The sequence below is a fragment of the Brevundimonas sp. LM2 genome, from assembly GCF_002002865.1.
Classification (GTDB): Bacteria; Pseudomonadota; Alphaproteobacteria; order Caulobacterales; family Caulobacteraceae; genus Brevundimonas.
Genome location: NZ_CP019508.1, coordinates 940,482 through 994,763, shown reverse-complemented (window position 1 = coordinate 994,763; position 54,282 = coordinate 940,482). Strand labels below are relative to the sequence as shown.

General features: G+C 69.3%; 62 protein-coding genes (2 of these 62 running past the window's edge). 32 read left to right on the top strand and 30 right to left on the bottom strand.

Annotated elements, in window-relative coordinates:
- The 3 genes in view from BZG35_RS05000 to BZG35_RS04990 are tightly spaced (each overlapping or abutting the next) and all read right to left on the bottom strand, a layout consistent with a single transcriptional unit that may run on beyond the window.
- On the bottom strand, positions 1 to 303 hold the beginning of the coding sequence (locus tag BZG35_RS05000; RefSeq protein ID WP_077354656.1) for a molybdopterin-binding protein. 456 nt of this gene lie to the left of the window's left edge; 303 of the gene's 759 nt are visible here — the first part of the coding sequence; its start codon is at positions 301 to 303; its stop codon lies off the left edge, out of view.
- Entirely contained in the window at positions 300 to 701 is a 402-nt protein-coding gene (locus BZG35_RS04995; RefSeq protein ID WP_077354655.1) for a type II toxin-antitoxin system VapC family toxin, read from the bottom strand. Before BZG35_RS04995 ends, BZG35_RS05000 begins: the two co-directional genes overlap by 4 nt.
- The gene (locus BZG35_RS04990; protein ID WP_253189270.1) at positions 702 to 950 is read right to left on the bottom strand and encodes an antitoxin; all 249 of its coding nucleotides are present in this window, start codon (positions 948 to 950) and stop codon (positions 702 to 704) included.
- Positions 951 to 1,064: 114 nt separating this feature from the next.
- Between BZG35_RS04990 and map the strand changes: the two genes are divergently transcribed.
- The 7 genes from map to BZG35_RS04955 all read left to right on the top strand — a co-directional run bounded on the left by map (position 1,065) and on the right by BZG35_RS04955 (position 5,505).
- Entirely contained in the window at positions 1,065 to 1,895 is an 831-nt protein-coding gene (gene map, locus BZG35_RS04985; protein WP_077354654.1) for a type I methionyl aminopeptidase, read from the top strand.
- Between the two features lie 49 nt (positions 1,896 to 1,944).
- Positions 1,945 to 2,688 (top strand): DNA repair protein RadC, encoded by a 744-nt coding sequence (radC, locus tag BZG35_RS04980; RefSeq protein WP_077354653.1) that lies wholly within the window; start codon positions 1,945 to 1,947, stop codon positions 2,686 to 2,688.
- Positions 2,689 to 2,826: 138 nt separating this feature from the next.
- Positions 2,827 to 3,393, top strand: coding sequence for a GNAT family N-acetyltransferase (locus BZG35_RS04975; RefSeq protein WP_077354652.1), 567 nt, complete (start codon positions 2,827 to 2,829; stop codon positions 3,391 to 3,393).
- 57 nt (positions 3,394 to 3,450) lie between these two features.
- Positions 3,451 to 3,693 (top strand): BolA family protein, encoded by a 243-nt coding sequence (locus tag BZG35_RS04970; protein WP_150125935.1) that lies wholly within the window; start codon positions 3,451 to 3,453, stop codon positions 3,691 to 3,693.
- Positions 3,694 to 3,696: 3 nt separating this feature from the next.
- A complete protein-coding gene (locus tag BZG35_RS04965) occupies positions 3,697 to 4,605 on the top strand; it encodes an aldo/keto reductase (RefSeq protein WP_077354651.1) in 909 nt (302 codons plus the stop codon).
- 105 nt (positions 4,606 to 4,710) lie between these two features.
- On the top strand, positions 4,711 to 5,076 hold the full coding sequence (gene grxD, locus BZG35_RS04960; protein ID WP_077354650.1) for a Grx4 family monothiol glutaredoxin: 366 nt from the start codon (positions 4,711 to 4,713) through the stop codon (positions 5,074 to 5,076).
- Positions 5,077 to 5,079: 3 nt separating this feature from the next.
- Positions 5,080 to 5,505, top strand: a complete 426-nt coding sequence (locus BZG35_RS04955) for a thioesterase family protein (protein WP_077354649.1) — start codon at positions 5,080 to 5,082, stop codon at positions 5,503 to 5,505.
- A 6-nt stretch (positions 5,506 to 5,511) separates the two neighbouring features.
- On the opposite strand, the gene BZG35_RS04950 is transcribed toward BZG35_RS04955, so the two are convergent.
- The 5 genes from BZG35_RS04950 to BZG35_RS04930 form a co-directional block, all read right to left on the bottom strand.
- A complete protein-coding gene (locus BZG35_RS04950; RefSeq protein ID WP_077357830.1) occupies positions 5,512 to 5,889 on the bottom strand; it encodes a hypothetical protein in 378 nt (125 codons plus the stop codon).
- A 163-nt stretch (positions 5,890 to 6,052) separates the two neighbouring features.
- Positions 6,053 to 6,670, bottom strand: coding sequence for a 30S ribosomal protein S4 (gene rpsD, locus BZG35_RS04945; RefSeq protein ID WP_077354648.1), 618 nt, complete (start codon positions 6,668 to 6,670; stop codon positions 6,053 to 6,055).
- 157 nt (positions 6,671 to 6,827) lie between these two features.
- On the bottom strand, positions 6,828 to 9,152 hold the full coding sequence (locus BZG35_RS04940) for a bifunctional diguanylate cyclase/phosphodiesterase (RefSeq protein WP_077354647.1): 2,325 nt from the start codon (positions 9,150 to 9,152) through the stop codon (positions 6,828 to 6,830).
- 159 nt (positions 9,153 to 9,311) lie between these two features.
- On the bottom strand, positions 9,312 to 10,256 hold the full coding sequence (locus tag BZG35_RS04935) for an MBL fold metallo-hydrolase (protein WP_077357828.1): 945 nt from the start codon (positions 10,254 to 10,256) through the stop codon (positions 9,312 to 9,314).
- Between the two features lie 107 nt (positions 10,257 to 10,363).
- Positions 10,364 to 10,978, bottom strand: a complete 615-nt coding sequence (locus BZG35_RS04930) for a superoxide dismutase (RefSeq protein ID WP_077354646.1) — start codon at positions 10,976 to 10,978, stop codon at positions 10,364 to 10,366.
- A 159-nt stretch (positions 10,979 to 11,137) separates the two neighbouring features.
- Here BZG35_RS04930 and BZG35_RS04925 point away from each other — a divergent pair, with 159 nt between their 5' ends.
- Positions 11,138 to 11,368 (top strand): hypothetical protein, encoded by a 231-nt coding sequence (locus BZG35_RS04925; RefSeq protein ID WP_077354645.1) that lies wholly within the window; start codon positions 11,138 to 11,140, stop codon positions 11,366 to 11,368.
- Here BZG35_RS04925 and BZG35_RS04920 read toward each other — a convergent pair.
- From BZG35_RS04920 to BZG35_RS04895, 6 genes are read right to left on the bottom strand one after another with little or no spacing between them, the layout of a single operon-like run.
- Positions 11,365 to 11,613, bottom strand: a complete 249-nt coding sequence (locus BZG35_RS04920) for a hypothetical protein (RefSeq protein ID WP_077354644.1) — start codon at positions 11,611 to 11,613, stop codon at positions 11,365 to 11,367. The two genes, BZG35_RS04925 and BZG35_RS04920, sit on opposite strands and share 4 nt — an antisense overlap.
- A gap of 4 nt (positions 11,614 to 11,617) precedes the next feature.
- Positions 11,618 to 12,451 carry an S-formylglutathione hydrolase gene (fghA, locus tag BZG35_RS04915; RefSeq protein WP_077354643.1) on the bottom strand — a complete coding sequence of 278 codons (834 nt, stop codon included), beginning with the start codon at positions 12,449 to 12,451 and terminating at the stop codon, positions 11,618 to 11,620.
- Between the two features lie 10 nt (positions 12,452 to 12,461).
- On the bottom strand, positions 12,462 to 12,842 hold the full coding sequence (locus tag BZG35_RS04910) for a VOC family protein (protein ID WP_077354642.1): 381 nt from the start codon (positions 12,840 to 12,842) through the stop codon (positions 12,462 to 12,464).
- Positions 12,843 to 12,901: 59 nt separating this feature from the next.
- Entirely contained in the window at positions 12,902 to 14,008 is a 1,107-nt protein-coding gene (locus BZG35_RS04905; protein ID WP_077354641.1) for an S-(hydroxymethyl)glutathione dehydrogenase/class III alcohol dehydrogenase, read from the bottom strand.
- A 14-nt stretch (positions 14,009 to 14,022) separates the two neighbouring features.
- Complete coding sequence (locus BZG35_RS04900) at positions 14,023 to 14,913, bottom strand: RNA methyltransferase (RefSeq protein WP_253189269.1); 891 nt, start codon at positions 14,911 to 14,913, stop codon at positions 14,023 to 14,025.
- Between the two features lie 6 nt (positions 14,914 to 14,919).
- On the bottom strand, positions 14,920 to 15,951 hold the full coding sequence (locus tag BZG35_RS04895; protein ID WP_077354640.1) for a S1/P1 Nuclease: 1,032 nt from the start codon (positions 15,949 to 15,951) through the stop codon (positions 14,920 to 14,922).
- 138 nt (positions 15,952 to 16,089) lie between these two features.
- Here BZG35_RS04895 and BZG35_RS04890 point away from each other — a divergent pair, with 138 nt between their 5' ends.
- Complete coding sequence (locus tag BZG35_RS04890; protein ID WP_077354639.1) at positions 16,090 to 17,448, top strand: M28 family metallopeptidase; 1,359 nt, start codon at positions 16,090 to 16,092, stop codon at positions 17,446 to 17,448.
- A 35-nt stretch (positions 17,449 to 17,483) separates the two neighbouring features.
- On the opposite strand, the gene BZG35_RS04885 is transcribed toward BZG35_RS04890, so the two are convergent.
- Positions 17,484 to 18,071: a glutathione S-transferase family protein gene (locus tag BZG35_RS04885; RefSeq protein ID WP_077354638.1), complete on the bottom strand. Its 588-nt coding sequence runs from the start codon at positions 18,069 to 18,071 to the stop codon at positions 17,484 to 17,486.
- Between the two features lie 222 nt (positions 18,072 to 18,293).
- Between BZG35_RS04885 and BZG35_RS04880 the strand changes: the two genes are divergently transcribed.
- The 4 genes from BZG35_RS04880 to BZG35_RS04865 are packed head-to-tail and all read left to right on the top strand — an operon-like array spanning position 18,294 to position 22,157.
- Positions 18,294 to 18,848, top strand: coding sequence for a 3D domain-containing protein (locus BZG35_RS04880; protein WP_077354637.1), 555 nt, complete (start codon positions 18,294 to 18,296; stop codon positions 18,846 to 18,848).
- A gap of 49 nt (positions 18,849 to 18,897) precedes the next feature.
- On the top strand, positions 18,898 to 20,061 hold the full coding sequence (locus tag BZG35_RS04875; RefSeq protein WP_077354636.1) for a helix-turn-helix domain-containing protein: 1,164 nt from the start codon (positions 18,898 to 18,900) through the stop codon (positions 20,059 to 20,061).
- A 39-nt stretch (positions 20,062 to 20,100) separates the two neighbouring features.
- Entirely contained in the window at positions 20,101 to 21,567 is a 1,467-nt protein-coding gene (locus BZG35_RS04870; RefSeq protein WP_077354635.1) for a S41 family peptidase, read from the top strand.
- A gap of 14 nt (positions 21,568 to 21,581) precedes the next feature.
- A complete protein-coding gene (locus BZG35_RS04865) occupies positions 21,582 to 22,157 on the top strand; it encodes a hypothetical protein (RefSeq protein WP_150125934.1) in 576 nt (191 codons plus the stop codon).
- Here BZG35_RS04865 and BZG35_RS04860 read toward each other — a convergent pair.
- The 4 genes from BZG35_RS04860 to BZG35_RS04845 form a co-directional block, all read right to left on the bottom strand.
- A complete protein-coding gene (locus tag BZG35_RS04860) occupies positions 22,154 to 22,678 on the bottom strand; it encodes a hypothetical protein (protein WP_077354633.1) in 525 nt (174 codons plus the stop codon). The two genes, BZG35_RS04865 and BZG35_RS04860, sit on opposite strands and share 4 nt — an antisense overlap.
- Before the next feature lie 80 nt (positions 22,679 to 22,758).
- On the bottom strand, positions 22,759 to 23,079 hold the full coding sequence (locus BZG35_RS04855) for an Mpo1-like protein (protein WP_077354632.1): 321 nt from the start codon (positions 23,077 to 23,079) through the stop codon (positions 22,759 to 22,761).
- 37 nt (positions 23,080 to 23,116) lie between these two features.
- Positions 23,117 to 23,923 carry an undecaprenyl-diphosphate phosphatase gene (locus BZG35_RS04850; RefSeq protein WP_077354631.1) on the bottom strand — a complete coding sequence of 269 codons (807 nt, stop codon included), beginning with the start codon at positions 23,921 to 23,923 and terminating at the stop codon, positions 23,117 to 23,119.
- An 11-nt stretch (positions 23,924 to 23,934) separates the two neighbouring features.
- Complete coding sequence (locus BZG35_RS04845) at positions 23,935 to 25,143, bottom strand: citrate/2-methylcitrate synthase (protein WP_077354630.1); 1,209 nt, start codon at positions 25,141 to 25,143, stop codon at positions 23,935 to 23,937.
- Between the two features lie 127 nt (positions 25,144 to 25,270).
- Between BZG35_RS04845 and BZG35_RS04840 the strand changes: the two genes are divergently transcribed.
- From BZG35_RS04840 to BZG35_RS04825, 4 genes are all read left to right on the top strand, one after another.
- Entirely contained in the window at positions 25,271 to 26,197 is a 927-nt protein-coding gene (locus tag BZG35_RS04840; RefSeq protein ID WP_077354629.1) for a cation diffusion facilitator family transporter, read from the top strand.
- Positions 26,198 to 26,233: 36 nt separating this feature from the next.
- Entirely contained in the window at positions 26,234 to 26,914 is a 681-nt protein-coding gene (locus BZG35_RS04835; protein ID WP_077354628.1) for a glutathione S-transferase family protein, read from the top strand.
- Positions 26,915 to 27,073: 159 nt separating this feature from the next.
- Positions 27,074 to 28,207 carry a tRNA epoxyqueuosine(34) reductase QueG gene (gene queG / locus BZG35_RS04830; protein ID WP_077354627.1) on the top strand — a complete coding sequence of 378 codons (1,134 nt, stop codon included), beginning with the start codon at positions 27,074 to 27,076 and terminating at the stop codon, positions 28,205 to 28,207.
- A gap of 57 nt (positions 28,208 to 28,264) precedes the next feature.
- Positions 28,265 to 28,666, top strand: a complete 402-nt coding sequence (locus tag BZG35_RS04825) for a hypothetical protein (RefSeq protein WP_077354626.1) — start codon at positions 28,265 to 28,267, stop codon at positions 28,664 to 28,666.
- A 3-nt stretch (positions 28,667 to 28,669) separates the two neighbouring features.
- On the opposite strand, the gene BZG35_RS04820 is transcribed toward BZG35_RS04825, so the two are convergent.
- The 5 genes from BZG35_RS04820 to BZG35_RS04800 all read right to left on the bottom strand — a co-directional run bounded on the left by BZG35_RS04820 (position 28,670) and on the right by BZG35_RS04800 (position 32,021).
- Complete coding sequence (locus tag BZG35_RS04820; RefSeq protein ID WP_077354625.1) at positions 28,670 to 29,587, bottom strand: hypothetical protein; 918 nt, start codon at positions 29,585 to 29,587, stop codon at positions 28,670 to 28,672.
- A 42-nt stretch (positions 29,588 to 29,629) separates the two neighbouring features.
- A complete protein-coding gene (locus BZG35_RS04815; protein ID WP_077354624.1) occupies positions 29,630 to 29,911 on the bottom strand; it encodes a DUF427 domain-containing protein in 282 nt (93 codons plus the stop codon).
- 12 nt (positions 29,912 to 29,923) lie between these two features.
- Positions 29,924 to 30,691 (bottom strand): ABC transporter permease, encoded by a 768-nt coding sequence (locus BZG35_RS04810; RefSeq protein ID WP_077354623.1) that lies wholly within the window; start codon positions 30,689 to 30,691, stop codon positions 29,924 to 29,926.
- Positions 30,688 to 31,674, bottom strand: a complete 987-nt coding sequence (locus BZG35_RS04805) for an ABC transporter ATP-binding protein (RefSeq protein ID WP_077354622.1) — start codon at positions 31,672 to 31,674, stop codon at positions 30,688 to 30,690. The genes BZG35_RS04810 and BZG35_RS04805 overlap by 4 nt, the downstream gene beginning before the upstream one ends.
- Positions 31,675 to 31,754: 80 nt before the next feature.
- Entirely contained in the window at positions 31,755 to 32,021 is a 267-nt protein-coding gene (locus BZG35_RS04800; RefSeq protein WP_077354621.1) for a UvrB/UvrC motif-containing protein, read from the bottom strand.
- Between the two features lie 73 nt (positions 32,022 to 32,094).
- On the opposite strand from BZG35_RS04800, the gene BZG35_RS04795 reads away from it, so the two are divergent.
- The 9 genes from BZG35_RS04795 (at position 32,095) to BZG35_RS04755 (ending at position 41,241) form a co-directional block, all read left to right on the top strand.
- On the top strand, positions 32,095 to 33,009 hold the full coding sequence (locus tag BZG35_RS04795; protein WP_077354620.1) for a DUF1206 domain-containing protein: 915 nt from the start codon (positions 32,095 to 32,097) through the stop codon (positions 33,007 to 33,009).
- A 78-nt stretch (positions 33,010 to 33,087) separates the two neighbouring features.
- On the top strand, positions 33,088 to 33,648 hold the full coding sequence (locus tag BZG35_RS04790) for a lipocalin family protein (protein WP_077354619.1): 561 nt from the start codon (positions 33,088 to 33,090) through the stop codon (positions 33,646 to 33,648).
- Positions 33,649 to 33,666: 18 nt separating this feature from the next.
- Positions 33,667 to 34,986 (top strand): sorbosone dehydrogenase family protein, encoded by a 1,320-nt coding sequence (locus BZG35_RS04785; RefSeq protein WP_077354618.1) that lies wholly within the window; start codon positions 33,667 to 33,669, stop codon positions 34,984 to 34,986.
- Positions 34,987 to 35,162: 176 nt separating this feature from the next.
- The gene (locus tag BZG35_RS04780) at positions 35,163 to 36,956 is read left to right on the top strand and encodes a long-chain-acyl-CoA synthetase (RefSeq protein WP_077354617.1); all 1,794 of its coding nucleotides are present in this window, start codon (positions 35,163 to 35,165) and stop codon (positions 36,954 to 36,956) included.
- 69 nt (positions 36,957 to 37,025) lie between these two features.
- Entirely contained in the window at positions 37,026 to 37,895 is an 870-nt protein-coding gene (gene motA, locus BZG35_RS04775) for a flagellar motor stator protein MotA (protein WP_077354616.1), read from the top strand.
- A 138-nt stretch (positions 37,896 to 38,033) separates the two neighbouring features.
- Entirely contained in the window at positions 38,034 to 38,402 is a 369-nt protein-coding gene (locus tag BZG35_RS04770; protein ID WP_077354615.1) for a hypothetical protein, read from the top strand.
- Between the two features lie 206 nt (positions 38,403 to 38,608).
- A complete protein-coding gene (locus BZG35_RS04765; RefSeq protein WP_077354614.1) occupies positions 38,609 to 38,902 on the top strand; it encodes a hypothetical protein in 294 nt (97 codons plus the stop codon).
- 123 nt (positions 38,903 to 39,025) lie between these two features.
- Positions 39,026 to 40,795, top strand: coding sequence for a tRNA (5-methylaminomethyl-2-thiouridine)(34)-methyltransferase MnmD (gene mnmD / locus BZG35_RS04760; protein WP_077354613.1), 1,770 nt, complete (start codon positions 39,026 to 39,028; stop codon positions 40,793 to 40,795).
- Between the two features lie 29 nt (positions 40,796 to 40,824).
- A complete protein-coding gene (locus BZG35_RS04755; protein ID WP_077354612.1) occupies positions 40,825 to 41,241 on the top strand; it encodes a hypothetical protein in 417 nt (138 codons plus the stop codon).
- Between the two features lie 3 nt (positions 41,242 to 41,244).
- On the opposite strand, the gene scpA is transcribed toward BZG35_RS04755, so the two are convergent.
- From scpA to BZG35_RS04735, 4 genes are all read right to left on the bottom strand, one after another.
- Positions 41,245 to 43,392 carry a methylmalonyl-CoA mutase gene (gene scpA / locus BZG35_RS04750; RefSeq protein WP_150125933.1) on the bottom strand — a complete coding sequence of 716 codons (2,148 nt, stop codon included), beginning with the start codon at positions 43,390 to 43,392 and terminating at the stop codon, positions 41,245 to 41,247.
- Positions 43,389 to 44,843 (bottom strand): methylmalonyl-CoA mutase family protein, encoded by a 1,455-nt coding sequence (locus tag BZG35_RS04745; protein ID WP_150125932.1) that lies wholly within the window; start codon positions 44,841 to 44,843, stop codon positions 43,389 to 43,391. The genes scpA and BZG35_RS04745 overlap by 4 nt, the downstream gene beginning before the upstream one ends.
- A 67-nt stretch (positions 44,844 to 44,910) precedes the next feature.
- Entirely contained in the window at positions 44,911 to 46,224 is a 1,314-nt protein-coding gene (locus BZG35_RS04740; protein ID WP_077354611.1) for an MFS transporter, read from the bottom strand.
- Positions 46,225 to 46,298: 74 nt separating this feature from the next.
- Positions 46,299 to 47,147 (bottom strand): 2-keto-4-pentenoate hydratase, encoded by an 849-nt coding sequence (locus BZG35_RS04735; protein WP_171981881.1) that lies wholly within the window; start codon positions 47,145 to 47,147, stop codon positions 46,299 to 46,301.
- Between the two features lie 163 nt (positions 47,148 to 47,310).
- Between BZG35_RS04735 and BZG35_RS04730 the strand changes: the two genes are divergently transcribed.
- The 6 genes from BZG35_RS04730 (at position 47,311) to BZG35_RS04705 (ending at position 53,720) form a co-directional block, all read left to right on the top strand.
- Positions 47,311 to 48,378, top strand: coding sequence for a LacI family DNA-binding transcriptional regulator (locus BZG35_RS04730; protein ID WP_077354609.1), 1,068 nt, complete (start codon positions 47,311 to 47,313; stop codon positions 48,376 to 48,378).
- A 185-nt stretch (positions 48,379 to 48,563) separates the two neighbouring features.
- Entirely contained in the window at positions 48,564 to 49,412 is an 849-nt protein-coding gene (gene kduI, locus BZG35_RS04725) for a 5-dehydro-4-deoxy-D-glucuronate isomerase (protein ID WP_077354608.1), read from the top strand.
- A gap of 5 nt (positions 49,413 to 49,417) precedes the next feature.
- The gene (gene kduD / locus BZG35_RS04720) at positions 49,418 to 50,176 is read left to right on the top strand and encodes a 2-dehydro-3-deoxy-D-gluconate 5-dehydrogenase KduD (protein ID WP_077354607.1); all 759 of its coding nucleotides are present in this window, start codon (positions 49,418 to 49,420) and stop codon (positions 50,174 to 50,176) included.
- Between the two features lie 64 nt (positions 50,177 to 50,240).
- On the top strand, positions 50,241 to 51,272 hold the full coding sequence (locus BZG35_RS04715; protein WP_077354606.1) for a sugar kinase: 1,032 nt from the start codon (positions 50,241 to 50,243) through the stop codon (positions 51,270 to 51,272).
- A gap of 88 nt (positions 51,273 to 51,360) precedes the next feature.
- Entirely contained in the window at positions 51,361 to 53,007 is a 1,647-nt protein-coding gene (locus BZG35_RS04710) for a pectate lyase (RefSeq protein WP_077354605.1), read from the top strand.
- Entirely contained in the window at positions 53,007 to 53,720 is a 714-nt protein-coding gene (locus BZG35_RS04705; protein WP_077354604.1) for a LamG domain-containing protein, read from the top strand. Before BZG35_RS04710 ends, BZG35_RS04705 begins: the two co-directional genes overlap by 1 nt.
- 79 nt (positions 53,721 to 53,799) lie before the next feature.
- Here BZG35_RS04705 and rplS read toward each other — a convergent pair whose 3' ends face one another.
- Positions 53,800 to 54,231, bottom strand: a complete 432-nt coding sequence (rplS, locus tag BZG35_RS04700) for a 50S ribosomal protein L19 (protein ID WP_077354603.1) — start codon at positions 54,229 to 54,231, stop codon at positions 53,800 to 53,802.
- Between the two features lie 3 nt (positions 54,232 to 54,234).
- A protein-coding gene (gene trmD / locus BZG35_RS04695) for a tRNA (guanosine(37)-N1)-methyltransferase TrmD (protein ID WP_077354602.1) crosses the window boundary here: on the bottom strand, positions 54,235 to 54,282 show its end. Its footprint extends 702 nt past the window's final position; only the last 48 of its 750 coding nucleotides appear in the window; the start codon falls outside the window, past its right edge — the gene reads right to left on this strand; it ends in the stop codon at positions 54,235 to 54,237.

Below are 54,282 nucleotides of genomic sequence, written 5' to 3'. Positions count from 1 at the left end.
GGCATCCGCCCGTTCCCCGATCGACACGCCGAAGGCCTTGGCCACGCAGTCGGCCGTGATGTCGTCGTGGGTCGGCCCGATCCCGCCGGTAGTGAAGACATAGTCGTGGGCCGTCCGCAGCGCGTTCAGCGCCTCGACGATCTGGCCCGGCCGGTCGCCCACCGTCCGGGCCTCCATCAGGTCGACGCCCAGGGCACCCAGGAACCGCGCGATGGTGTTCAGATTGGTGTCGGCCGTGCGGCCGGACAGGATCTCATCGCCGATGATCAGGACGGCGGCGGTGGGGGATGCGGTGTCGGTCATGCGCGCCAATCTTCTAGAGCCAAGCCCGGCACCCGGGCAAATTCGCGGATGTTGGAGGTGACCAGAGTCAAACCCCGCCGCTTCGCCTGCCCGGCGATCAGGGTGTCGAACGGGCCGATGCCCTGGCCGTTGCGTTCCAGCTCGGCCCGGATCTGACCCGCTGCCCAGGCGTCGGCCGTGTCCAGTTCCAGCACCGTCACCCCGCCGTCGAGAAAGTCGTTCAGCCGGTCCAGATGCGTCGGATGCGCCTTGCGGGCCGCGCCATAGGACAGTTCGAACAGGACCACGGCACAGATGACCAGATCGCCCGCCCGCTGCGCCGCCGCCATCCGCTGCACCAGTTCGGGCGAAGGCCGACGGAGAAAGTCGACCACGGTCGTCGCGTCGAGGCTGAACACCTAGTCGTCCCAGGCGGGGGCCGGGGGCATCGGAGGCTGGTTCCGCCCCTCTTCCATGAAGGGAATGTCCCGATATTGATCCAAGGCGGCCAGCCACTCTTCGGTCGAGGCGAACATCGGCTCCAGCACGATCCGGTTTCCTTCCCGCCGAACCCGGACCCGATCGCCCTCGACGCGGAACGCCTTGGGCAGGCGGACCGCCTGGCTTCGGCCGGTCATGAACACCTTGGCAATGGCGGTTTCGCCCACGACACGCTCCTGATATGCACTTTGAGTATATACCGGATCGTCGCGACGCTCAATTGCATTGAGTTTTGTGCTATCCTCTCCATCTGAAGCGCCCGCCCCTCCCGAGACCGCCCGATGTACGAAACGCCCGATCTGGACACCGAGACCCTGACCCGGACCAGCGCCATCCGGGTTTATCAGCCGGAGGATTTCGAGGGCATGCGCATCGCCGGCCGGCTGGTGGCCGACGCGCTCGACATGATCACCCCCTATGTCGTGCCCGGCGTCACGACCCAGGAGATCGACGACCGCATCCGCCAGTATACCCTGGACCGCGGCGGCCTGCCCGCCTGCCTGGGCTACAAGGGCTATATGAAGACGGTCTGCACCTCGATCAATCACGTGGTCTGTCACGGGATTCCGGGCGACCGGGTGCTGAAGGACGGGGACATCGTCAACATCGACCACACCGTCATCGTCGACGGCTGGCACGGCGATTCCAGCCGCATGTATGCGGTGGGCGCGATCAACGCCCGGGCGCGCAAGCTGATCGACGTCACCTATGAAGGCCTGGCCGTCGGCCTGGACCAGGTCAAGCCCGGCAACACCTTCGGCGACATCGGCTATGCCATCCAGCGCGTGGTCGAGGCCAACCGCATGTCGGTCGTGCGCGACTTCTGCGGCCACGGCATCGGCCGCCTGTTCCACGACAGCCCCAACGTCCTGCACTATGGCCGCAAGGGCGAGGGCGCGGTGCTGAAGCCCGGCATGTTCTTCACCATCGAGCCGATGGTGAACCTGGGCAAGCCGCACGTGAAGGTCCTGTCCGACGGCTGGACCGCTGTGACGCGCGACAAGTCGCTGTCCGCCCAGTGCGAGCACAGCGTCGGCGTCACCGAGGATGGGGTGGAGATCTTCACCGCCAGCCCGCTGGGCCTGTTCAACCCTTCGGCCGCCAAGGCTTGAACGGCGCGATCCAGCCGCTAGCCTGACCTTCGCATTGCGGGGGTGAGGCGTGGCGGATCAGGGAAAAGAGGTCGCGTCGCAGGGTCCCAGGGCCCTGCCCCACCATGCCGGCCACCGCGAGCGCCTGCGCCACCGCGCCCGCATGGCCGGCCTGCACCACCTGCCCGACTATGAGCTGCTGGAGCTGTTCCTGTTCCGCAGCCAGCCCCAGGGCGACGTCAAGCCGATCGCCAAGGCGCTGCTGACCCGGTTCGGATCCCTGGCTGCCGTCCTGGCCGCCAGCGTCGAGGACCTGGTCACCGTGCGGACCGAGGACACGCGGGGCCGGACCAAGGCGGTGGGGGCGGAGACGGCCCTGGACCTGGTTGCCCTGCACGAGGTGGCCCAGCGTGTGGCCAAGGAGCCCGCCGCCAGGCGCCCCGTCATCTCCTCCTGGACCGCCCTGCTGGCCTATGTCCGGGTCGCGCTGCAGCACGAGCCGCGCGAACAGTTCCGTGTGCTTTATCTGGACAACCGGAACCAGCTGATCCTGGACGAGGTCCAGAACCGGGGCACGGTCGATCATGCCCCGGTCTATCCGCGGGAGGTCGTGCGTCGGGGCCTGGAGGTGAGCGCCAAGGCCATGATCCTGGTCCACAACCACCCCTCCGGCGACCCGACGCCCAGCCGCGCCGACATCGAGATGACCAAACAGATCGTCCAGGCGGCCCAGGCGCTCGGGGTCGAGGTTCACGACCATCTGATCGTCGGCCGCGAGGGGGTCAGCAGCCTGAAGCAGCTAGGCTTGATGTAGGCTCAGGCGGGCAGTTCGACCTTCAGCGGAGCGGTCTCGATCTCGCGCACGAAGGCCCCCGTCAGATTGCCCGACGCCTTCTCGCGCCGCCATAATGGCAAGGCTTGGCGTGGTCACGGGCTGACCTATGGTGGTGCGATGACCGTCTTGACCACGCCCCGCCTGACCCTGACGCCGGTGTCTCTGTCCGACTTCGACGACATCGCGGCCCTCTGGCAAGACGAGGCCTTCACCCGCCACATCACGGGTCGGGCCCTGCCGGAGGAAGACGTCTGGTCCCGCCTGCTGCGCGACCTGGGTCACTGGTCGGCGCTCGGGCGCGGCAACTGGTCGATGCGGACGCGTGACGACGGCCGATATGTCGGCTCGGTCGGTGTCCTCGACTATCGCCGAGCGGTGATGCCGGCGCTTGACGCGCCCGAGCTCGGCTGGGGCATCGGCGGGGCGTTTCAGGGGCAGGGCCTGGCCCGGGAGGGGGTCGAGGCGGCCCTCGCCTGGGCGGATGCTGCGCTACAGGCCCCCCGCACCGTCTGCATGATCGCCCCGGGCAACCTGCCCTCGATCCGCCTGGCCGGACGGGTGGGGTTCGTGACCTATGCGGAGGGGACGTATCACGGCGAACCGACCCTGTTGCTGGAGCGGGTGCGATTTCGCGAACCACACCTCCCTCCCCTCCGGGGGAAGGGAGACATCACCCCCCCGTAGCGACCCATTAACCCTTACGGCTCATTCTCCCTGCCGAAGTCGGAGCCCCCACCCTCCATGCCCATGCCCGTCGAGACCCTGCACGCCTATCTGGTTCAGGCCTTCCCTGACGCCGAGATCGCCATCGACGATCTGGCGGGCGACGGCGACCACTATCGCGCGCGCATCGTGTCAGCGGCCTTCGCCGGCCTGTCCCGGGTGAAACAGCATCAGCTCGTCTATGCGGCCTTGCAGGGACACATGGGCGGCGCGCTGCACGCCCTGGCGCTCGAAACCTCCGCCCCGCCCACCACAGGCTGATCCATGCGCTATCGCCCGTTCGGCGCGTCCGGCGCCGCCATCTCGACCCTGACGCTCAGTCTCGGCATCGACAGCCTGACGCGGGGCGTCCATGCGGCGAACGCCCTGATCTATACGGCGCTGGAATCGGGCATCAACGCCTACAGGCTGGAGACCGCCGACCCGGTGCTGGCCGAGGTCGTCGGCCAGGCCCTGGCCAATGTCGATCGCAAGCTGCTGAACGTCAGCCTGCAACTGGGCACCGGCGACGGCCGCCGCGGGTCGTCGAGAGACTTTTCGGCTGAAGGCATGACCGGGTGCATCGATCGGGCCCTGAACGTGTCCGGCCTGGCCTGGATCGACGTCGCCCTGCTGGAGGAACCGGGCGAGAATGAGTTGTCGCAATCCTCTCTGGCCGCTCTGAAGGCCCTGCGCACCGCCGGTCGGATCCGCGCCCTGGGGGTCTCGGGCGAGACCGAAGTCATGGACGCCTATGTCTCGACGGGAGCCTTCGACGTTCTGGCCACCCCGTTCCACGTCAACGCCGACTGGCGGATCCGGTCGCGAATCCGCGAAGCGCGCGAGCGCGACATGGCCATCCTGGCCTACGACTACTTTCCCGCCGTCCTCGACGCCGGGAAGACGTCCGCCACGCTCCGTCCGCCCAAGAAGGGTCTGTTCGGATTCGGATCCGGGGGGCGTTCGAAAGACGAGCCCCTGGCCGCGCCCGACACCTTCGCCTTCCTGCACCGGACGCCACGCTGGACGGCCGAGGCCATCTGCCTGGCCCACGCCATGAGCGACCCGTCCATCTGCAGCGTCATCGTCCGGGCGACGGACGCCGCGCGTCTGGACGTGCTGGCCGCCGTGCCCGAGAGGGACATGCCGCCCGGTCTGTCCGCTCAGATCGAAATGGCCCGGGTCGCGGCCTGAATCACGGGCTAACTTGTCGCCGGATCGCGCGCAGGTGATGGGCCCCGCCCTTGACCGGTCGGGTCGCCATCCCTAGCTGACGGCTGCAACGAAAGGCGTTCCCCTGTGTCCGACCAAGCTCTCGATACCGCGACCCCCGCCGATCCGATCCACGCCTTCATCGCCCAGACCGTGGCCGAGCATCCGGTGGTGCTCTTCATGAAGGGCACGCCCGACGCGCCGCGCTGCGGCTTCTCGGCCCATGCGGTGCAGATCCTGGATCACATCGGGGCCTCGTTCGTCGGCGTCGACGTGCTGCAGGACGACGGCCTGCGCGACGGCATCAAGACCTTCACCGACTGGCCCACCATCCCCCAGCTGTACGTGAAGGGCGAGTTCGTCGGCGGCTCCGACATCGTCAAGGAAATGTTCGCGGCCGGGGAGCTCAGCGCCCTGATGGTCGAAAAAGGCGTCCCGCTCGGCGAGGCCTGAGCCTTGGCCCGGCCGTCGCTGGAGCCGCGGCCCGACCGCGAGGTCTTCACCCTGCCGCTCCAGATCCGGCCCGAGCACATCGACGACAATGGCCACGTCAACAACGTCGTCTATGTCGGCTGGCTGCAGGACGCCGGCACGGCCCACTGGAACGCCCGCTTCGACGCCGAGACCCGCGCCCGCTGGTCCTGGGTCGCGCTGAGGCACGAGATCGACTATCTGCGCGCGCTTCAGCCGGACGCCACCGCCGTCGCCCGGACCTGGGTCGGCGACCCGCGTGGTCCCCGGTTCGACCGCTTTGTCCGCATCGAGGACGGCGAGGGCCGCCTGTGCGCCCAGGGCGTCTCCGAATGGTGCCTGGTCGAGGCTTCGACCCTGCGCCCCACGCGCATCCCGGCCGACATGCTGCCGGCCTTCGCCCGGCGCTGAGCGGGCTCAGCTCGTCGGCGGCAGCTGATAGGGGTTGTTGACCGAGACCCGCGATCCGGGCGTCAGGCCCAGTTCCTCGAACGACCACTGCAGCTCGACCCCGTCGGCCATGGGCCGATCGCAGCGGTCCTCGTCGATCCGCCGCAGGGTGATGGTCGAGTTCCGGCCCGCATGATCCACCACCGGCCGCAGGTCGTCCTTGTCGGTACAGCCGTTGGAGCTGACCCAGAACACCGCGAGATCGTTGGTGATGGACGCCGCATGGATAGGCTCCAGTTGACCGGGCATGGCGGCTCGCTCGGGCGACCGGCCCGGGAACATCGCGCAGGCCGAGGTCGCCGCGGCGAGCAGGGAGACGGCGACGATCGTTCGGAAGGGAGCCATGGCCGGCATCCTGTTCAGTCCTGAGGAGTCATGATCGCCCAATTCGGGCGGTTCTGCATTCGATTTTCGCGCGCGCGCACCGGAATGGAAAAGGCCCCGGATTGCTCCGGGGCCTTTCCAGACTGTAGCTGCCGCCGTCGCTGACGCGCGACGGGTCGAACCTTTACGAGGAGTAGTATTCCACGACCAGGTTCGGCTCCATCTTCACCGCGAACGGCACGTCGGCCAGTTCAGGGAAGCGGACGAAGCGCACCGAGAAGCCGCGGTCGCCCAGTTCCAGATAGTCGGGGATGTCGCGCTCGCCCGACTGCTGGGCTTCGAGCACCAGGGCCATCGCGCGGGACTTTTCCTTGACCTCGACGACATCGCCCGGCTTCAGGCTGTAGGAGGCGATGTTGACCTTCTTGCCGTTGACGGTGACGTGGCCGTGGTTGACGAACTGGCGCGCGGCCCAGGGGGTCGGCACGAATTTGGCGCGGTAGACGGTGGCGTCCAGACGGGCTTCTAGCAGACCGATCAGGGTCTCGGAGGTGTTCCCCTTCCGGCGGGCGGCTTCGTCATAGGTCTTGCGGAACTGCTTTTCCGTCAGGTTGGCGTAGTAGCCCTTGAGCTTCTGCTTGGCCTTCAGTTGCAGGCCGAAGTCGGAGACCTTGGACTTGCGGCGCTGACCGTGCTGGCCGGGGCCGTAGGACCGCTTGTTGACCGGGCTCTTGGCCCGGCCCCACAGGTTCTCACCCATGGCCCGATCGATTTTATACTTGGCGCTGTGGCGCTTGGACATTCGGTTCTCTTCTCTGTGATGCGGCCCGGCCCCTCCCCGAATGGAAGGGCGATCTCAACGGCGGTCCACGCATCGTCCGTAGTGGTTTTCGCGCATCCGACCGGGGTCGGGCGCGGGAAAGCGGGGCTTATCGACTCCGGGCCCGCCGGAGTCAACCTCAGGCCGCCGCGCTCGTCGTCGTCCCGGCCCCGATCAGGCGCGCAGGACGACCCAGCAGATAGCCCTGGACCTCGTCGCAGCCCTGCTCGCGCAGAAAGGCCAGCTGCTCCTGCGTCTCGACTCCCTCGGCCAGGATCGGAATGGCCAGGCTCTCGCCCAGAGCCAGCACGGCCCGGATGATGGCCTTGGACTGGGGTTCGCCGTCCAGCTCGGACATGAAGCTGCGGTCCAGCTTGATCTTGTCGAACGGGAAGGCCCGCAGCGTGGACAGCGACGAATAGCCTGTGCCGAAATCGTCCATGGCCACCGACACGCCCAGCAGCTTCAGCTGCCGCAGGATGTGGGTCGTGCGCTCCATATCCGAGATCATCGCCGTCTCGGTGATTTCCAGCTCCAGACGGTAGGGCGAAAGGCCTGTCTCGAGCAGGATCTGATGAACCAGGCGCGGCAGGTCGATGTGCGACAGCTGGACCGGCGACAGGTTCACCGCGATGCGATGGGGTTCCGCCCAGGACGCGGCCTCGGCGCAGGCCTGACGCAGCACCCATTCACCGATCGGGAGGATCATGCCGGTCTCTTCGGCGATCGGAATGAAGTCCGAGGGCGGGATGAACGACCCATCGGCCTGGCGCCAGCGCAACAGCGCCTCGTAACCCGTGATCAGCCCGGTCTCGACCGAGGCCTGAAGCTGGTAATGCAGTTCGAAGCGGTTCTTCTCCAGGGCCTCGCGCAGGCCCAGGGTCACGCGGCGACGCTGCCGGACCGCCTCGTCCATCGCCTCTTCGTAGAAGCACACGTCCGTCGCGAGCGACGCCTTGGCCCGGTACATGGCCAGGTCGGCATTGTTGATCAGCACGGAGGTCTCGGACGCATCGTCCGGCCACAGGGCGATACCGATGGCCGCCCCGCACTGAAGCTCGGCATGCTCGGCCATGAGCGGCTGCACCATGGCGGTCCGCAGGCGCTCCGCGGCGGTGTGCGCGGCCTCGCGATCGGCGATCGGAACGATGGCCACGAACTCGTCACCACCCAGACGCGCCACGAACTCGCCGTCCAGCGTCGCCTGCTTCAGATTGCCGGCGATATGGGTCAGAAGCTGGTCGCCGACGGCGTGCCCATAGAGGTCATTGACCTCCTTGAACCGGTTCAGATCGATGGCGAGCAGCGCGAACTGGCCCTCGCCGAACGTCGCCACCGTCCGATCCAGCTTTTCGAGGAAGGAGGTGCGGTTGGGCAGTCCCGTCAGGCTGTCGTTGCGCGCCAGGTGGGAGATGCGGCGCTCCTGGGCGACGCGAGATCGCAGGTCGCGAACGGCGAGGATGCGGAAGGTCTGGTCCGGCGTCGCCTCGATCCGCACGGCGATCTCGACCGGGATGGAGCCGTCGGCTGTGGTCAGGCGGCTCTGGACCAGAGCGTTGGGCGGCATGGAGTCGAGGTCCTCCACCCAGTCCGCCACGGCCCGTCCGACGAGGGCCTCGTCCGCGAGGCCGCAAAGCTCGGCGAAGGCGCGATTGGCCATGACGACCCGCCCCTCGGCCTCGACCAGCATACCGTCCACGCTGCCCTCGATCAGGCTGCCGAGGCGGTCACGCGACTGGCGTTCGGACTGTTCGTCCAGAGCATAGCTGGCGACGGCGGTGCCCAGGATCAGGAACCCCACGACCGCCACACCCACCGCCAGCAGCGTCTCGGCCTCGGTCAACGTCCAGGCGTCGTCCGAAGGCGCGAACGGCAGGACGGTCAAGGCGCCCATCCCTGTGAAATGCAGGCTGACGATGGTGAGAACCAGCAGCGCCGGGGTCAGAATCCTGCGGTGGCGCAGGGTGGTCTCCGCGCCGACGCTGAACGCCAGAGCCCCGCCCACCGTGGCCGCGATCACGGAGACGGCGACATAGGCCATGTTCCATTGGACGAAGGCCTCGGCCGTGAAGGCGGACATGCCGATGTAATGCATCGCCGTCACGCCCAGGCCGAACGCCGTCCCGCCGAGCGCCGGTGCCCAAGGCTGGCGGATGGACCCCAGGGTCACGGCGACGCCGCATCCGACCATGGCCACGAGCAGGGACACCCCGGTCAGCAGGGGCGCGTAGGCGATCTCGACCCCCGGCTTGTAGGCGAGCATGGCCACGAAATGGGTGCACCAGATCGTCGCCCCGCCGGCGACCGCGCCGAGAAAGACCCACGGCAGGCGGTCCCGGGCGGCACCCCGGCGGATCCGGGTATAAAGGTGGCCCAGGACCACTGATCCCACGACGCAGATCAACGCAGCCAGGCCGACGAGCCACGGATTGTGGTCCTGCGTCAGGCAGTCGAGAACACGCATACGGGCCGCCACTAGGAAAAGACTACAGCCGATCGCGTCTAAGCGTCGGTCGTTAAGCCTCCGGGCAATGAACACGGTTACCGATCCGTCAACGCCTTCCGGAGTCGTCGATCCGTTTAAGGGGCGTAGACCCGCACGACGGAGCCTGGGGCTTCGACGCTAGGGGGCGGGAACGGCCTCCGGCGTCCAGACCAGGGTTCCGTCGTCGCGCCGCGTCACCCGTCCAATGCCGGGATAGGGAAAGTGGACGGCGTACAGACGCAGGTTCTCGTCGGCCGCGCGGCCCAGAAGGGCGATCCGGCTCTGCATCGCCTGGGCATTGCCGTCGAAGCTGTTGGCCCAGTCCGGCTTCTGCACCGAGACGACATGGTGGTGGGCGCTGTCGGCGATATAGAGCAGGCGATCCTCGCCCGAGTGAACCTCGAAGCCGGAGTGGCCGGGCGTATGGCCCTGGATCGGCACGGCCAGGATGGCGGGTGTCACCTGGGCGCCGGGCGCGAAGGTCTCGACCTTGGGCGTGATCGCCGTGACCAGGGCCGCCATCTCGGTATCGGCCTGCAGAGCGGTCCACTCCGGGGCCGACATGCGGATCACGGCGTTGGGATAGATCAGGGCTCCGGACGCATCGACCAGACCGCCGACATGGTCCCCATGGGCGTGGGAGATCAGAATGTCGGTGATGGCGGACGGCTCAATGCCGGCGGAGCCCAGGCTGGCCACCAGCTTGCCGGCCCCCGGCCCCATCGCCCCACCGGCACCGGTGTCGATCAGCACCAGTCGCGACCCGTCGCGAACGAGCAGGGGCTGGACGCTGAGGTCGAAGGTCTCGCCGGCCAGACCGTTGGCGGTCAGGACGGCCGACACCTCGGCCGGGGTGCGGCCGACGCCCAGGATCTTGTTGTCATTGGGCAGGCCCGACAGACCGCCGTCGCGCAGGGCGATGGTCTCGATCGTGCCGACCTTGAAGCGGTAGACATCGGCGCTGGCGGCGGGCGCGACGGTCGTGGCGGACCCGGTCGACTGAACCGGCTGGCTGCAAGCGGCCGTGGCGATGAAGCCGGACAGCAGCAGGCTCGCAGCGGCGATCTTGAAATGGGGGATCATGGAAACCTCGGCGCGGGGTTGAACAGCCACGCTCACATAGGAGGTCGTCCCCATTGCGCCAGATGGGCGAACCGTGAAGTTTCCTCGACGGTCCGCCCCATGGCCGATCAGGCGGTCGCGGCCGCGTAGAGTTCGTTGGCCTTATTCCAGTTCACCACGGTCCAGAAGGCCTTCAGATAGTCCGGGCGGCGGTTCTGGTATTTCAGATAGTAGGCGTGTTCCCAGACGTCGGCGCCGAGGACGACCGCGCCCTTCTGTTCGGCCACGTCCATCAGGGGATTGTCCTGGTTCGGGGTCGAGGTGACCTTCAGCTTGCCGTCCTGAACGATCAGCCAGGCCCAGCCCGAGCCGAACTGGCCGGCGCCGGCGGCGTTGAAGTCGGTCTTGAACTGCTCGAGACCGCCCAGGTCGCGGTCGATCGCGGCGGCCAGCTCGGCCGAGGGCTCGCCGCCCTGGCCGACGGGGGCCAGCAGCTCCCAGAACAGGGCGTGGTTCCAGTGGCCGCCACCGTTGTTGCGGACCGCCTTGGGCGCGCTCGAGATGGAAGCGAACAGGTCTTCCAGCGACTGGCCCTGCAGGCCGGCGTCTGCGTCGACGGCCTTGTTCAGGTTGTCGACATAGGCCTGGTGGTGCTTGTCGTGGTGGAAGGTCATCGTCTCGGAGTCGATGGCAGGCTCCAGCGCGTCATAGGCGTAGGGCAGCGGCGGCAGGGTGAAGGCCATGAGAAGACTCCGTTCAGAGGGATTGAGATCCCCCTCAAGATAGGCCTCCCCGGCGTCAGGCCAAGACGCAAAGGCGGATTTCGCGCGGGCCTCGGTTAAGGACGATCGGCCGGAACGATCAGAGGCCAAGCTTCATTGGAACGACAGAGGAGATCAATCATGGGACTGATCCACACTCTCGAAGGCCCGCCCCGCCTGAGCGAACAGGCGCTGGAGGCCCTCTGTCGTCAAATGACGGATGCGGCCGCCGTCATGTCCGACGACCAGATCCTGCGCCTCGCCGATGCGCTTCATGACACCCTGAGAGCCAGACGGGCCCTTCGCCACCGGCTGCATCAGCGCGTCGAACGCCGCCTGGACGACGAACGCGGGACCGCTGCCTCGGCCTAGGCGGAAGCCTGGCGCAGACTGGCCTTCAGACAGTCGCGGACATCGCGCTTGAGACTGCCGGTGGCATTCAGGAAGTCGATGCCCTCGGCGGCGAACACCGCCTTGACTGCCGCGTCCAGCCCCTCGGGCAGGGCACCCACGACCTTGGCCTGCCCCTTGGTGTGAAGACAGATGCCCAGTTCGGTGCACAGGGCCGCGAACATCGGCTCGTGATCCGGGGCGGCGGTTTCGGGGGTCTCGGTCATCGAGTCAGGCTTTCAGTCGCGCGGCGTGGAAGGCGACATGGTCGGCGATGAAACTGGCCATGAAGAAGTAGGAATGGTCATAGCCCGGCTGCATCCGGAGCGTCAGCCTCTGACCCGCCGCATCGGCCGCCGCCTGCAGCCGCTCCGGCTTGAGCTGGTCGACCAGGAAGCCGTCGGCATCGCCCTGATCGATCAGGATGTCGTCGAACCGCCCCCGGGCCGCGCCGGCCTCGATCAGCAAAGCGGCGTCATGCCCGGCCCAGGCGTCCCGGTCGGGGCCCAGATAGGCGGTGAACGCCTTCTCGCCCCAGCCGCAGCGGGTCGGCGAGGCGATGGGGGCGAAGGCCGAGACGGAGCGGAACAGGTCCGGGTGGCGCAGAGCCAGGGTCAGGGCCCCGTGCCCGCCCATCGAATGGCCGCTGAGGCCGCGCATGCCGGTGGTCGGGAACTCCGCGTCGATCAGGGCGATCAACTCCTCGGTGACATAGGTCTCCATGCGGAAATGCGGAGCCCAGGGAGCTTCGGTGGCGTCGACGTAGAAACCCGCCCCCTGGCCCAGATCGTAGGCGTCATCGTCGGCCACGCCCTCACCGCGCGGCGAGGTGTCGGGGGCGACGATGATGACGCCATGCTCGGCGGCGGCGCGATAGGCCCCGGCCTTGGTGGTGAAATTGTCCTCGGTGCAGGTCAGGCCCGACAGCCAGATCAGCACCGGAAACGGCCCCTCCCCCGGCGGCACGAAGACCGACAGCGTCATCGGCGTGCCGGTGGCCGTGCTGTCGTGGCGGAGATAGCGCAGGGTGCCGCCGTGGACGGCGTGGGTCTTCAGGGTTTGCATACGACTCCGCTCATCCCGCCCGATGCATGGCGCAGATCTTGTTGCCCGAGGGGTCGCGCAGATAGGCCAGATTCAGGGTGCCGAACGGACCCTGGCGCGGGCCGGGCGGATCCTCGATGGCGGTGCCGCCGGCCGCGACGCCCGCGTCGTGGAAGGCCTTGACCGCGTCGGCATCCCTGGCCGCGAAACCGATGGTCCCGCCATTGGCATGGCAGGCGTCCTCGCCGTCGAGCGGCCGGGTGATGGCGAAGGCCCCGCGCGGCGTGCGCCACCAGTAGCGGCCCTTGTCGTCGGCCGCGCTCTCCGGGATGCCCAAGGCCCCCAAGGCGGCGTCATAGAATTTCCGCGACGCCTCCAGGTCGTTGGCCCCGACGGTCATATGCGTGAACATGGTCGTTCCTCCCTGTCTGCCCGGACGCTAGCCGGGTCCGTTTCTTATTGCAACGCGGCCTAAAACACCACCACGCTGCGGATGCTCTCGCCCGCGTGCATCAGGTCGAAGGCCTCGTTGATCCGCTCCAGCGGCAGGGTGTGGGTGATCATCGGGTCGATCTCGATCTTGCCGTCCATGTACCAGTCGACGATGCGCGGCGTGTCGGTGCGGCCGCGCGCGCCGCCGAAGGCCGAGCCCTTCCAGACGCGGCCGGTGACCAGCTGGAACGGGCGGGTGGAGATCTCCTTGCCGGCCTCGGCCACGCCGATGACGATGCTCTCGCCCCAGCCGCGGTGGCAGGCCTCCAGCGCCTGGCGCATCACCGTGGTGTTGCCGGTGCAGTCGAAGGTGTAGTCGGCCCCGCCGCCGGTCAGCTCGACCAGATGGGCGACGACGTCGGAGACCTCCTTCGGATTGACGAAATGGGTCATGCCGAAGCGGCGGCCCCACTCCTCTTTCGCGGGGTTCAGGTCGACGCCGACGATCATGTCGGCCCCGACCATCTTCAGCCCCTGGATGACGTTCAGCCCGATGCCGCCCAGGCCGAACACGACGGCATTGGCCCCGGGCTCGACCTTGGCGGTGTTCACGACCGCGCCGACGCCGGTGGTCACGCCGCAGCCGACGTAGCAGGCGCTCTCGAACGGGGCGTCCTTGCGGATCTTGGCGAGGGCGATCTCGGGCAGGACGGTGTAGTTCGAGAAGGTCGAGCAGCCCATGTAGTGGGCGATGGCCTGGCCCTTGTAGCTGAAGCGGCTGGTGCCGTCGGGCATCATCCCCTTGCCCTGGGTGGCGCGGATGGCGGTGCACAGGTTGGTCTTGCGGCTGAGGCAGGATTTACACTGGCGGCATTCGGGCGTGTACAGCGGGATCACGTGATCGCCGACGGCGACGCTGGTCACCCCCGCCCCGATCTCGACCACCACGCCCGCGCCCTCATGGCCCAGGATGGAGGGGAAGATACCCTCCGAGTCCAGCCCGTCCAGCGTATAGGCGTCGGTGTGGCAGATGCCCGTGGCCTTGATCTCGATCAGCACTTCACCAGCGCGCGGGCCATCCAGATCGACCTCGACGATCTCGAGCGGACGTTTGGCCTCGAAGGCAACGGCGGCGCGGGTCTTCATGGGTAGCTTCCTTGTTATTCCTCCCCCATCGGGGGAGGTGGCGCGGCGCCGCTTTGCGCCGTGACGGAGGGGGCCTGACCTGAATGCGGTGTCTGGGGTTGGCCCCCTCCACCGCTCCGCGGTCCCCCTCCCCCTACGGGGGAGGATCGTTCGCGCGCAAGCCTTTCCAGCACCCGCCCCCTGCCCTTCGACAGGGCGTGGATCACGCCGCGAAAGGTCGCGACCTCCTGCTCGGTGAACCGGCTGCGGCCCAGCATGACGCGCAGGTTCTGGCTCATCGATGGGGTCTTTTCCGGCGGATGGAAGAAGCCGGCCGCCTCCAGCTCGCGCTCCAGATGCTCGTACATGCCGACGGCCAGGGCGCCCGAGGCCGGCGGATCGCCCTCGCGGAAGTTCGGCGGCGGGGCGTCCAGAACGAGCGTGCGCCACTCATAGGCGTTGATGGCCACGGCCTGGGCCAGGTTCAGGCTCTGGTGGCGCGGGTCGATGGGGATGGTGACGATGCCCTGGCACAGGGCGATGTCGGTGGTCTCCAGCCCCGCCCGTTCGCTGCCGAACAGCAGGCCGACACCCAGACCGGAGGCGGCGTCGTCATACAGGACGCGGGAGGCCTCGCGCGGGGTGCGGACCGGCTGGCGGGTCTCGCGCGGGCGGGCCGTGGTGGCGAAGACAGTGGTCAGGTCGGCGGTGGCCGAGGCGACGCTGTCGAACACCTGGACCCCGTCCAGCACCCAGTCGGCGCCCGAGGCCAGGGGCCAGGCCCGGTCCTGGGGCCAGCCGTCGCGTGGGCTGACCAAACGCAGGCGATCGAGGCCGAAATTGGCCATCACCCGCGCCACCGCGCCGATGTTCTCGGCCATCTGCGACCGGTCGAGGATGACGACGGGGGGTATCGGGTCAGTCAACCGAAATCAGTCCTCGCCCGCCATGGCCAGCCAGGGATCGGCGCCGCCCGCCTCCACCTCGGCCACCTTGATGACGGGCCAGCCGACCGACTGCGTGCCGGCGTCGCGCCAGGCCAGGATGATCAGGTCGCGCAGCTCGGCCGCCCCGGCCGCCAGGCGCTCGGTGGCGAAAGCGGTGCCGCGCGGATCGCTGTCGGCGAAACCGCCGGCCTTCTCCAGCTCATAGAAGGGGGTGACCGTGGCATGAGTCCTTGTCAGGTAGGCGGCGGTGCGGGCGCGCAGGTCGAACCCGTCCAGCGCCGGCGCGGGCATGGCGGCCTCGACCGCGTCCAGCCGCGTCGACCGGCGCGTGAAGGCCCCCTCGAACATGGCGTGGGTCTGCCGTGAGGTGGTGAAGCCTTTCGGGTTGGGCGTGTTCCGGTCCCAGCCATTGTAGTGGATCGACAGATGGTGGGGCTGGGCCCCGTCGCCGACGAAATGCGACAGATAGCCGATGTCGCGCAGGATCAGGGCCTCGCGCCGCAGCCGGTCCTCGCGGTACCAGGCGCGCTTGCCCGGATCGGCTTCGCTGGCCTCGGCGGCGTTCAGCACGCGCCAGTGGGCGAAGTCGCGGGCCAGCTGCTGATAGCCGTCCATGATGGCATAGGGCAGGTAGCCGGCGTCATCGACCTTGATGCCCGCGGCCAGCAGGGCGGAGTCGTATTCGCTCTTCAGAACCGGCAGCTGATCGAGCGTCGGACCGGCGGCGGCCATCACATGACCGGCGTCGTCCAGATCGACGAAATGGGCGGTGTCGCGCTCGCGGTCATGGGGCTGGCCCGCGCCCCGGCTGCGGTCGGGTTCGCGCGACAGCTCGCCGACCTCGGCGGCCGCCCCCGGCGTGCGCAGGAAGGCGGGCAATTCATCGGACAGGGCGCGGACGGCGGCGACGCCGATCGTGCGGTGACCCGTCGCCCCCCAGGCGTCGACCTGGGTGGCCACGCCCGCGCCGAACGCGAGGACGGCGGCGGCGGAGGCGAGCAGGGCGATGCGCTTCATGGGAGGGCTCTCGGCGACGGGTTGGCTCGCCCTAGATCGGGGCACGGGCGGCGTCCAGACACAAGTTCGTCGCCCCGGCTTGACGGGGCCGAGCGGCGCCTCCTACGCCTGTGCACCGTCCCGCTTCCGGAGCCTGTCATGAAACGCCTCGCCCTCGCCGCCGTCTCCGTGATCGCCCTCCTGGCCGGTCCCGCCCTGGCGCAGCAGACCACCACCATCGAACGCAACGCGGTCGAGGCGCACATGAATTTCCTGGCCGGCGAGGAGCTGCAGGGACGCGGCAGCGCGACCCGCGATGAGGCCGTCGCCGCCGCCTATGTCGCCGCCCAGTTCCGCCTGGCCGGCCTGACCCCCGTGCCCGGCATGGACGGCTATCTGCAGCGCGCGCCCGTGATCAAGACGACGCCGTCAGGCGCGGCGCGGCTCAGCATTGGCGACGCGGGCCTGGTCCAGGGGACGGACTTCGCCGTCCTGACGGGGGGCCTGACCGCCGCCTCCGGCGCGATCACCGTGGCCGAGGATCCCGCCGCCCTGCCCGCCGGCGCCGAGGTGCTGATGATGGCCCCGGCGGAGGGACCCGGCGTTCGCGCCGTGTTCGGCCGGGCCATGGGCAGCGGGGCCAGGCTGATCCTGATGCGCCGCACCGAGGCCCTGGCCCAGGCCACGGCCGACAACGGCGCGCGCGACCCGGTCATCCGTCTCGCCGACGCCCCGGCCCGGGGCGGGCCGGTCGTCCTGGTCCTCGCGCCCGAGATCTATGATCGACTGAAGACGGTCGGCGGCACGGCGACCTATGACCCCGGCACCGCGACGGTCGAGCAGGGCGTGACTACCAACGCCATCGGCTGGCTGGCCGGCACCGAGCCCGACGGTCCCGTGCTGATGGTCTCCGCCCACCTGGACCACATCGGCGTCCGCTCGGACGGGGTGGTCATGTACGGGGCCAACGACGACGCCTCCGGCACCGTGGCGGTGATCGAGCTGGCGCGCGCCCTGGCCGGCACCGGCCCGCACCGGATGAATGTGATGTTCGTGGGTTATGGGGCGGAGGAGGCCGGCCTGCTGGGCTCGCGCTATTTCGTCGACCACCCGCCGGTGCCGCTGGAGCGGATCAAGGCCAATCTCGAGATCGAGATGATCGGCGACCAGGATCCGCAGCTGCCGGCGGGCGTGATGATGATGACCGGGTTCGAACGCTCCACCTTCGGGCCGGAGCTGAAGGCGCGCGGGGCCCTGATCGGTCCCGACCCCTATCCGGAACAGAACTTCTTCCAGCGCTCGGACAACTACGCCCTGGCCCTGCGCGGCGTGGTCGCCCACACCATCTCGGGCTGGGCGACCATCCCGACCTATCACACGCCCGAAGACACGATCGCCAACATCAATTTTGACTTCATGACCGCCGCGATCCAGTCGCTGGTCGCGCCCCTGTCGGCCCTGGCGGAGGGCGACTTCACCCCCGAATGGACCGAGGGCGGGCGGCCGGTGGCGCAGTAGCGTCTGTCTTTCCTTCTCCCGCAAAGCGAGAAGAATCAGGTGATGCCGAACGCGACCTCCACGCGCCCGATCCAATCCCGTATGCTCGGATAGGGGCCGAGGTCGAAGCCGCCTTCGGGGGCGACGCGCGTGTAGGCGACCAGGGCCAGGTCGGCGAGGGTGGCCCCCGCCCCTCCGGCCAGCCAGGCCGAACCCGCCAGGGCCTCTTCCATCCGTCTGAGCGCAGCGTGACCGCGTTCCATCAGGCGCGGCTCGACCTCGGCCGCCGAACGGCCCGCATAGACGCGCTGGAACCGGGCCACGGCGACATAGGGCTCGTGACTGTACTGTTCCCAGAACAGCCATTCGAACATCCGCGCCCGCTCATAGGCGTCCGCCGGAATCCAGGCGCTGCCCTCGGCCAGGTGCAGCAGGATGGCGTTCGACTGGGCCAGGGGGCGGCCGTCCTCCAGGACCAGGGTCGGCACCTGACCGCTTGGATTCAAAAGGAGAAATTCCGGAGTCCGGCTTTCGCCGGCCATGATATCCAGCGCGACCCACTGATAATCACGGCCGAGTGCGTCCAGCATCCACTTGACCTTCAAGCAGTTGCCCGAGCGAATATCTCCATAGGCAGTAAGCATCGGACCCCAGCAAAGGATTTATGATCGCCCAATACTGCTATCGCGCTTCGGGACGTTGCCCAACCCCGGTTCCGCTTATCTCAGGCCAGCAGCGACTGATCCATCCGCGACGGTGGACAACCGGCCGCAGGGAACCACATTGCCACATTTTGAACATGATCCACGGCGACACCCCGTCCTGCCGGTTAGGTCAGAGGGCCGGCGTCACGACGAGTTCGATCTGTGTTCAGCACCCTCGCGGCGTTCGCCATGCTTTGGGCCGCAGCCTTCCCGGCTGCCGATCCGATCACCTATGAAGCGGCTGTCGCCGCCGATCCGGTCGTCGTGGAAAGCCCTGAAAACGCGAACGGTTCCGACGAGGGTTCGGCCGATCTGACCGCCGAGCAGGCCGACCTGATGGCCCGCGATCCCGACTGGAACGCCAAGGCCAGCCTCTATCACGCCGGTGGCGGCGGGGCGACCGGCAACGATTCGCTGGGCTGCCGTCCGGTGGCGATGCGCACCCTGGCCACCGATCCCCGCGTCATTCCTCGCCGCACCCGGGTCTTCATCCGCGAGACGGTGGGCATGCGGATGCCCGACGGCTCGCTGCACGACGGCTACTGGTACGCATCGGACACCGGCGGCGCGATCCGCGGCCAGCGCGTCGACCTGTTCACCGGCAATGGCCGGGGCTCGATGCAGCCCGTGATGCGCTTCAACCAGCAGCGGCTGACCATTTCCAACGCCGGCCGTTTCGACGGCTGCCCGCCCGCCTGGAACACCGCGTCCAACTGACGCCGATCGGCGCTTTGCGAAGCGCCCCCCCGTCGTCCTAGTGTCGCGCATGGATGGCGTGACCCTGTCTTTCGGCTGGCGCGTGGCGATTTTGGGATTCGCCAGCCTGCAGCTTCTGCTGCTCGCCGCAGCCATCGCCCGGCAGGGCCCCAATGCGCTGGCGAACCGCCTGCTGACGGCCGTCCTGGTCGTGCTGGCCGGCGTGGTGACGCCCTACACCATCGGCTTCGCGGGAGCCTATGACGCCTGGCGCTGGCTGACCTTCGCGCCCTTCGCCCTCCCCCTGGCCCTGCCGCCCCTGCTGTTCGCCTATACCCACGCCCTGGTGCGCGGCCGGTTGCCGGACCGGTTCGGCCTGCACCTGGCGCCGCCCGTGATGCAGCTGGGGTATTTCCTGGTGTGTTTCGCCCTGCCGCTCGACGTCAAATGGGACTGGTACACGGGCGGCCATCGCGGTGTCGTCAGCCCGGCGTTCGACCTGGCCCTGCTGGGGTCGCTGGGCCTCTACGCCGCGGCCTCGCTTCGATTGCTCGCCGTCTATCGCCGCGATCTGGTCCAGGCGCGCAGCGACGACGACCGGTTCGCCACCGGCTGGCTGACGCGCGTCATCGTCGCCCTGGTCGCGGTGTTGGCCCTCTATGCCGGCTTCACGCTTTGGGACTGGCTGAGCGGCGGCATCGACTTCTTCCAGGAGACCGGCCTCTACCTGTCGTTGGTCGCCATCGGCCTGTACCTGGGGGTCGAGGGCTGGCGGCACGCGACGCTGCGGTTCCCCGTGCTGGACCGGTCGGCACCCGACCCCGTCCCGGCCGAGCCGACGGTCGCCCCCGACTGGGTCGCCGTCGCGGCCGGTTTCGACGCCCGCCTGCGCGAGGCCGGCTGGGCTCGGGAGCCCGACCTCAGCCTGCCGGTTCTGGCGCGACGGCTGGGCACCAACACCGGGCGGTTGTCGCGGGCGATCAACCTGGGCCTGGGCGTCAACTTCTCGGCCTGGATCAACGGCGTCCGCGCCGAAGCGGTCGCCGCCGCGCTGGAGGCCGGGTCGACCGCCGATTTGCTGGCCCTGGCCTACGACGCCGGCTTCAGTTCCAAGGCCAGTTTCAACCGCGCCTTCCAGGTCCGGTTCGGCCTCGCCCCCTCGCGCTACCGGCGCGGCGTCTCAGATCCTGATTTTTCGCCGCCCTTGCCGGAAATGAGGCGCGTGCCGGGCTGAACCCAGCCAGGCTCCGGACATCGCTCCCCGGAGGTCTCCATGCTGTCCCGCCGTCGCCTGCTGCACCTGTCCGGGGGCCTCGCCCTGGCCACCGCCACCCCGGCCTTCGCCCAAGACGCCGTGACCGAGGACTGGTCCGGCGACGTCGAGATCCTGCGACAGGCCTGGCAGGCGCTGCATTCCGGCCTCTATCGCTACAGCACGCCCGAACAGATGACCGGGCGCCTGGACGGCCTGTCCACCGCATGGAAGGCCCCGGCCGCGTTCCGCGCGCGTTTCCTGGCCCTGACCCGCGTCACCGCCGCGGTCCGCTGCGGCCACACCTATCCCAGCCCCTACAATGGCGAGGCGGCGCTGCGCGATCGGCTGTATCCAGGCCGCGAACTGGTGCCGTTCCGCTACGTCTGGATCGACGGGCGGATGGTGGTGACGCGCGACGACTCCGCCGAAGGACTGTTCCCGCGCGGGACCGCTGTCACGGCCATAAACGGCATCCCGACCCGCGACCTCCTGGCCCGCCTGATCCCTCTGGCGCGCGCCGACGGGCACAACGACGCCAAGCGGATCAGTCTGATGGCGGTGCGCGGCGACGACACCTATGAGACGGCGGACATCCACCTGCCGCTGGTTCTGCCGGGGCTCGTCGACCGGGCCGCCTTCACCCTGGCCGACGGGCGCGTCGTGCGCGGCACCCTTCTGACCCTGGCGGAGCGACAGGCCGGGGCCCCGAGCGCGGTCCAGCCGACCGGCGCGGCCAATCCCTGGACCCTGGCGCGCGGGGCGGACGGCATCGCCCGCCTGACCATGCCCGGCTGGGCCCTGTACAATTCGACCTTCGACTGGGAGACCTGGCTGGGGGGCGTCATGGACGACCTGACCGGCGACGGAGCCAGGGGGCTGATCGTCGACCTGCGCGGCAACGAAGGCGGCGAGGACTGCGGCAACGTCATCCTGACGCGCCTCGTCGCGTCCGACCTGGCCCTGCCCATGAACCGGCGCTTCACCCGCTACCGCCGCGCGCCCGAGGCTCTGTGGCCCTATCTCGACACCTGGGACCGGAGCTTCCTGGATTGGGGCGAGGCGGCCCTCGGCCCGGACGACAGGGGCCTCTACCGCCTGACCCGCTACGACGACGGCGACGCGCCCACCCTCATTCGACCGGCCGGACGGCGCTTCGCCGGGCCGGTCGTGGTGCTGTGCGACGCCAGCAACTCCTCGGCCACCTTCGCCTTCGCCCAGACGGTCAAGGACAGCGGCCTCGCCACCCTGATCGGCACGCCGACGGGCGGCAACCGGCGCGGCATCAACGGCGGAGCCTTCTTCTTCCTGCGGCTGCCCGCGTCGCGCATCGAGGTCGACCTGCCGCTCATCGCCACGATGCCCGACGGGCCGCAGCCCGATGCGGGCATCGTCCCCGACCGGTACGTGCCGACGACCGCCGCCGACATCGTTGCCGGAACCGACCCGCAGATGGCCGCCGCCACCGCCGACATCCTTGCCGCATGATCCGGAGCCCGACCATGATCACCCGCACGATCGCTGCCGCCCCGCTGCTGTTGACCCTGGCCCTGCTCATGCCTGCGCCCGCCGCAGCCGGCCCGCAGGACCGACCCAGCGCCACCGACCTGCGCCTCGGCCTGGTCGGCCAATGGTCCGGGGCCCTGGGCTATCGCGATTACCAGACCGACGCCCTGGTCGAGATCCCGGTGACCACCACCATCACAACGCCCGGCGACGGCGCCACCCTGGTGCGCCAGTCGCTGTTCGACGACGGGCCGTCCAGGCCGGTCTGGATCACCACCGTCAGCCTCGACGACCCCGCCGCCGGCACCTCGACCTCGGCCAGTTTCCGCGCCGGTCGCGCGCCGGAGCTGGACACCGAGGCGGTGCGCGTCGGGAGTGTCACAGACCCCACCCACTGGACCCTGATCTACACGCGGACCGGCGAGGACGACGACGCGCCCGCCGACATCCGCGTCACCGAGACCCGCGACGGCTACACCCTGCTGGAGGTCAAGGCCGTCCGCCCGGTCGGGGCTGATGATGCCGCCTGGCGCTTTCGCAACCAGACCCGGCTGACGCGCACCGGCGACTAGGCGGCGGGGGCGGGCTCGGCTCCAAGGGCGCGGCGCAGCAGGGGCCAGATGTTGGACAGGGCCGAGATGAAACCGACCACCGTGGCGATGCCCTGGAACAGGGCCCAGACGCTGCCGAACACCGCCCCCGACCGCACCCATTCGTCCAGCGGGAACAGCAGCTCGCTGATCCCGATCTGGAACCCGGCATAGATCAGGGAATATTCGATCGACCGGTCGGCGAAGAAGGCGAGGACCACGGCGGCCGCCACGGGGGCCCACAGCAGCGGCAGGCTCAGCACGATCGCCAGGGCCAGGACGATCAGCTTGGTACCGACAGCCTGCCCGGACAGCAGGGTGGCGATCACGCCGATCCCCAGCCCCAGGGCCGTCCCCGCCAGCATCACCGGCAGGACGAGGTCCACCGCGACGATCAGGTCGGCGAAGGCCGTGGCGACCAGGATGGCCAGACCGGCCAGGAGGAACGCCCCGACCCAGAGCGCGCCGTATTGACCCAGCCGGCGTTTGATATGTGCGATCATCTCGAGAATCCCGACGCCCAGCGCGCAGACTGCACCGCCTCGCGTCGGGAGTCGACTGACGGAACGGTGATCGCCCGACGTCAGAAGCGGCGACGGCCGCTGATGGTCTCGAAGAACAGGCGCCAGTCGCCCATCAGGCTCCACAGCGGATACTGGAACGTCGCCGGCCGGTTCTTCTCAAAGAAGAAATGGCCGACCCAGGCGAAACCGTAGCCGATCACCGGCATGGCCATGAACCACCAGGCGCTGACGAACAGGCCCAGGATGGCAGCCGCGATCACCAGTCCCGAGCCGACCACATGGATCCGGCGGCAGGTTTGGTTCGAGTGCTCGTGGATATAGTAGGGATAGAAGGCCTCGAACGAGGCGTAGCGTTGGCCCGGGGCAGGATGGTCGGTCATGACGCAGAGCGTCCTCCGAAATCCGCCCCCTGACAAGTCAGCCGCCGACGCCGGCCCAGAGCAGGGCCAGACCCAGGGTTCCGATCGCGATCCGCCACCAGGCGAAGGGCGCGAATCCGTGCTTGGAAATGAAGTCGAGCAGGAACCGCACCACCACCAGGGCCGTCAGGAAGGCCGTGACGAAGCCGACGACGATCAGGCCGATATCGGTAAAATCGAGGTCGTTGCGGCTCTTGAACAGGTCATAGGCGACCGCCCCGCCCATGGTCGGCAGGGCCAGGAAGAAGGTGAACTCCGCCGCCGACCGCTTGTCGGTGCCCAGCAGCAGACCGCCCGCCACCGTCGCTCCGGATCGCGATACGCCAGGCAGCAGGGCCAGACACTGGAACAGGCCGATCAGGCCGTAGACGCGGAAGGGGTAGGTGTTGACGTCGAGGTATTTCGGGACCCGCTTCATCCGATCCAGCAACAGCAGCAGGACGCCTCCGACGATCAGGGCGATGCAGATGATCACCGGTGTCTCGAAGAAGATCTCCTTGATGATGTCGTACAGAAAGACCCCGGCGAAGGCGGCCGGCAGGAAGGCGATCACCACTCCGATGATGAAATGGCGCGCCTGGGCGTCGTGCGGCCAGCGCGTGGCCAGGGCCCAAAGGCGCTGAAAATAGACGCTGATGATCGCCAGGATGGCCCCCAGCTGGATCACGATCTCGAACGTCTTGCCCTCGCTCTCGAAGCCCATGAAATGGCCGAGCAGCAGCAGGTGGCCGGTGGACGAGACGGGAATGAATTCGGTCAGCCCCTCGACCAGGCCAAGGATGATCGCCGCCAGCCAGTCAGACATGAAAACCCCGATTATGCCCCGGCGTCAGCCCCCTCGCCGCCCGGTCTGGGCCCCACATAGCGCAGTCGGGCGCGAATAGGCGAGCCATCCGTGATCTGATCCAGCGCATGCGCCATCAGACCGGGCAGGCGCCCGATCAGCAACACGTCCAGCGCCCCGTCGCGCGGCAGGTCCAGCCGGCGCGCCAGCACGGCCAGGGCCGCCGCGAACCCGGCCCGGGCCCCGCCGGCGGCCTCCGCCTCGCGCAGAATGGCCAGCAGATCACCGGGTAGTTCGGCCAGGGCCAGCATCGCATCGGCGCGCGGGTCACCATGGCGGAAGCTGTCGCTGCCGAAGCCCGGGATCGCCCCGTCGCTCGTCAGATGCCGCTGCGCCGCCCCGACCGGATCGCGGCGCGCCTCGGCGACATAGGCGGTCGCCGCCTTTAGGTTGCGCGCGACCGGCGAGCTGGACAGGGCGACCAGACCGGCCATGGCGGCACCGGCCGGGGACGCCCCGCCGGAGGCCGCCGCCCGCGTGGCCAGGACGGCCGGATTGAGGTCATGATCCGCCGCCAGCACCAGGGCGCGCCGCAGATGCACGCTGTCGCGCTCCAGCACCTTCCAGCCGCGCGCCAGCCGCTGGTGAAAGAACAGCCTCGGCCCCGGACCGGCGACGGCGTCGATCACCTCGTTCAGCACCGTGGCGGCTTCGCGCCGCAGGGCGTCGGGGTCGCGCCCGGTGGACGGCAGGTCCTCTTCCGCCCGGCGCGACAGGGCGGCGAACAGACGCGCGCGGTGCGAGGCCCCGCCGACGCTGTCGACCCGCACCCCCAACCCGGCGAAGGGGTTGGTGGCCCCGCAGCCCCACAGGAGCCGCGCGGTCTCCTCGACGGTGGCCGTCTGGGCCCATTCCGAGGCGTCGCGCCCGCGATAATAGAGGCGGCCGTCGGCGACGAAACTGACGGAGGACTGCACCACCGCCTCGCCCTTGACCGCCGGTTCGAACGGCAGGACCTGTCCGATCGCTTCGAACCCCGAGATGCCCTTCAGCCGGGCCACGTCGGCGGCGGCATACAGGCTTCGGCGCGGGTCGAGCGGATCCGAACGGGCCGCGATCCGGCCCCGGCTGACATAGGCGTAGAGGGTCTGGGGTTTGACGCCCAGCAGCGACAGGGCGTCTTCGCGCGGGATCCACCGATCCGCCGCCTCGCCTGCCCACTGCCCTACCCCTGGCATCATCGTCTTCCCCCGGCCGATTAACCAAACTGCGCCCTACCATGCGGCGGTTTCGTGACCAGCGCGCTAACACCGGTCTGCGACGACCGCATCCTTGGCAATTGGAGGACGATGGGCGAGAAGGGCGAGGATGACCTCCCCCGTCGCTTCGCCGTCCTTCGCCGTCCTGACCGCGCGTCAGATCACGGGCCTGTCCGTCGGGGTCGCGGTGGTCCTGATCGCGCTCAAGGCCTTTGCCCTGGGCGCCTCCGGCTCGATCTCGATCCTGGCCTCCCTGGCCGACTCCGCCCTGGACCTGATCGCCTCTCTGACCACCTTCTATGCCGTGCGCTGGGCGGCGCGGCCACAGGACGCCAGCCACCGCCACGGCCATGGCAAGGGCGAGGCCATGGCCGCCCTGGTCCAGGCCGGGCTGGTCTTCGCCTCGGCCGCCTTCATCGGCTGGGAAGCCATCCTGCGCATCTTCGACCCCTATCCGGTGTCCGGCGGCGTCTGGGCGGTCGGGGTGGTGCTGATCTCCATGGTCCTCACCGGCGGTCTGGTCTGGCTGCAGACCCGCTCGCTGAAGGCGTCGGGATCCATGGCCGTGTCCGCCGATCGGGCCCACTACGCCGCCGACCTGGCCGCCAGCGTGGTCGTGCTGATCGGCGTCGTCTCGGGGGCCTGGCTGCGCGCGCCGGGCCTGGACGCGGCCGCCGGCCTGGTCGTTGCCGTCTGGCTGTTCTGGGGGGCCTACGGCGTTCTGAAAGCGGCCGGGGATCAGCTGCTGGACCGCGAGGTGCCCGAGGCGGATCGCGTCGCCCTGACCCAGGCCGTCCTGTCCGATCCCCGGGTCGAGGGCGTGCATCAGCTGCGCACGCGGATGTCGGGCAACCGCCTGCTGGCCCAGATGCACATCGACCTGGACCCCACCCTGTCGTTCGAAGCGGCCCACGCCCTGGTGGTGGAAGCCGAGCGGCGCGTGACCGCCGCCTTCCCGGACTCCGAGGTGCTGATCCACGCCGACCCGCGCGGGGTTCGGCCCGCCGTGCCCGTCTCGCCCTGGGCGACACCGTAAACGCGGATTTAACGGGCAATGGCCCATGCACGCCCCATGTCGGCGAACGTCCTGTTCCATTTCCCTTTCGATCCCGGCTCGCGCGCCGCGCGTCTGGCCTTGGGCGAGGCGCGGATCGCCTGGACCGAGGTGCTGGTCCGGCCTTGGGAGGCCGACTGTCCGGTGGGCGACCTGAACCCCTCGGGCATGCCACCCGTGCTGCAGGTCGGCGGCCCCGCGGCCCTGACCCTGTGCGAAGCCCCCGCCATCCTGGGCTGGATCGAGGACGCCCAGAAGGGTCCGCTGCTGATGCCCGCCGACGCCGCCGAGCGCGCCGAGGTGCGCCGCCTGACGGGCTGGTTCGACCGCCGCTTCACCGACGAGGTCAACGCCGTCCTGCTGCACGAGCGGATGGAGAAACCACTGCTGCGTCTAGGCCCGCCCGAGGCGCGCGCGCTGCGCGAGGGCCGCGAGGCGCTGAAACACCATCTGGCCGTGCTGGAAGCTTTGCTGGCTCGCCGCGACTGGCTGGCCGGGCGACGCCTGAGCCAGGCCGACATCGTCGCCGCCGCCCATCTGTCCACCCTCGACTATTTCGGCGAGATCGCCTGGGCGTCCTGGCCGGGGCTGAAGACCTGGTACATGCGCATCAAGTCCCGCCCCTGTTTCCGCCCCCTGCTGGCCGACCGCTTCCAGGGCCTGGCCCCCGCCGGCCACTACGCGGATCTGGATTTCTAGGAGCTCTTCTCCCTCCCCCTCGGGGGAGGGTGGTCGGAGCGAAGCGGAGACCGGGTGGGGACGGCCCGGCGATCCATCGTGCGGCCGTTCCCTGCCGCCCCCACCCGGCGCTGCGCGCCTGCCCTCCCCCGCGGGGGGAGGGAGAGCTATACCCCTCCCATGCCCGTCGATCCCCGCGACAGTCTCCGTGCCCAGGCCGCCGATCTCGGCTTCGCCGTCTGCCGCTTCGCCTCGGCCTCCGAGCCGTGGAGCGCAGGCGAGCGGCTGGCGCATTTCGTCGAGGCGGGGCGGCACGGCGAGATGGGCTGGATGGAGACGACGCTCGAGCGCCGCGCCCACCCCACCGCCATGTGGGCGGAGGCCCGCACCGCCATCGTGCTGGGCATGAACTACGGTCCCGAGACCGACCCCCTGCCCGAGATGGCGGACCGGTCGGCGGGCTATATCTCGGTCTATGCCCGGGGCGACGACTATCACGAGCTGATCAAGGGCCGGCTGAAGACCCTGGCCGGCCAGGTCGCGGCGCGGCTGGGGGCCGAGGTCAAGGTCTTCGTCGACACCGCCCCGCTGATGGAAAAGCCCCTGGCCCAGCGGGCCGGCCTGGGCTGGCAGGGCAAGCACACCAATCTGCTGAGCCGCGAGCACGGCAACTGGCTGTTCCTGGGCGTCATCCTGACCGCGGCGGAGATCGAGCCGGACCCCACCGAGACCGAGCATTGCGGATCCTGTACAGCCTGCCTGACGGCCTGTCCCACCAACGCCTTCCCGGCCCCGTTCCAGCTGGATGCCCGGCGCTGCCTGTCCTACCTGACCATCGAGCACGCCGGGCCCTGGCCGGTGGAGTTCCGTATCGCCACGGGATCGCGCATCTATGGCTGCGACGACTGTCTGGCAGTGTGCCCGTGGAACAAGTTCGCCCAGGCGGCGCGCGAGGTGCGGCTGACGGCCCGAGACGCCTCGGTCAGTCCGCGGCTCGCCGATCTGGCGGCGCTCGACGACGCGGCGTTCCGGGCCCTGTTCTCCAAGAGCCCGATCAAGCGAGTCGGCCGCGACCGGTTCGTGCGCAACGTCCTGTACGCGATCGGCAACAGCGCGGACCCCACCCTGATCGCGGCGGCGCAGCCCCTGACGCGAGACGCCTCGCCGCTGGTGCGGGGCGCGGCGGTCTGGGCCCTGTTCCGGCTGATGGACCCGGAGGCCTTCTGGACCCTGCGGGCGCGGGAGCAGCCCCGGGAGACGGACGCGGCGGTGCGGGCCGATTGGGCCGTCGAGGCGGGCCCGCCGCTCGCCTGACCCGACCGCAAGGGGTCGTTAACCGAACGGGCGCACCTTCCGCTCAGGGAGACCGCGATGTCGAGCATAATGACCGCCAGCTACCGCAACCGCCGGGACCATTTCGAACCCAGCGACAACGACCCCCATGAACAGCGCCGGCTGCGGGGGCATCTGGAACAGATCGACTATACGGCCTTCGTGTCGAACCGCGAGGTCATCCCCCAGGTGCTGGGGCTGGGCACCAACCATACCGAGCCGGCTGCCTTCCAGCGCCTGGCCGTCGCCGCCGCCACCGCCCGGGCCCGCTGGATCGCCGAGGCCCTGAAGCTGACGGACGGCGGCGTCGCGGTCAGCGCCGCGGACGCCCAGCGGCTGACCGGCCTGCGGGTGGCCTTCGAGGAACTGACCGAGGCCTATGAAGGTCTGCGCCGGATGGTCGAGCGCGGCTACCTGCCCTATCGCGCCGCCGAGCGCTGAGTCTCAATCCAGAGGCTGAGGCCGGGTCTGGATCGGCGCATCGGGATCGGTCGCCTGAGCCTCAGCGGCCGTGGGCGGTGGAGCGACGGGGGCCACGGCCAGGGGCGCGGTCTGAATGCGCGGCTCCGTGGGCGTCTCGGCCGGACGCGGTCGCGGTGACGGCGTCGTGGTCGCCGGAGCCCCGCGCGCCGAAGCCGCTGCCGCTGCCGGGGGGGCTGCGCGCGCCGGGATGTCGGGAGTGGGTAAGGGCGGCTCCGGATCGGGCGTCGGCTCGACCTCTTCCACCGCCGCCTCGGTCTCGGGAACGGGAACCGCCTCGAGCGGGACCGGCACGGCCGGTGCGACCGCCGGCGGCCCGCCGGGGGCCGTGATCGCGGCCGGAGCGTCGGCCGCCGGCTTCAGGACCAGCCAGGCCACGCCCGCGATGACGACGAGGGCGATGGCCCCGCCGACCCAGGTTGCAACGGGGATACCGGCCTTCGGGCGCACGGCGCTGGCATAGGACGGAATGACGGGGGCTGCCTCGATCTCGGCGGCGTCGAGCGCTGTCGCGACGACCTCAGCCTGCCGCATCGGAGCCTCGGACGCGGCCGCGGGCGGGGACGTCGGCGAGGCCTCGAACGCCGGCGTGACGACCGGCGTCGCGGGCGCGATCGGCAAGGCATCGCGCGCCGGAGGCGGACTGGCCCGGGGGATCATCGACCCGCTCAGGATCCCGCTGCTGGAGCGGGAGCGCGGGGCGGGAACGGGCGCGGCCGGTGCGGCCGGAGCCATGATAGGCGAGGGCGCACGCGCGGGGGCACGCGGGGTCTGACCCACCTGGAAGACGGTCTGCGGCGGCCGCGACCAGACGATCTGGCCGCGTTTGAAGGGCGTGGGAGCAGCGCCGGCGTCCGGCTTGGGGGAAGGCGTATCGACCATGGCCCGTCTTAGAGGGTCAGGATGTGGCGGCGCAATGACGGCCTAGCGAACCTCGACGCCCTTCCAGAAGGCGATGCGATCCTCGATCTCGGCGGCGGCCGACTTGGGCGTCGGATAGAACCAGGCCGCGTCCCGGTTCTCCTTCCCGTCCACGATCAGCGAGTGATACGACGCCGTGCCCTTCCACGGGCAGACCGAGGTGGTGGCCGAGGGCGCCAGATACTCGGCCTTGACCGAGGCGCGCGGGAAATAGTGGTTGTTCTCCACCACCACCGTGTCGTCCGACTGTGCGATGATCTGGCCGTTCCAGGTCGCTGTGGTCATGGGTCGTCTCCGTCAGGATTTGAGGCGGTAGCCGGTCTTGAACATCCAGAAGACGATGCCGAGACAGACGATCAGGAAGCCGAAGGTGGCGGCAACGCTCCAGACGATGCCGACATCGCCCGAGCCGTAGAAGCTCCAGCGAAACCCACTGATCAGATAGACCACCGGGTTGAACAAGGTGACGGTTCGCCACGCCGGGGGCAGCATGTCGATCGAATAGAAGGAGCCGCCGAGGAAGGTCAGCGGCGTCACCACCAGCATCGGGATCATCTGCAGCTGCTCGAACCCGTTGGCCCAGACGCCGATGATGAAGCCGAACAGGCTGAAGGTGACCGCCGTCAGGATCAGGAAGGTCAGCATCCACACCGGGTGCAGGATCTGCAGCGGCACGAACAGGGCCGCCGTGGCCAGGATGATCAGCCCCAGCACCGCCGACTTCGTCGCCGCCGCCCCGACATAGGCGATGACGATCTCCAGCGAACTGACGGGGGCCGACAGGATCTCGTAGATCGTGCCGGTGAATTTCGGGAAATAGATGCCGAAGGACGCATTGAAGATCGACTGGGTGAACAGGCTCAGCATGATCAGGCCGGGCACGATGAAGGCCCCGTAGGGCACGCCGTCGATCTCGGTCATCTGGCCGCCGATGGCCGAGCCGAAGACGACGAAATAGAGCGCCGTGGTGATCACCGGCGTGACGATCGATTGCCAGACGGTGCGCAGGGCGCGCGCCATCTCGAACTTGTAGATGGCCCAGACGCCGTATCCGTTGAAGGTCATGCGCCCACTCCTTGCACGCTGGCTCCGGTGGCGATGTCCTGAGCCGGTTTGCGATGCACCAGGCTGACGAAGATGTCCTCCAGCGAGCTCTGCCGTGTGTTCAGGTCCTTGAAGGCGATGCCCTGATCCGACAGGGCGCGCAGCAGCGAGGGCACGCCCGTCTTCTCGGCATGGGAGTCGAACTCATAGGCCAGCTCGTTGCCGTCCGCCTTCAGCGTGAGGTCCCATTGGGCGAGCGTGGGCGGTATGGCCGCCAGAGGGTCCTGAAGGTTCAGGGTCAGGGTCTTCTTGCCCAGCTTCTTCATCAGCTCGGCCTTCTCCTCGACCAGGATCAGCTCGCCCTTCAGGATCACCCCGACCCGGTCGGCCATCTCCTCGGCCTCTTCGATATAGTGGGTGGTCAGGATGATGGTGACGCCACCTTCGCGCAGCTCGCGCACCAGGTTCCACATGTCGCGGCGCAGCTCGACGTCCACGCCCGCGGTCGGCTCGTCCAGGAACAGGATGTCGGGCTCGTGGCTCAGCGCCTTGGCGATCATCACCCGGCGCTTCATGCCGCCGGACAGGGTCATGATCTTGTTGTCCTTCTTGTCCCACAGGCTGAGGGCGCGAAGGGTCTTTTCGATGAAGGCGGGATTGGGGGCCCGGCCGAACAGGCCGCGGCTGAAGGTGACGGTGGCCAACACCGTCTCGAAGGCGTCGGTCGTCAGTTCCTGGGGCACCAGGCCGATCTTCATGCGGGCGTTGCGATAGTCGCTCTGGATGTCATGGCCGTCGGCGATGACGGTGCCGGTGGAGGGCGTGACGATCCCGCAGACGATCGAGATCAGCGTCGTCTTGCCGGCCCCGTTGGGCCCCAGCAGGGCAAAGATCTCGCCCTTGCCGATCTGCAGGTCGACGGTCTTCAGCGCCTGGAGACCCGAGGCGTAGGTCTTGGTCAGGCCCCGGATGTCGATGACGGGCTGTGCGGGGGTGGGCGGCATTCGGCGCGTCCTGGAAATCGGCCGAAGCGCCGTGGCCGCAATATGGCCCTGTTCGGCCGTCGCTCAAGGCTTCCCGGCGGTTAAGTTCGCCGGCGACCGCCGCCGCGCTTCACATGGGCGGTGCCCGGGTCGGGCCGGGTGGGCGGCACCCAGCCCTCCGGCGGTCGCCGCCGCGCCTGGTCGGTGCCCAGCCCCATGGCCCCCGGCACGCCGCGATGCAGCCGCGGCGGCGCGTCCGGATTCAGCGCGGCCAGCCGGTCGCGCACTCGGGCGGCCGTCTCGAAATCCTCGCGCTCCAGCGCCTGGACCATCTCGGCCTCCAGCGCGGCGGTCTCGTCCTTGCTCATCCCGCATCAATGCGCCCGCACGGGATCGGTTCGGACGACCTGGCGTTCAACGGCATCGCTTGGCAGGACACCCATGAGCACGCTCCCCGACCTCCGCCTGGACCGGCTTCGCACGCACGCCGGTCGCATCGCGTCGCGCCTGCGGCGGCGAAAGTCCTGGCGCGACCGATTCCCGGCCATCGATCGCGTGATGGAGCAGACGGCGCGGATCGGCTTCGCGGCGAACGGCTTCGTCTATCTGTCGGTCGGGGCGCTGATGCTGGCGGCCGCCATCGGCATGCGCGGCCAGGCGGTGGACCAGGAAGGGGCGCTGTCGGTCCTGGCCAACCAGCCGTTCGGCCGGATCTGGCTGATCATGGTGGGCACCGGCCTGTGGGCCTTCGTCGGCTGGCGGGTGCTGCAGGCCGTGTTCGACGCGGACCGCGAAGGGTCGGATCTGAAAGGCTGGGCCGCGCGACTGGGCCAGGGATTCAGCGGCCTGGCCTATGCCGTCCTGGCGTCGGGCGTGTTCGAACTGCTGGACGAGGTCGATCCGCCCATGGGGGCCGAACAGATGGCCGAGAACCAGGAGAAGGCCGCCATGGTCCTGGGCCTGCCGTTCGGCGGGGCCATCCTGATCGGCGTCGGACTGTGCATCGCCGCCGTCGGCGTGGGCAATATCATCATGGGCGCGACCAACGACTTCGCCGCCACGCTGAAATGCTCGCCGACGGTCTGTCGCCGGGTCCTGCCCCTGGCGCGGGTCGGCTATGCGGCACGGGGCCTGGCCTACCTGCCGTTGGCCCTGTTCGTCGTCCTGGCGGGCTGGCGGGCCCAGGCCTCGCAGGTCGAGACCTTCGGCAGTTCGCTGGACGCGCTGCAGAGCCAGCCGGGCGGCAGCTGGATGCTGGGGGCCACGGGGCTCGGCATGCTCGCCTTCGGGGCCTATGCCTTAGTCGAGGCCCGCTACCGCCGGATCCGCGCGCCGCGCGATCTGAAGCCCGGCTGAAGGCCGTGCGCATTGGCCGCGTCCAGAACGCGACCCCGTGCCGTATCTTGCGCGTCGTGTCCTGAACGGAGTTAGACCATGTCGCGCAGACCCGTGAACCTTGTGCTCGCCTTGGCCCTCGGCGGGGTCGCCGTCGCCGGGCTGGCGGCCTGCGCCACGACCCTGTCCCAACGCCAGATCCGCGCGCCACAGCCCGCGCGGTCCGTCGATGCCGAGCGTCTTTACAATGGCCGCTGGCTGGAGATCGGTCGGCTGCCGATGCGGCTGACCGACGGCTGCGTCGCCGGGGCCTCGACCTATACGCTGCGCTCGCCCACCACCCTGGCGGTGCGCGACACCTGCCAGTCCGGCACCCCGACCGGCAAGGAGAAGGCCATCGGGGCCGACGCCACCATCCTGGACCCGGGCACCAACGCCAAGTTCCGCGCCCGCTATTTCGCCGGCCTGGTGACCTGGGAATACTGGATCCTCGACCACGACGACGACTACACCTGGTTCATCTCGGCCGATCCCAGCTTCGACAAGCTGTGGATCTACACCCGCGCGGTGCCCAGCCCGGCGCAGCTGGCCGAGCTGATCGCGCGGGCCCGGGCCCTCGGGTATGATACGGATCGTCTCGAGTTTCCTGCCACCGCCTGACGCCCAAGGAGATCCCGAATGGTCGTGCGCCTTTCGATCGCCGCCGCCCTGACCGCGGTCGCGGGTGTGTCGGCCTGCGCGGCCCCGCCCCTGCTGCCCCCCGGCGCGACCTTTGGGGCCCAGCCGACGATCGCCGCGCCGCACCGCAACCGGCTGACCCCGACGGTCAACATCGCCCCGGCGGTGGGCTGGCCCGAAGGCCGCATGCCGGTCGCCGCCGAGGGCCTGCGGGTGCAGGCCTTCGCCCGGGACCTGGACCATCCCCGCTGGCTCTATCGCCTGCCGAACGGCGACATCCTGGTGGCCGAGTCCAACGCCCCGCCCAAGCCCGAGGACAAACAAGGCGGCATCCGCGGCTGGATCATGGGGCTGGTCATGAAACGGGCGGGGGCCGGGGTCGAAAGCCCGGACCGGATCACCCTGCTGCGCGACGCCGACGGCGACGGGGTGGCAGAGATGCAGACGCCGTTCCTGACCGGCCTGAGCTCACCGTTCGGCATGGCCCTGGTCGGCGACCGGCTGTTCGTGGCCAATGCCGACGCGGTGGTCGCCTTCCCGTATCAGACGGGCCAGACCCGGATCACCGCCCCGGCGACGACGCTGGCCGCCCTGCCGGCGGGTCGCAACCACCACTGGACCAAGAGCCTGGTCGCCGCGATCGACGGCACGAAACTGTATGTCGGGGTCGGGTCGAACTCGAATATCGGCGAGAACGGGATGGACGAGGAGGTCGGCCGCGCCGCCATCCACGAGATCGACATCGCCACCGGCCGGTCGCGCCTCTACGCCTCGGGCCTGCGCAATCCGGTCGGCATGGCCTGGCAGCCGGACAGCGGCAGGCTGTGGGTGGCGGTCAATGAGCGGGACGAACTGGGCAACGACCTGGTGCCCGACTACATGACATCGGTGACGCCCGGCGGCTTCTACGGCTGGCCCTACAGCTATTACGGCCAGCACGTGGACAGCCGCGTCCAGCCGCAGGACCCGGCCAAGGTCGCCGCGGCTCTCAGCCCGGACTATGCCCTGGGGGCCCATACCGCCTCGCTGGGGCTGACCTTCTACGAAGGCCGTCTGCTGCCCGACCGCTTCCGTCACGGGGCCTTCGTCGGCCAGCACGGGTCGTGGAACCGCGAACCCAAGGCGGGCTACAAGGTCGTCTTCGTGCCCTTCGCGGAGGGCGTCCCCAGCGGTGCGCCGGAGGATGTCTTAACCGGCTTTCTGAACGAGCGGGAAGAGGCCATGGGCCGTCCCGTCGGGGTTCAGAGCGATGCGACCGGGGCCCTTCTGGTCGCCGACGACGTCGGCGACGTCATCTGGCGGGTGTCGCCCAACCGCTGATGGAACCCCCCGGGTCTGCGCTTCGAACGTTCCGTCGCGTCACCCGTGCGTCGGGTGCCACCCCTCCGTCCGAAACGGCAAAGACCGCGGTTACGCATGCGCTGTTCGGTTGACCCGGCCCCGGCCGTTGTTCATCAGGGTGCAAATCAACGCATTCAACGGGAGCGACGCTGAGCATGGGGCTAGCCGCCAATATCCGACGCGACCTGACGTTCGCGGCCGGTCTTCGTCGGTTGCTGCAGCGCATCAAGCCCATCGCGCTCGATAGCGACGTCCTGGTCTGCGACGATTTCGAGGAGGCGGTCGACAAGTTCGGCGACAACGTCGCGCTGGAAGACGAACACCGGACCCTGACGTACCGCGAGCTGGACAGCATGGCCAACCGCTTCGGCCACTGGGCGCGCAGCCGGGGTCTGCGGCGCTCGGACGTGGTCGGTCTGGTGATGAACAACCGGGCCGAATACATCGCGGCCTGGATGGGCTTCTCCAAGGTCGGGGTGGCCACCGCCCTGATCAACACCAACCTGACCGGCCAGGCCCTGGCCCACTGCCTGAACATCGCGGGCGTGTCCCAGGTGGTGGCCGACGAAGAGACCTGGGGGCGCTGCGAAGAGGCCCGGCCCTTCGTCACCCGGACCATGATGCTGTGGGTCCTGGGCCTGAAGGAAGAGGACGAGGTGTCGGAGCGGCGCGGGCTCGACAATGCGGTTCGCAGCGGCTCGTCGGTCCGGCCCCAGAAGGCCGTCCGGGACGGCCTGACCAACCGCGACACCGCCCTGTTCATCTACACCTCGGGCACCACGGGCATGCCCAAGGCCGCGCGCATTCCCCACTCGCGGGCGCGGACCTATATGCGCGCCTTCGCCGGCGCCACGGCCGCGACGCCGCAGGACAAGGTGTTCAACGTCCTGCCCCTGTACCATTCGACCGGGGGTCTGGTCGGCATCGGCCCGGCCCTGCTGAACGGCGGGCGGCTGATCCTGCGGCGCAAGTTCTCGGCCACGAGTTTCTGGCCCGACGTCAACGCCACCGGGGCGACGCTGTTCGTCTATATCGGTGAACTGTGCCGCTATCTGGTCAACTGCCCCCCGCAGGAAGGCGAGCGCGGCCACAGGCTGCGCCTGGCCTTCGGCAACGGGCTGCGGCCGGACGTCTGGACCGATTTCCAGTCGCGGTTCGGCATTCCGAAGATCCTGGAGTTCTACGGCTCGACCGAGGGCAACGTCTCGCTGTTCAATTTCGACGGCAAGGCCGGGGCCATCGGCCGTGTGCCCAAGTTCCTGAAGAAACAGATCAACATCCGGCTGGTCCGCTTCGACATCGACACCGAGGCCCCGGTTCGCCTGCCCAGCGGGCTATGCGCGGAAGCTTCCGTGGGCGAGATCGGCGAGGCGATCGGCGTCATCGGCGACGACATCCGCCACAACTTCTCGGGCTATGCCGACAAGGCCGCCTCCGAGAAGAAGATCCTGACCGACGTGTTCGCGCGCGGCGATCGCTGGTTCCGCACCGGCGACCTGATGCGCCAGGACGCCGAGGGCTATTTCTACTTCATCGACCGGATCGGCGACACCTTCCGCTGGAAGGGCGAGAACGTCTCGACCGCCGAGGTCGAGCAGCGTCTGACCGAGGCCCCGGGGGTTTCCGAGGTGATCGCCTATGGCGTTCCTGTGCCCGGGGCCGAGGGCAAGGCGGGCATGGTCACCCTGATCACCGAGGGCGCGTTCGGGGCCAAGGCGTTCGGGGCCTATGTCGACGAGCAGTTGCCGCCCTATGCGCGGCCGGTGTTCGTGCGCCTGGCCAAGACGCTGGAGACCACGGGCACGTTCAAATACCGCAAGGTCGACCTGGTGGCCGACGGTTTCGACCCGGCGCTGCCTGGCCAGGTCTATGTGCGCGGCAAGTCCGGCTATCAGAAGCTGACGCCGGAAGCCTATGAGGCGATCCAGAACGGCGTTACCCGCCTCTGAGCGCAAGGCGACGTTAAACATTAACCGTCAAGGTCTGCGTCTCTACCCTCGGGGACGTCGGGCCGCTTCATGTTTCAGATCATCGGCATCGTCATGCTGTTCGGCATGGTGTTCGGCAGCTACGCCCTGGCGGGCGGCAAGTTCGAGGTCATCCTGCATGCGGCGCCGCACGAGTTCATGGCCATCGGCGGATCGGCCGTCGCCGCCTTCCTGATCTCCAACAGCGTCGGGGTGGTGAAATCGGCCCTGGGCGGGCTGGGCAAGTCCTTCGCCGGACCGAAATGGAAGAAGCAGGACTACAAGGACCTTCTGTCGCTGCTGTTCCAGCTGACCAAGACGATGAAATCCAAGGGCGTCATCGCCCTGGAAAGCCACATCGAAAAACCCGCCGAGAGCACCATCTTCCAGAAATATCCCAAGGTGCTGAAGGACCATTTCGCCACCGACTTCATCTGCGACACCCTGCGGATGATGACGATGAACCTGGAGGATCCTCACCAGATCGAGGACGCCATGGAAAAGCAGCTGGAAAAGCATCACCACGAGGCCGCCAGCGCCCCCCACGCGCTTCAGGCCATGGCCGACGCCCTGCCGGCGCTCGGCATCGTCGCGGCCGTTCTGGGGGTCATCAAGACCATGGGTTCGATCACCGAGCCGCCGGAGGTTCTGGGGGGCATGATCGGGGGCGCCCTGGTCGGCACCTTCATGGGCGTCTTCCTGGCCTATGGCCTGGTCGGACCACTGGCCGCGCGGCTGCAGGCGATCGTCGACGAGGAATTCTCCTACTACAAGATCATCCAGTCGGTGCTGGTCGCCCACCTGCACGGCAACGCGGCTCAGATCTCGGTCGAGATCGGCCGGGGCGACATCCCCTCCGCGGCCCAGCCCTCCTTCCTCGAGATGGAAGAGGCCCTGTCGGCCGCGCCCGGCGAAGCTTAACGAAATCAAAGCTTAGCGGCTCTTTTTCGGAACCGGTTTGGAACGAGGCATCCTGTCTTCGGTTCACCGTGGATCACGATCACGTAACCCCATGAGGGGCGGTCATCTGGGCCGAGCGATCGGAACAGGGAGCCTGCCATGAAAACCACCCTTCTCGCGGTCACTGCGATCGCGGCCTTCGGCCTCGCGGCTTGCCAACCCGCCAGCGACGCAGACACGGCCGCCACCACCGGCACCGCCGCGGAATCGTCGATGCCCACGCCCTCGACCAGCGACACGAGCGCCATGAACCCGACGACCGGCCAGATGAGCTCCGAAACCATGCCCGGCGGCTCTACCAACGCCACGCCCGGCATGACCCCGGGCGGCACCATGACGCCGGGCACCGCGGCCGGGGCCACCAACGCACCAGGCGCCAGCGGCGGTACGGCGACGCCCGGCTCCGGCGCGATGGACACGACCGGTTCGACCGGCTCGACCGGATCGAGCACCCCGCCCGCGCAATAAGCGCTCGCCTTGATCGAGAAGCCCGCGATCGCACGATCGCGGGCTTCGTCATGGGCATCTGCCCGGCCCGGGAGAGTCTTCCGACACGCGGGGAAGCGATCACGAAGCCGTGAGGATTTCGCTTGCAGAGCTGCTCACGATCCCGTTATCTCCTGAGGAGCGAGTGGTCGAAAAAGCTCGCACAAACCCTGGGAAGGATACCTCCAATGCGCTTCGTAGCCCTGATTGCCGCCTCGGCCGCCGCTCTGGCCCTGGCCGCCTGCCAACCCGCCGCCGAAGACAAGGCCGACGCCGCCGCCGCTGACGCGACCGCCGCTGCCGACACCGCCACGGACGCCGCCGCGACCGCCGACGCTGCCGCCACCGACGCCGCCGCTGCCGCCGGTGCCGCCGCCGACGCCGCCGCCATGGCCCCGGCCGATGGCGCGATGGCTCCTGCCGCCGCCCCGGCTGCCGACGCCGCGATGGCACCGGCCGCTGCCGAGAAAGCCGACCACTAAGGTCGAACGACGGATCGGGCTTCGGTCCGACCGGGGAAAGGGGTCGCCCGCGGGCGACCCCTTTTTTCGTGCGCGCGATGCCGCCGCTCGCGTCGCGGTCGCCCCCGCGCTACCTCCACGCCGATGAACGATGGTGCTGACCGCGATCCCAGACTGGTATGGACCGAGGCCGACGAGCCACGCTCCGGGCGGTTCGACGACGTCTATTTTTCGGCCGAGGACGGTCTGGCGGAAACCCGCGCCGTCTTTCTGGACGGCTGCGACCTGCCGCGCGCCTGGCGGGATCGGCGCCATTTCACCATCGCGGAGCTGGGCTTCGGGACCGGGTTGAACATCGCCGCGGCGCTGGAGCTTTGGCAAAGAACCCGGTCGCCGGGCGCGCATCTGTCGCTCTTCTCCGTCGAGGGCTTTCCCCTGAGAGCCGACGAGGCCCGCCGTGCGCTCGCGCGCTGGCCCGAGATCGCCGAGGCGACGGAGGTCCTGGTCGCGGCCTGGCCCGCCGGCACGCCGGGCTTCCACCGGCTGGACCTGCCGGGCTTCGGCGCCACCCTGGATCTGGCCGTCGGCCCGGTGGACGGGGCCCTGTCCCAGTGGACGGGGCGGGCCGACGCCTGGTTCCTGGACGGCTTCAGCCCCGCCGCCAATCCGGACATGTGGTCCGAGGCGGTCATGGACCAGATCGCGGCCCACACCGCGCCGGGGGCCCGAATCGCCACCTTCACCGTCGCCGGCGACGTGCGGCGTCGCTTGGGCGAGCGGGGCTTCGCGGTCGAGAAGCGACCGGGCCACGGCCGCAAGCGCCAGCGGCTGGAAGCCCGGCTTCCGAGCATCGCGGCAGCAGAGACGCCGCCGCCCCGGGTCGCGGTGATCGGGGCCGGGATCGCCGGGGCCTCGGTCGCGCGCGCCCTGGCCGCCCAGGGCATCGCGGCGGCGGTGTTCGAGGGCGCGGGGCTGGGGCATGGGGCCTCGGGCTTTCCCGCCGCCCTGGTCACGCCCCGCTTCGATCTGGGCGACGCGGCCATTTCCGCCCTGTTCGCCCAGGCCCTGGAACGCGCCGGCGCCGTGTATTCCGCGGTCCCCGAGGCCGTGCTGGGACGGGGCGTCATGCAGAAACCCAGGTCCGACCGCGACAGCGCCCGCTTCGCCCGCATCGCCGATCAACCGGTCTGGCCCGATGGCGCGATGCAGATCCAGCCGGACGGCGCTCTGTTCATGCGTGACGCCCTGACGGTCGCCCCGCTGCGCATCCTGGCGCAGGGGCTGGCCCGGGCGGCGGTCCACAACGAAACGGTTGCCGCCCTCGAAGCCTCGTCCGACGGCTGGCGACTGCGCGACGCGGCGGGCGCGGTCCTGGTGCAGGTCGACGCCGTGATCCTGTGCGCCGGGCCGGACACGGCACGGCTGGCCCCCGACCTGGCCATCGCCCCGGTTCGAGGTCAGGCGGACTGGGTCGTTGGCGCGCCGGCGCCCGCGACCGCCTGGGGCGGCTACGTCGCCCCGACGCCGGACGGCTTCCTGTTCGGGGCGACCCATCAGCGCGGAGGCACCGCGACCGACGTCCGGGCAGAGGACACGGCGCGCAATCTGGAGACCCTGGCCAGCCGCTTTCCGGACCGCGCCGCCGCGATCGATCCCGACCGCCTGGGCGCGCGCGCCGCAATCCGGGCCACGACGCGTGATCGCCTGCCCGTCTGCGGCGCGGTGCCCGACCGGTCCGGACTGTTCGTCCTGGGCGGGTTGGGCTCGCGCGGCTTCTGCCTGGCCCCCCTGCTGGCCGAGCATCTGGTGGCGCTGGTGCTGGCTCGCCCCTCGCCGCTCCCGGCGACGCTGGCCCGGTCCCTGGACCCGGCGCGACCGGCCCTGCGCCCTCTTGTGGAACCTCGCCCGGCGTAGGACCTTCCCAGGTCCGAGGAGATCAACCGATGCGCTTCCGCCTGTCCCTGCCGGTTCTGGCCGTATTCACGATCGCCACGACCGCCTGCGCGCCGGTGGATGCGGGCAGGGTCGCCTCCTCCGGCGCGGCGTCCCCCGCCGCGCGTCAATGTTTCAGTCAGAGCCAGGTTACCAACTTCCGGCAGGGGCAGGACGAGCGGATCTATCTTCGGGTCCTGAACCGCGACGTCTTCGAACTTCAATCCTTCGGCGGCTGCGACCTGGAGCGCGCCAACGCCATCCAGATCGGCCCCGAGCAGGGCGGATCCAGCCGGCTGTGCATCGGCGATCGGGTCCGCATCCCCAATGACGGCAGCGATCTGGTGAACGTCGCCTGTCGCGCGCGGATCACCCGCATGCTGACTCCGGCCGAGGTGGAGGCCCTCCCCTCGCGGGACCGGCCCTGAGCCTCACGCCTTCTGGGCGTAGCCCAGCCGCTGGTTCAGCTTCTCGATCAGGTCGATGGCCGTCTCGGCGATGACCGATCCGGGCGGATAGACCGCCGCCGCGCCCAGGTCGATTAGGGTCTGCACATCACCGGGCGGGATCACCCCGCCCACCGTGATCATGATGTCCGGTCGCCCCAGCTTCGCCAGCTCGGCCTTCAGCTCCGGCACGAGGGTCAGGTGCCCGGCCGCCAGCGACGACGCGCCCACGACATGGACGTTGTTGGCCACCGCGTCCCGCGCCGCCTCGGCCGGGGTCTGGAACAGCGGCCCGGCCACGGCGTCCAGCCCCAGGTCGCCATAGGCCGTCGCCACCACCTTCTGGCCCCGGTCGTGGCCGTCCTGACCCAGTTTGGCGATCAGGATGCGCGGCGGGCCGCCGTCGTTCTCGACGAAGGCGGCGACCATGTCGCGCGCCCGGCTGGTCTTCGGGTTGGCCCCCGCTTCCTTGGCATAGACGCCCGACACCGTCTGGACCGTCGCCACATGCCGGCCGAAGGCGGCCTCGAGCGCGTCCGACATCTCCCCGACCGTGGCATGGGCCCGCCCGGCCCGGACGCACAGCTCCAGCAGGTTCTCGGACCCCTTCGCCCCCTCGGTCAGGGCGTTGAGCGCCGCCTGCACCGCCGTCTCGTCCCGTTCGGCCCGCAGCCGCTTCAGCTTGTCGATCTGGGCCGCCAGAACCGCCGCGTTGTCGACCTTCATCACCGGGATGTCGTCGGGCGTATTGTTCAGATAGCGATTCACCCCGACGACGGTCTGCTGTCCGGTGTCGATCCGCGCCTGGGTGCGGGCCGCCGCCTCCTCGATCCGCAGCTTGGGCACGCCCGCCTCGATCGCCGCCGCCATGCCGCCCAGGGTCCGCACCTCGGCCATGTGGGCCCGGGCCCGCTCGGCCAGCTCATGCGTCAGCCGCTCGACGAAGAAGCTGCCGCCCCAGGGGTCGATCACCTTGGTCAGGCCGGTCTCCAGCTGCAGCAGCAGCTGGGTGTTGCGCGCGATCCGGGCCGAGAAGTCGGTCGGCAGGGCCAGGGCCTCGTCCAGCGAATTGGTGTGCAGCGACTGGGTCTGACCACCCGCCGCCGCCATGGCCTCGACCATGGTGCGGGGCACGTTGTTGAACACGTCCTGGGCCGCCAGCGACCAGCCCGAGGTCTGGCAGTGGGCCCGCAGCGACAGGCTGCGCGGATCCTTTGGGGCGAACTCGGCCTGCACGGCCTCGGCCCACAGCAGGCGGCCGGCGCGGAGCTTGGCCACCTCCATGAAATAGTCCATGCCGATGGCCCAGAAGAAGCTCAGGCGCGGCGCGAACCGGTCGACGTCCATGCCCGCCGCGACGCCGGCCCGGATGTATTCCAGTCCGTCGGACAGGGTGTAGGCCAGCTCCAGATCGGCCGAGGCACCCGCCTCCTGCATGTGATAGCCGCTGATCGAGATGGAGTTGAACTTCGGCGTCTCCTGCGCCGTCCAGGCGAAGATGTCGGCGATGATCCGCATCGAGGGCCCGGGCGGATAGATGTAGGTGTTGCGGACCATGAACTCCTTCAGGATGTCGTTCTGGATGGTCCCGGTCAGGGCGGCGTGCGCCACGCCCTGCTCCTCGGCCGCCACGACATACAGGGCCAGGATCGGCAGGACCGCGCCGTTCATGGTCATCGACACCGACATCTGGTCCAGCGGGATGCCGTCGAACAGGGTCCGCATGTCCAGGATGGAATCGATCGCGACCCCCGCCATGCCGACGTCGCCCGCCACCCGCGGATGGTCCGAGTCGTAGCCCCGATGCGTTGCCAGATCGAAGGCGATCGACAGCCCCTTCTGCCCAGCCGCCAGATTGCGCCGATAGAAGGCGTTCGAGGCTTCTGCGGTCGAGAAGCCGGCATACTGGCGGATGGTCCAGGGGTTGGACGCATACATGGTCGGATAGGGCCCGCGCACGAACGGAGCGAAGCCCGGCAGGCCGTCGGTGAAGTCGAGGTCGGCGACGGCCTCGGGCCCATAGGCGGCGGCGATGTCGATGCCTTCGGGCGTGCGGATGGGCGCGCGGCCGGGCCGGTCGGCCAGCGGGGACAGGTCCAGGGGGGCCTTGGTGAAATCGGGGCGATCGGTCACTGGCTCGCTTCCTTAGGAGCGCGGACCTCCAGGTCCGCCTGGTCGCCCGATGCGGACCTGGAGGTCCGCGCTCCATCTTCGAAGGCCTCGGCCCAGCGGATCGGTGGCAGGGGCGGACACCGGTCCCCGCCACAGTCCGCGATCGCAGCGGCCCCCGTCTCGACCGCCACCGGCCGCGCCTCGGCGTCCACGAACTTCGTCACCCCCACCATCTGCCCCCCGCCGTCGGCGAGGGCAGCCTTGCCCGCCGCACGCGCCGCCACGATCCGGGACTGCAGCCCGCCACCGCGCAGGGAGGCGACGAGGCCGCCTTCGCGCTCGATGCGCTGGAACTCGGCCCAGCCCGCCTCGGCCAGATCACGGGTGCGGTGATCCAGGTACCAGGACCCGGCCGCCGGATCGGCCACGCGGCCAATGTGCGCCTCCTCCATCAGCACCAGCTGGGTGTTCCGGGCCGCCCGCCGTGCGAAGGCGTCCGGCCGCCCGATGGCCCGGCTGAACCCGTCCAGAACCACGGCGTCCGCCCCGCCCACGGCCCCGGCGAACCCGGCCGCCGTCAGCCGCAGCAGATTGGGCCAGGCGTCCTTGGCCGCCAGCATCCGGCGCGACGACCGTGCCTCGATCCGCGCCGGGGCCTCATGCCCGAAGGCCCGGCTGATCGACCGCCAGATCAGCCGCAGGGCCCGCACCTTGGCCATGCTGTCGAAATATTCGGCATCGACGCTGACCCCCAGCACCGTCCCGGCCAGGGCCCGCTCGATCGGCAGCCCGGCCTCGACCGCCGCCTTCAGATAGGTGGCGGCAGACGCGGCGGCGAAGCCCAGCTCCTGGCCCGCCGATCCCCCGGCTTCATGCGCAGCGCGGCCGGTGGCCAGGAAGAAGCTCGCCTCCGGATAGGCCCCGGCGTGCCGCGCGGCGGTGTTGGCGGCCAGGCCGACATGGTCCTCGATCGCGCGCGGCGATCCGCCGGCGGCGGCGAAGGCGGTCAGCGGATCCAGATGGAACATCAGCTTCGCCCGCGGCGCGCCCTTGGCCGCCACCGCCAGGGCATTGGCGGCGTCCGCCCCGTCCAGGCCCGCATCCAGACCGACCGGGGCCAGCTCCAGCGCTACCCCCGCCAGGGCCCGGCCCAGGGGTTCGGAGTCCGCCAGCACCGCGCCGGACAGGATCACCGAGGCCGCTCCGCCCTCCAGGTCCGCCAGCATGGCCGCATTGACCGCCTCCGGATCGTCGCCCTCGACTTGGGTGCGCAGGTCCCAGGCCCGGCCGTCGGCGTCCGAGCCCCGGGGCGCGAACACGGCCTCGGTCGCATTGGCCCGGCCGTACAGGGGCCGGGTGGTCAGGTGGTCGACGTCCAGATGCACGAGCCCCTCGACCGGCCGGCCCTTCAGCGCCTTCTCGGCCTCCGCGCGCCAGTCGGCCGGCGAGGGGATAGGGAAGGTCTGGGTCAAGGCACACTCCGGGACGGCGAGAGGCGCTTCTATGGCGACTCCGGCCCCCGCGCGTCCAGCCCGGGCGTCAGACCTTGGCGGGGGCGTAGTTCGGCGTGAGGATGTGGATGACCAGCAGGGCCACCAGATAGGCCGAGGCGGCGACCACGAAGATCGGGGTGTAGCTGCCGATCTGGTCCAGCACATAGCCGGCGTATTTGGCCATGGCCATGCCGCCGAAGCCGCCGATCATGCCGCCGATGCCGACGACCGATCCGACCGCCGAGCGCGGGAAGACGTCCCCCGGCATGGCGTACAGATTGGCCGAGAAACCCTGGTGCGCCGCCGTGGCGATGCCGATGATCAGGACCGCGACCCACAGGTTGTCGGCCATGCCGGCGAAGGCGACCGGCGTCACGGCCAGGGCGCAGATCAGCATGGTCAGCTTGCGCGCCTTGTTCAGGCTCATGCCCCGCTTCAGGAACTGGCTGGACAGCCAGCCGCCGCCGACGGAGCCCACGTCGCTGAGCAGATAGATGGCGATCAGGGGCGGGCCGAAGGTCAGGATGTTCAGGTCGTAGGTCTGCTGCAGGAAGCCCGGCAGCCAGAACAGGAAGAACCACCAGATCGGATCGATCAGGAACTTGCCGAGCGCATAGGCCCAGGTCTCGCGCACCGTCAGCAGTTTCAGCCAGCCGATCTTGTGGGCCGGGTCGGGGGCGTCCTGGGCGATCCAGTTCAGCTCGGCCGGGGTGACCTTCTTGTGCTCGCCCGGGCGCTTGTAGACCGCGAACCAGATCGGCACCCAGATGAAGCCGAGCACGCCGGTGATGATCAGGGCCATGCGCCAGTTGGGCTCATCGACCGTGCCCAGCCAGATCGAGGCGATGAAGGGGATCAGCAGCGGGGTGATGATCGCCCCGATGTTGGTGCCGGCGTTGAAGATGCCGACGGCGAAGGCGCGTTCCTTCTTGGGGAACCACTCGGTCACGGCCTTGATGCCGGCCGGGAAGCCGCCCCCCTCGCCCACGCCCAGCGCCACGCGCGCGAAGATGGCGGTGTTCAGGCTGCGGATGCCGGCGTGGGCGATGAAGGCCAGCTGCCAGATGATGAAGGCCAGGCCGAAGCCCCAGCGGGCCCCGATGCGGTCCACCAGCCGGCCCCAGATCAGATAGGAGACGGCATAGGAGGCCTGAAACCAGAAGACGATGTCGGCATAGTTGGTCTCGGTCCAGCCGAACTCGTCCATCAGGGTGGGCTTCAGCACCCCCAGCGCCTGACGGTCGACGTAGTTGATGACCATGGCCGCGAACAGCAGCCACACCACCACCCAGCGGTATTTGCCCGGGGGCGGGGCCGTGATCGAAACGGGTTCGACCCTGTTCGACGGTGTGTCGGTCATTCTGGTCTTCCTGTCGTTCCTGCGGCCGGTCCCGTTCTGCGGCCCGGGCCGCGACAGGTTGAGGCCATTCCGATTCAGATGCCGGCTTCGACCACCGAGCAATGGATGTCGCCGACGCCGGAGAAGCGGCACACGGCGGTCGCGCCGATCGCGGCCTGGTGCACGCCGGTCACCGCCCCGGTCGAGATCAGGGCCCCCGCCGCCAGCGGCCGCCCGCGACGCGCGCAATGTTCGATCAGAAACCGCACCGATTCCACGATCCCAAGGGGGATCGACCCGGCCGTGCCCTGGCCGATCAGGACCCCGTCGATTTCGGTCTCGACCTCGATCCCGGCCAGACGGGCTTCCCAGTCCTCGATCGCCAGCCCCAGAACCAGGCCCCCGTTGTTGCCGAAGTCCGAAGCCACCACGGCCGAGCCAAGGTCGTTGATGGTCGGCAGGGAGCTGCCGGCCAATTCGACGCCGATGTGCAAGCCCTCGATGGCCGCCCGAGCCTGGTCCAGGGTCCAGTCCATCTGGTCGGGATCGACCGCGCCGATCCGGGCCACGAACTCCGCCTCCACCGCCGCGAACCCGTCGCGGATGGCGGGCAGCCGGCTGGGCGCCTCGCCGACGCTCCACAGATTGCGGGCGAAGATGGGTCCGGCCAGACGGTGGGCGTTCAGCCGGGCCTGCTGCGCCGGCGGAACCATGCCGACCTTCCAGCCGACGATGCGGTCGGGGAACAGGTCGATGGCCGCGTCCTGGGTGGCGTAGGCCGTCGCCATGTCCTGCGGCACCGCCCCCGGATAGTCGGGCGTGGCCTCGAAATTCAGCCGGGCGGCCACGAACCGCGCCGCGATCGCGGCGACGCCCGGGTCGACGTCCGAACGGTCCGCGACGCTCATGCCCGGCCGTGTGGAATACTGAGTCAAAATGGTCACGCCCGTCCGCTGCCTGCCCGTTGTCTTTGGCCGATCTGATGTCGGAGGCCGATGATTGAAGGGGAAGGTAACCGGTGTCAACGCTCTTCCGGGGCCCAGGGGGGGCATAGCGTCCCCGGCGGCACGGCTGTAAGGCAAACAGCGAAACCCGAAGAGACCCCGCTTGGCCGACGACAACACGCCTCAAACGCCCCCCGGGCTGAAGCCCGGCAAACGGCCCACGATCAACGACGTCGCGCGCATCGCCGGCGTCTCGAAGAAAACGGTCTCGCGCGTCATCAACCAGTCCCCGTTCGTGCGCGAGGAGACCCGGGTCAAGGTCGGCGCGGTGATCGACGACATGGGCTTCGTCCCCGATCTGCAGGCGCGCGGCCTGGCCTTTCGGCGGTCCTTCCTGGTGGGTCTGATCTACGACAATCCCAGCCCCAACTATGTCGTCAACATGCAGCAGGGCGTGCTGGACGCCCTGAAGGGATCGGGACTCGAGCTGGTCGTCCACCCCTGCTCGCGCCAGTCCGAAACCGTGGTCGCCGACATCCGCGCCTTCGTCGAACGACAGAAGCTGTTCGGCGTGATCCTGCCGCCCTCGGTGTCCGAGGACGAACGCGTCATCGACACCCTGCGCGAACTGGACTGTCCCTATGTCCGCATCGCCTCCATCGCCCTGGACGCGCCGGAGTCGATGCTGGTCACCAACGACCATCTTGGCGCGGCCGAGGCCGGGCGCCACCTGGCCGACCTGGGTCACACCCGCATCGGCTTCATCTCCGGTCCCGCCTCCTTCCGGTCCAGCGCCGTGCGCGGCGGCGGCTTCCGCGAGGCCCTGGCCGAAAAGGGGGTGGCCCTGGAGGCGCGTTACGTCGCCGAGGGGGCCTATACGTTCGAGTCCGGGGTCGAGGCGGCCCGGATCCTGCTGGCCCTCGACCCGCGCCCCACCGCCATCTTCACCGGCAACGACGAGATGGCGCTGGGCGTCTTCAAGGTGGCGCGCGACCTGGGCCTAGCCATTCCGGACGACCTGTCCGTGGTCGGATACGACGACCTGCCCATGGCCTCGCGGGTCTGGCCCAACCTGACCTCGGTGCGCCTGCCGATCCGCGACATGGGCCGGATGGCGGCCGAAAAGCTGCTGGCCCCGATGCGCGGCATCGACCCCGCCAAACTGGTCCAGCCCGAAGTCCGGCCGTCGCTGGTGGTGCGGGAATCGGCGAAGGCTATGCCTCACCCGTAGGGGAAGGGGATCGCAGCGCGCTTGCCCTGTGGTGGAGGGGGCCAGCCGCGAACGCTGTGTTTGGTTCGGCCCCCCTCCGTCACGACGCGAAGCCGCGTCGTGACACCTCCCCCAAGGGGGGAGGATTAGGGTTGCCCACGCTCCTGACACCGGTTACCAAGCGCCAAACAACACAGGGAAACGCCATGTACGCCAAGGTCTATCACTCGACCCATCCGGACATGATGGAGGGCGCGTCCAACGACGATCTGCGCGACCGCTATCTGGTCGGCGGCCTGTTCCAATCCGGAGCTCTGGCGCTCAACTATTCCCATGACGAGCGGATGGTCATCGGCGGCGCCATGCCCACCGGATCGCCCCTGTCCCTGCCGACCCACAGCGAGCCCGCCTCCATGGCCGGCAAGCCCTTCCTCGCCGCGCGCGAGCTGGGCGTCGTCAATATCGGCCCCGGCGCCGGCCGCGTCGTCGCCGATGGCGTGACCTTCGACCTCGGTTTCCGCGACGGCCTGTATCTGCCCATGGGCACCGCCGAGGTGACCTTCGAGAGCACGGACGCGGCCTCGCCCGCCCGCTTCTACCTGATCTCGACCCCCGCCCACGCGCGCTACGAGGCGGCCAAGATCTCGATCGACCAGGCCGTGCCGCTGGAACGCGGCGCGCTGGAGACCTCCAACGAGCGGACCATCTACCAGTACATCGTCCCCGAGAAGGTGAAGTCCTGCCAGCTGCTGCTCGGCGTCACGGTGCTGAAGCCCGGCAGCGTGTGGAACACCATGCCGCCGCACCTGCATGACCGCCGCTCCGAGGCCTATCTGTATTTCGGTCTCGGCGAGAACGACCGGGTGTTCCACTTCATGGGCCGGCCCGAGGCGGCCCGTCACATCGTCATGGCCGACGGCGAGGCCGTGATGAGCCCGCCCTGGTCGATCCACATGGGGGCCGGCACCTCGAACTACGGCTTCATCTGGGGCATGGGGGGCGAGAACCTCGACTACACCGACATGCACGTCCTCGACATCTGCCAGCTGAACTAGCCGCCATGGCCAATCCCTTCAGCCTGCAGGGCAAGGTCGCCCTGGTCACCGGCGGCAACACCGGCATCGGCCAGGGCATCGCCCTGGCCCTCGCCGAGGCCGGGGCCGCCATCGCCTCGGTCGCCCGCCGCGCTTCGGACGACACCGTCGGCCAGTGCCTGGCCAAGGGCGTGCAGTCGATCTCCATCCAGGCCGACCTCGGTTCCATGGAGCCGATCGAACGCATTCTGGACGAGGCGACAGCGGGCCTTGGCCCGGTCGACATCCTGGTCAACAACGCCGGCATCATCCGCCGCGCCGACGCCGTGGAATTCACGGAAACCGACTGGGACGACGTCATGAACGTCAATCTGAAGTCGGTCTTCTTCCTCAGCCAGGCCGCGGTCCGGCGGATGATCGCGGACAATCGTGGCGGCAAGATCATCAACACCGCCTCGATGCTGTCGTATCAGGGCGGCATCCGCGTGCCGTCCTACACCGCGTCCAAGTCGGGCGTCGCCGGCCTGACCAAGCTGATGGCCAATGAGTGGGCCAAGCACGGCATCAACGCCAACGCCATCGCCCCCGGCTATTTCGCCACCGACAACACCCAGGCCCTGCAGGACGACCCGGTGCGCTCGAAAGAGATCCTGGGTCGAATTCCCGCCGGCCGCTGGGGCCAGCCGTCCGACATCGGCGGCGCGGCGGTCTTCCTGGCCAGCGCCGCCAGCGACTATGTCCAGGGCATCACCCTGCCCGTCGACGGCGGCTGGCTCGCGCGCTGACCAATCGAACGCGGTCGGACGAAACCGCTTTCCACATACGCCGATCCCGACCTAGGTTTCCGTTATGATCGCCCATGTCCCGACCGGCCGAATCGTCTGTTTCGGCGAAATGATGCTCCGCCTCAGCCCGAACGCGAACGAACTGCTGATGCAGTCCCCCGCGCTGTCGGTGCGCCCGGGCGGGGCCGAGGCCAATACGGCCGTGGCCCTGGCGCGACTGGGCGCCCCGACCTCCATGGTCTCTGTCCTGCCCGACAACACCCTGGGCCGTGCCGCGCGCGACGAGCTTCGTCGGCACGGCGTCGATACCCGCGACATCCAGTTTCGCCCCGGGCGGATGGGGCTGTATTTCCTGACGCCGGGGGCGGTGCGCAGGCCGTCCGAGGTCCTCTACGACCGTGCCGGCTCGGCCTTCGCCTGCCATGCCGACAGCGCCGTGGACTGGAGCCGGGCCCTGTCCGGGGCGTCCTGGCTGCACGTGTCCGGCGTGACGCCCGCCATCGGTCACGCGGGCTCGGCGGCCGCCCTGCATGCCATTGCCGCGGCCAAGGCCGCCGGGGTGCCGATTTCCTACGACGGCAATTTCCGCGGCAAGCTGTGGGCCGAGTGGGACGGCGACCCGGCCGAGGTCCTGGGGGCCATGCTGTACGCCAGCAGCCTGGCCTTCGCCGACGACCGCGACTTCGCCCTGATGCTGGGCCGGACCTTCGACGACCCCGATCCGATCGTCCGCCGCCGCGCCGCCGCCGCCGCCGCCTTCGACGCCTATCCCAGCCTGGAGCGGATCTGTTCGACCATCCGCGTCAACGACAGCGTCCAGGATCAGACCCTGGCCGCCGTCATGTTCACGCGCGACGGCGAGCATCAGGCCCCCGCGATCGCTCTGACCAGCGTCGTCGATCGGGTCGGGGGCGGCGACGCCTTCGCCTCGGGCGTGCTGTTCGGTCTCTGGAGCGGCTGGTCCAACGACACGTCCCTCGCCTTCGGCCTCGCAGCCGCCGGGCTGAAGCACTCTGTGCCCGGCGATTTCAACCTGTTCGACGAGGCCCAGGTGCGCGCCGCCATGGCCGCCGACGGGTTCGACATCCGCCGCTGACCCCCCTAGGAAACCGGTGTCATCGGTGTATCCTGAGGGTTAGCGGTCGCCAGAACCGTCCCTTCAGGAAACGACCGGAGCCCTCCCCATGCCTGCATATCCGCCTGCGGTTCTGTCGCGCCGTGCCGTCCTCGCCTCGGGCGCCGCCCTGGCCACCCTGACCGCGGCGGGACCCGTCCTGGCGCAGGCGGTCCCTGACCGCGCCACCCTCCTGGCCACGATGAAGCGCGCCACCGCCTTCATGACCGACGAGGTCGCCGTGGGCGGCGGCTATGTCTGGCAGGTCCTGCCGGACTTCTCGCGCCGCTGGGGCGAGCTGGAAGCCAAACCGACCATGATCTGGGTCCAGCCTCCGGGCACCGCGACCGTGGGTCATGTGTATCTGGACGCCTATCACGCCACCGGCGACGAACAGTTCTACGCCGCTGCCAAGGCCTGCGCCGACGCCCTGATCGCAGGCCAGCACCCACGCGGCGGCTGGAACTACGTCATCGACACGGCGGGCGAGGCCAGTCTGAAGGACTGGTACGAGACGGTCGGCGGCAACGCCTGGCGGCTGGAGGAATTCCAGCACTACTACGGCAACGCCACCTTCGACGACGCCGGCACGGCCGAGGCGTCCCAGCTGCTGCTGCGGGTCTATCTGGAGAAGCGCGAGCGCAAATACCGCGCGCCGCTGGACAGGGCGATCCAGTTCGTCCTCGACGCCCAGTATCCGAATGGCGGCTGGCCCCAGCGCTATCCGTTCGTCGAAGGGGCGGGCGGCCTGCACGGCAACCCGGACTATACGCCCTACATCACCTTCAACGACGACGTGGCCGGCGAGAACATCGAGTTCCTGCTCTATGTCCATCAGACCCTGGGCTCGAATGACCGGCGGCTGGTCGACGCCATCCAGCGCGGCATGGACATCTTCGTCGCCACCCAGCAGCCCCTGCCCCAGCCCGCCTGGGGCCTGCAACACTATCCCGACACCCTGAAGCCGGCCCCCGCCCGCACGATCGAGCCCCGGGCCTTCGCCACCCACACGACGGCGACCAACATCCGCTCGATGATCGGCTTCTACCGGCTGACCGGCGACCGCAAATATCTGGCCCGCCTGCCCGAGGCGCTGGACTGGCTGGATCAGGTCAAGACGCCGCAAAACCTGATCGCGCCCGGCCGCACGCATCCGACCTTCATCCTCGAGGGCTCCAACACCCCGGTCTATATCCACCGGAAGGGGTCCAATATCCGCAACGGCCGCTACTACGCCGACGAGAACCCGAACAATCTGATCGTCCACTACGGCTCGTTCCGCAATCTCGACACCCAGGCCCTGCGCGCGGATTACGAAGCGGCGGCCGCCCTGACGCCCGAGGCGGTGATGGCCACCTCGCCGCTGAAGGCCCGGCCCGGCACCCTGGCCCTGCCCAAATACTTCACCCTGCGCGACGTCAGCATCTGGGACATGGACACCGAGGGCCGGCGCCCCCGCCCGGTCCCCGCCGCGCGCGCCGCCCAGCTGGCCGCCGGGCTCAATGAACGCGGCTACTGGCCGACCCTGCTGACCACCACCTCCAACCCCTATATCGGGCCGTCGCCCGAGGCGGTGACGGGCGGCGAATATCAGACCACCCGCGTCGGCGATTTGTGGGACACCTCGCCCTACACCACCGACTTCCCGGTCGAGGGCATCTCGACCCAGACCTTCATCACCAACATGGGCGACCTGATCGAGGCGCTGCAGACGTGATGGACCGGCGGCGGCTTCTGATCGGCGGCGGGGCGGCGGGTCTGGTCGGCACGGGTGGCTGTGCCTCGCTGATGGGCGCGAGCCGGGCAGATCCGGTCGTCTGGCGCTTTGGCGACCTGGATCGGCTGGCCGCGCCGCTGACGATCGAGGGATCGCCCCAGCGCGTCGACGGCCCGGCTGCGGCCGCCGGTGGGGCCCTGCGGTTCGACGGGGTGGACGACGCCCTGTTCATTGGCCGGCATCCGCTGGCGGGGGCCTCGACCTTCGCCATCGAGGCCGTCTTCCGGCCCGACGGCGGGGCGTTCGAACAGCGCTGGCTGCACCTGCAGGCCGACGAGGACGTCATCACCGGCCAGACCCCGATCGGGACCCGCTTCCTGTTCGAGATCCGCGTCTATGACGACGAATGGGCGCTGGACGCCTTCGTCAAGGGACCGACCTACAACCAGACCCTGCTGTTCCCCGACAAACGCCACCCAGTCGGCCGCTGGCATCACGTCGCCCAGACCTACGACGGCACGACCTATCGCGCCTTCGTCGACGGCGAGCTGCAGGGCGAGGCCGCGATCGCCTTCACCCCCCAGGGCCCGGGCCGGGCCTCGGTCGGCACCCGGATCAACCGCGTCAACTATTTCAACGGCGCGATCGCCGAGGCCCGGTTCACCCCGCGCTTCCTGCGGCCGGACCAGTTCACGGGCGTCCGTCCAGGCTAAAGAAAAAGGCCCCGGCGTTTCCGCCAGGGCCTTTTGCATATCGGGGCTCAAGTCGGCCGAAGGGCGGTAGCCCCCAGAATCATGCCTCGTCGGTGGCCTTGTCGGCCGAGCCCGTGACCGGGACCACGGCGCCCTTGGCGGCCGGGCGGACGGTCTGGCGTTCGGCGATCCGGGCCGACTTGCCGCGACGGTCGCGCAGGTAATACAGCTTGGCGCGCCGGACGACGCCGCGACGCTTGACCTCAATGGATTCGATGTTCGGCGACAGGATCGGGAAGACCCGCTCCACGCCCTCGCCGAAGCTGATCTTGCGCACGGTGAAGTTCTCGTTCACGCCGCCGCCGGCGCGGGCGATGCAGACGCCTTCGAAGGCCTGAACGCGCTCGCGCTCGCCTTCCTTGATCTTGACGTTGACGCGCAGGGTGTCGCCGGGCTGGAAGTCCGGGATCGCGCGAACGGCGATCAAACGGGCTTTTTCTTCCGCTTCCAGCGTCTGAAGGATGTTGGCCATGGTCTATTCTCCTCGGGCTTTATCGCCCTTTAGCTTTGATTTGGCGGAAGA

Coding starts and splice junctions, on each gene's coding strand:
- BZG35_RS04795 (WP_077354620.1), top strand. CDS start 32,095: ATGAGCACGCTCCCCGACCTCCGCCTGGACCGGCTTCGCACGCACGCC.
- kduD (WP_077354607.1), top strand. CDS start 49,418: ATGGCCAATCCCTTCAGCCTGCAGGGCAAGGTCGCCCTGGTCACCGGC.
- BZG35_RS04910 (WP_077354642.1), bottom strand. CDS start 12,842: ATGTTCACGCATATGACCGTCGGGGCCAACGACCTGGAGGCGTCGCGG.
- BZG35_RS04755 (WP_077354612.1), top strand. CDS start 40,825: ATGCGCTTCCGCCTGTCCCTGCCGGTTCTGGCCGTATTCACGATCGCC.
- BZG35_RS04875 (WP_077354636.1), top strand. CDS start 18,898: ATGGATGGCGTGACCCTGTCTTTCGGCTGGCGCGTGGCGATTTTGGGA.
- BZG35_RS04965 (WP_077354651.1), top strand. CDS start 3,697: ATGCGCTATCGCCCGTTCGGCGCGTCCGGCGCCGCCATCTCGACCCTG.
- BZG35_RS04705 (WP_077354604.1), top strand. CDS start 53,007: ATGGACCGGCGGCGGCTTCTGATCGGCGGCGGGGCGGCGGGTCTGGTC.
- BZG35_RS04850 (WP_077354631.1), bottom strand. CDS start 23,923: ATGTCTGACTGGCTGGCGGCGATCATCCTTGGCCTGGTCGAGGGGCTG.
- BZG35_RS04820 (WP_077354625.1), bottom strand. CDS start 29,587: ATGGTCGATACGCCTTCCCCCAAGCCGGACGCCGGCGCTGCTCCCACG.
- BZG35_RS04715 (WP_077354606.1), top strand. CDS start 50,241: ATGATCGCCCATGTCCCGACCGGCCGAATCGTCTGTTTCGGCGAAATG.
- BZG35_RS04895 (WP_077354640.1), bottom strand. CDS start 15,951: ATGAAGCGCATCGCCCTGCTCGCCTCCGCCGCCGCCGTCCTCGCGTTC.
- BZG35_RS04805 (WP_077354622.1), bottom strand. CDS start 31,674: ATGCCGCCCACCCCCGCACAGCCCGTCATCGACATCCGGGGCCTGACC.
- BZG35_RS04785 (WP_077354618.1), top strand. CDS start 33,667: ATGGTCGTGCGCCTTTCGATCGCCGCCGCCCTGACCGCGGTCGCGGGT.
- BZG35_RS04975 (WP_077354652.1), top strand. CDS start 2,827: ATGACCGTCTTGACCACGCCCCGCCTGACCCTGACGCCGGTGTCTCTG.
- BZG35_RS04800 (WP_077354621.1), bottom strand. CDS start 32,021: ATGAGCAAGGACGAGACCGCCGCGCTGGAGGCCGAGATGGTCCAGGCG.
- BZG35_RS04860 (WP_077354633.1), bottom strand. CDS start 22,678: ATGATCGCACATATCAAACGCCGGCTGGGTCAATACGGCGCGCTCTGG.
- BZG35_RS04835 (WP_077354628.1), top strand. CDS start 26,234: ATGTCGGCGAACGTCCTGTTCCATTTCCCTTTCGATCCCGGCTCGCGC.
- fghA (WP_077354643.1), bottom strand. CDS start 12,451: ATGCAAACCCTGAAGACCCACGCCGTCCACGGCGGCACCCTGCGCTAT.
- map (WP_077354654.1), top strand. CDS start 1,065: ATGTACGAAACGCCCGATCTGGACACCGAGACCCTGACCCGGACCAGC.
- BZG35_RS04740 (WP_077354611.1), bottom strand. CDS start 46,224: ATGACCGACACACCGTCGAACAGGGTCGAACCCGTTTCGATCACGGCC.
- BZG35_RS04950 (WP_077357830.1), bottom strand. CDS start 5,889: ATGGCTCCCTTCCGAACGATCGTCGCCGTCTCCCTGCTCGCCGCGGCG.
- BZG35_RS04890 (WP_077354639.1), top strand. CDS start 16,090: ATGAAACGCCTCGCCCTCGCCGCCGTCTCCGTGATCGCCCTCCTGGCC.
- kduI (WP_077354608.1), top strand. CDS start 48,564: ATGTACGCCAAGGTCTATCACTCGACCCATCCGGACATGATGGAGGGC.
- rplS (WP_077354603.1), bottom strand. CDS start 54,231: ATGGCCAACATCCTTCAGACGCTGGAAGCGGAAGAAAAAGCCCGTTTG.
- rpsD (WP_077354648.1), bottom strand. CDS start 6,670: ATGTCCAAGCGCCACAGCGCCAAGTATAAAATCGATCGGGCCATGGGT.
- mnmD (WP_077354613.1), top strand. CDS start 39,026: ATGAACGATGGTGCTGACCGCGATCCCAGACTGGTATGGACCGAGGCC.
- BZG35_RS04815 (WP_077354624.1), bottom strand. CDS start 29,911: ATGACCACAGCGACCTGGAACGGCCAGATCATCGCACAGTCGGACGAC.
- BZG35_RS04810 (WP_077354623.1), bottom strand. CDS start 30,691: ATGACCTTCAACGGATACGGCGTCTGGGCCATCTACAAGTTCGAGATG.
- BZG35_RS04940 (WP_077354647.1), bottom strand. CDS start 9,152: ATGCGTGTTCTCGACTGCCTGACGCAGGACCACAATCCGTGGCTCGTC.
- BZG35_RS04840 (WP_077354629.1), top strand. CDS start 25,271: ATGACCTCCCCCGTCGCTTCGCCGTCCTTCGCCGTCCTGACCGCGCGT.
- motA (WP_077354616.1), top strand. CDS start 37,026: ATGTTTCAGATCATCGGCATCGTCATGCTGTTCGGCATGGTGTTCGGC.
- BZG35_RS04770 (WP_077354615.1), top strand. CDS start 38,034: ATGAAAACCACCCTTCTCGCGGTCACTGCGATCGCGGCCTTCGGCCTC.
- BZG35_RS04885 (WP_077354638.1), bottom strand. CDS start 18,071: ATGCTTACTGCCTATGGAGATATTCGCTCGGGCAACTGCTTGAAGGTC.
- BZG35_RS04855 (WP_077354632.1), bottom strand. CDS start 23,079: ATGACCGACCATCCTGCCCCGGGCCAACGCTACGCCTCGTTCGAGGCC.
- BZG35_RS04825 (WP_077354626.1), top strand. CDS start 28,265: ATGTCGAGCATAATGACCGCCAGCTACCGCAACCGCCGGGACCATTTC.
- BZG35_RS04925 (WP_077354645.1), top strand. CDS start 11,138: ATGGGACTGATCCACACTCTCGAAGGCCCGCCCCGCCTGAGCGAACAG.
- BZG35_RS04935 (WP_077357828.1), bottom strand. CDS start 10,256: ATGATCCCCCATTTCAAGATCGCCGCTGCGAGCCTGCTGCTGTCCGGC.
- BZG35_RS04710 (WP_077354605.1), top strand. CDS start 51,361: ATGCCTGCATATCCGCCTGCGGTTCTGTCGCGCCGTGCCGTCCTCGCC.
- BZG35_RS04920 (WP_077354644.1), bottom strand. CDS start 11,613: ATGACCGAGACCCCCGAAACCGCCGCCCCGGATCACGAGCCGATGTTC.
- BZG35_RS04780 (WP_077354617.1), top strand. CDS start 35,163: ATGGGGCTAGCCGCCAATATCCGACGCGACCTGACGTTCGCGGCCGGT.
- BZG35_RS04865 (WP_150125934.1), top strand. CDS start 21,582: ATGATCACCCGCACGATCGCTGCCGCCCCGCTGCTGTTGACCCTGGCC.
- BZG35_RS04905 (WP_077354641.1), bottom strand. CDS start 14,008: ATGAAGACCCGCGCCGCCGTTGCCTTCGAGGCCAAACGTCCGCTCGAG.
- queG (WP_077354627.1), top strand. CDS start 27,074: ATGCCCGTCGATCCCCGCGACAGTCTCCGTGCCCAGGCCGCCGATCTC.
- BZG35_RS04845 (WP_077354630.1), bottom strand. CDS start 25,143: ATGATGCCAGGGGTAGGGCAGTGGGCAGGCGAGGCGGCGGATCGGTGG.
- BZG35_RS04970 (WP_150125935.1), top strand. CDS start 3,451: ATGCCCATGCCCGTCGAGACCCTGCACGCCTATCTGGTTCAGGCCTTC.
- BZG35_RS04870 (WP_077354635.1), top strand. CDS start 20,101: ATGCTGTCCCGCCGTCGCCTGCTGCACCTGTCCGGGGGCCTCGCCCTG.
- BZG35_RS04765 (WP_077354614.1), top strand. CDS start 38,609: ATGCGCTTCGTAGCCCTGATTGCCGCCTCGGCCGCCGCTCTGGCCCTG.
- BZG35_RS04930 (WP_077354646.1), bottom strand. CDS start 10,978: ATGGCCTTCACCCTGCCGCCGCTGCCCTACGCCTATGACGCGCTGGAG.
- BZG35_RS04790 (WP_077354619.1), top strand. CDS start 33,088: ATGTCGCGCAGACCCGTGAACCTTGTGCTCGCCTTGGCCCTCGGCGGG.